50 protein-coding genes (2 of these 50 cut by a window edge) are annotated in these 56,242 nt (G+C 63.0%); 30 read left to right on the forward strand and 20 right to left on the reverse strand.

The window, feature by feature from the left end; genetic code table 11:
- The 3 genes from F0P97_RS03065 to F0P97_RS03075 all read left to right on the forward strand — a co-directional run.
- A protein-coding gene (locus F0P97_RS03065) for a TlyA family RNA methyltransferase (RefSeq protein WP_182285572.1) crosses the window boundary here: on the forward strand, positions 1-603 show its 3' portion. It extends 594 nt beyond the left edge of the window; the window shows 603 of its 1,197 coding nt (coding positions 595-1,197); its start codon lies beyond the left edge, outside the window; it ends in the stop codon at positions 601-603.
- A gap of 117 nt (positions 604-720) precedes the next feature.
- Positions 721-1,548 (forward strand): methylenetetrahydrofolate reductase [NAD(P)H], encoded by an 828-nt coding sequence (gene metF, locus F0P97_RS03070; protein ID WP_003061724.1) that lies wholly within the window; start codon positions 721-723, stop codon positions 1,546-1,548.
- Positions 1,549-1,687: 139 nt separating this feature from the next.
- Positions 1,688-2,365, forward strand: coding sequence for a septal ring lytic transglycosylase RlpA family protein (locus tag F0P97_RS03075; protein ID WP_182287086.1), 678 nt, complete (start codon positions 1,688-1,690; stop codon positions 2,363-2,365).
- Between the two features lie 91 nt (positions 2,366-2,456).
- Here F0P97_RS03075 and F0P97_RS03080 read toward each other — a convergent pair whose 3' ends face one another.
- Positions 2,457-3,323: a 23S rRNA (adenine(2030)-N(6))-methyltransferase RlmJ gene (locus F0P97_RS03080; RefSeq protein WP_182285573.1), complete on the reverse strand. Its 867-nt coding sequence runs from the start codon at positions 3,321-3,323 to the stop codon at positions 2,457-2,459.
- Positions 3,324-3,655: 332 nt separating this feature from the next.
- Here F0P97_RS03080 and rplM point away from each other — a divergent pair, with 332 nt between their 5' ends.
- From rplM to F0P97_RS03120, 8 genes are all read left to right on the forward strand, one after another.
- Entirely contained in the window at positions 3,656-4,084 is a 429-nt protein-coding gene (gene rplM / locus F0P97_RS03085) for a 50S ribosomal protein L13 (RefSeq protein WP_003059004.1), read from the forward strand.
- A 10-nt stretch (positions 4,085-4,094) separates the two neighbouring features.
- Positions 4,095-4,487 (forward strand): 30S ribosomal protein S9, encoded by a 393-nt coding sequence (gene rpsI, locus F0P97_RS03090; protein WP_003059002.1) that lies wholly within the window; start codon positions 4,095-4,097, stop codon positions 4,485-4,487.
- A gap of 210 nt (positions 4,488-4,697) precedes the next feature.
- Complete coding sequence (gene erpA / locus F0P97_RS03095) at positions 4,698-5,063, forward strand: iron-sulfur cluster insertion protein ErpA (protein WP_003059000.1); 366 nt, start codon at positions 4,698-4,700, stop codon at positions 5,061-5,063.
- 112 nt (positions 5,064-5,175) lie between these two features.
- The gene (gene mdtD / locus F0P97_RS03100; protein WP_182285574.1) at positions 5,176-6,600 is read left to right on the forward strand and encodes a multidrug transporter subunit MdtD; all 1,425 of its coding nucleotides are present in this window, start codon (positions 5,176-5,178) and stop codon (positions 6,598-6,600) included.
- Between the two features lie 318 nt (positions 6,601-6,918).
- Positions 6,919-8,529, forward strand: coding sequence for a xanthine dehydrogenase small subunit (gene xdhA / locus F0P97_RS03105; RefSeq protein ID WP_182285575.1), 1,611 nt, complete (start codon positions 6,919-6,921; stop codon positions 8,527-8,529).
- Position 8,530: 1 nt separating this feature from the next.
- On the forward strand, positions 8,531-10,957 hold the full coding sequence (gene xdhB, locus F0P97_RS03110; RefSeq protein ID WP_182285576.1) for a xanthine dehydrogenase molybdopterin binding subunit: 2,427 nt from the start codon (positions 8,531-8,533) through the stop codon (positions 10,955-10,957).
- Positions 10,958-11,119: 162 nt separating this feature from the next.
- Complete coding sequence (locus F0P97_RS03115; RefSeq protein ID WP_182285577.1) at positions 11,120-12,421, forward strand: NCS2 family permease; 1,302 nt, start codon at positions 11,120-11,122, stop codon at positions 12,419-12,421.
- A gap of 62 nt (positions 12,422-12,483) precedes the next feature.
- Positions 12,484-12,693 (forward strand): hypothetical protein, encoded by a 210-nt coding sequence (locus F0P97_RS03120; protein WP_182287335.1) that lies wholly within the window; start codon positions 12,484-12,486, stop codon positions 12,691-12,693.
- 28 nt (positions 12,694-12,721) lie between these two features.
- Here the strand turns inward: F0P97_RS03120 and F0P97_RS03125 are convergent, their stop codons facing one another.
- On the reverse strand, positions 12,722-13,861 hold the full coding sequence (locus tag F0P97_RS03125) for an anhydro-N-acetylmuramic acid kinase (RefSeq protein ID WP_182285578.1): 1,140 nt from the start codon (positions 13,859-13,861) through the stop codon (positions 12,722-12,724).
- 141 nt (positions 13,862-14,002) lie between these two features.
- Entirely contained in the window at positions 14,003-15,361 is a 1,359-nt protein-coding gene (locus F0P97_RS03130) for a M23 family metallopeptidase (RefSeq protein ID WP_182285579.1), read from the reverse strand.
- Positions 15,362-15,552: 191 nt separating this feature from the next.
- On the opposite strand from F0P97_RS03130, the gene tyrS reads away from it, so the two are divergent.
- Entirely contained in the window at positions 15,553-16,785 is a 1,233-nt protein-coding gene (gene tyrS / locus F0P97_RS03135) for a tyrosine--tRNA ligase (protein WP_182285580.1), read from the forward strand.
- A 186-nt stretch (positions 16,786-16,971) separates the two neighbouring features.
- Here tyrS and F0P97_RS03140 read toward each other — a convergent pair whose 3' ends face one another.
- Positions 16,972-17,952, reverse strand: a complete 981-nt coding sequence (locus F0P97_RS03140; RefSeq protein WP_182285581.1) for a LysR substrate-binding domain-containing protein — start codon at positions 17,950-17,952, stop codon at positions 16,972-16,974.
- A gap of 104 nt (positions 17,953-18,056) precedes the next feature.
- Here F0P97_RS03140 and glmU point away from each other — a divergent pair, with 104 nt between their 5' ends.
- A complete protein-coding gene (glmU, locus tag F0P97_RS03145) occupies positions 18,057-19,505 on the forward strand; it encodes a bifunctional UDP-N-acetylglucosamine diphosphorylase/glucosamine-1-phosphate N-acetyltransferase GlmU (protein ID WP_182285582.1) in 1,449 nt (482 codons plus the stop codon).
- On the forward strand, positions 19,505-20,302 hold the full coding sequence (locus F0P97_RS03150; RefSeq protein WP_182285583.1) for a sensor histidine kinase: 798 nt from the start codon (positions 19,505-19,507) through the stop codon (positions 20,300-20,302). Before glmU ends, F0P97_RS03150 begins: the two co-directional genes overlap by 1 nt.
- A 4-nt stretch (positions 20,303-20,306) precedes the next feature.
- Here F0P97_RS03150 and F0P97_RS03155 read toward each other — a convergent pair whose 3' ends face one another.
- Together F0P97_RS03155 and F0P97_RS03160 are read right to left on the reverse strand one after the other, a co-directional pair.
- Positions 20,307-21,440 (reverse strand): diguanylate cyclase AdrA, encoded by a 1,134-nt coding sequence (locus tag F0P97_RS03155; protein ID WP_182285584.1) that lies wholly within the window; start codon positions 21,438-21,440, stop codon positions 20,307-20,309.
- A gap of 127 nt (positions 21,441-21,567) precedes the next feature.
- Positions 21,568-22,068, reverse strand: coding sequence for an Lrp/AsnC family transcriptional regulator (locus F0P97_RS03160; RefSeq protein WP_182285585.1), 501 nt, complete (start codon positions 22,066-22,068; stop codon positions 21,568-21,570).
- A 136-nt stretch (positions 22,069-22,204) separates the two neighbouring features.
- On the opposite strand from F0P97_RS03160, the gene glmS reads away from it, so the two are divergent.
- Positions 22,205-24,121 (forward strand): glutamine--fructose-6-phosphate transaminase (isomerizing), encoded by a 1,917-nt coding sequence (gene glmS / locus F0P97_RS03165; protein WP_057091484.1) that lies wholly within the window; start codon positions 22,205-22,207, stop codon positions 24,119-24,121.
- Between the two features lie 271 nt (positions 24,122-24,392).
- Here the strand turns inward: glmS and F0P97_RS03170 are convergent, their stop codons facing one another.
- Together F0P97_RS03170 and F0P97_RS03175 are read right to left on the reverse strand one after the other, a co-directional pair.
- Entirely contained in the window at positions 24,393-24,947 is a 555-nt protein-coding gene (locus tag F0P97_RS03170; protein WP_182285586.1) for a cupin domain-containing protein, read from the reverse strand.
- Positions 24,948-24,968: 21 nt separating this feature from the next.
- Positions 24,969-25,931, reverse strand: a complete 963-nt coding sequence (locus F0P97_RS03175) for a tripartite tricarboxylate transporter substrate binding protein (protein ID WP_182285587.1) — start codon at positions 25,929-25,931, stop codon at positions 24,969-24,971.
- A 41-nt stretch (positions 25,932-25,972) separates the two neighbouring features.
- Here F0P97_RS03175 and F0P97_RS03180 point away from each other — a divergent pair, with 41 nt between their 5' ends.
- Positions 25,973-26,770 carry a TetR/AcrR family transcriptional regulator gene (locus F0P97_RS03180; RefSeq protein WP_232538111.1) on the forward strand — a complete coding sequence of 266 codons (798 nt, stop codon included), beginning with the start codon at positions 25,973-25,975 and terminating at the stop codon, positions 26,768-26,770.
- Positions 26,771-26,842: 72 nt separating this feature from the next.
- Complete coding sequence (locus tag F0P97_RS03185) at positions 26,843-27,124, forward strand: hypothetical protein (protein ID WP_182285588.1); 282 nt, start codon at positions 26,843-26,845, stop codon at positions 27,122-27,124.
- A gap of 152 nt (positions 27,125-27,276) precedes the next feature.
- Here F0P97_RS03185 and F0P97_RS03190 read toward each other — a convergent pair whose 3' ends face one another.
- From F0P97_RS03190 to F0P97_RS03205, 4 genes are all read right to left on the reverse strand, one after another.
- Positions 27,277-28,572: a TRAP transporter large permease gene (locus tag F0P97_RS03190; protein WP_182285589.1), complete on the reverse strand. Its 1,296-nt coding sequence runs from the start codon at positions 28,570-28,572 to the stop codon at positions 27,277-27,279.
- Positions 28,565-29,071, reverse strand: a complete 507-nt coding sequence (locus tag F0P97_RS03195) for a TRAP transporter small permease (protein WP_034357232.1) — start codon at positions 29,069-29,071, stop codon at positions 28,565-28,567. The genes F0P97_RS03190 and F0P97_RS03195 overlap by 8 nt, the downstream gene beginning before the upstream one ends.
- An 80-nt stretch (positions 29,072-29,151) precedes the next feature.
- A complete protein-coding gene (locus F0P97_RS03200) occupies positions 29,152-30,135 on the reverse strand; it encodes a TRAP transporter substrate-binding protein (protein WP_182285590.1) in 984 nt (327 codons plus the stop codon).
- A 171-nt stretch (positions 30,136-30,306) separates the two neighbouring features.
- Positions 30,307-30,984, reverse strand: a complete 678-nt coding sequence (locus F0P97_RS03205) for a GntR family transcriptional regulator (RefSeq protein ID WP_012836944.1) — start codon at positions 30,982-30,984, stop codon at positions 30,307-30,309.
- Between the two features lie 293 nt (positions 30,985-31,277).
- On the opposite strand from F0P97_RS03205, the gene F0P97_RS03210 reads away from it, so the two are divergent.
- From F0P97_RS03210 to F0P97_RS03235, 6 genes are all read left to right on the forward strand, one after another.
- On the forward strand, positions 31,278-31,997 hold the full coding sequence (locus F0P97_RS03210; protein WP_182285591.1) for a DUF969 domain-containing protein: 720 nt from the start codon (positions 31,278-31,280) through the stop codon (positions 31,995-31,997).
- Positions 31,994-32,947: a DUF979 domain-containing protein gene (locus tag F0P97_RS03215; RefSeq protein ID WP_182285592.1), complete on the forward strand. Its 954-nt coding sequence runs from the start codon at positions 31,994-31,996 to the stop codon at positions 32,945-32,947. Before F0P97_RS03210 ends, F0P97_RS03215 begins: the two co-directional genes overlap by 4 nt.
- 16 nt (positions 32,948-32,963) lie before the next feature.
- The gene (gene pcp, locus F0P97_RS03220; protein WP_182285593.1) at positions 32,964-33,620 is read left to right on the forward strand and encodes a pyroglutamyl-peptidase I; all 657 of its coding nucleotides are present in this window, start codon (positions 32,964-32,966) and stop codon (positions 33,618-33,620) included.
- Positions 33,621-33,640: 20 nt separating this feature from the next.
- Positions 33,641-34,408, forward strand: coding sequence for a LamB/YcsF family protein (locus F0P97_RS03225; protein WP_182285594.1), 768 nt, complete (start codon positions 33,641-33,643; stop codon positions 34,406-34,408).
- Between the two features lie 5 nt (positions 34,409-34,413).
- Positions 34,414-36,039, forward strand: a complete 1,626-nt coding sequence (locus tag F0P97_RS03230; RefSeq protein ID WP_182287088.1) for an urea amidolyase family protein — start codon at positions 34,414-34,416, stop codon at positions 36,037-36,039.
- Positions 36,040-36,310: 271 nt separating this feature from the next.
- Complete coding sequence (locus F0P97_RS03235; RefSeq protein WP_182287089.1) at positions 36,311-38,035, forward strand: acetyl/propionyl/methylcrotonyl-CoA carboxylase subunit alpha; 1,725 nt, start codon at positions 36,311-36,313, stop codon at positions 38,033-38,035.
- Between the two features lie 49 nt (positions 38,036-38,084).
- On the opposite strand, the gene F0P97_RS03240 is transcribed toward F0P97_RS03235, so the two are convergent.
- On the reverse strand, positions 38,085-38,738 hold the full coding sequence (locus F0P97_RS03240) for a TetR/AcrR family transcriptional regulator (RefSeq protein ID WP_182285595.1): 654 nt from the start codon (positions 38,736-38,738) through the stop codon (positions 38,085-38,087).
- Positions 38,739-38,982: 244 nt separating this feature from the next.
- Here F0P97_RS03240 and F0P97_RS03245 point away from each other — a divergent pair, with 244 nt between their 5' ends.
- From F0P97_RS03245 to F0P97_RS03255, 3 genes are all read left to right on the forward strand, one after another.
- Entirely contained in the window at positions 38,983-39,864 is an 882-nt protein-coding gene (locus F0P97_RS03245) for a TauD/TfdA dioxygenase family protein (RefSeq protein WP_182285596.1), read from the forward strand.
- Complete coding sequence (locus F0P97_RS03250) at positions 39,846-40,616, forward strand: class II aldolase/adducin family protein (RefSeq protein WP_182285597.1); 771 nt, start codon at positions 39,846-39,848, stop codon at positions 40,614-40,616. The genes F0P97_RS03245 and F0P97_RS03250 overlap by 19 nt, the downstream gene beginning before the upstream one ends.
- A 417-nt stretch (positions 40,617-41,033) precedes the next feature.
- Complete coding sequence (locus F0P97_RS03255) at positions 41,034-43,517, forward strand: heavy metal translocating P-type ATPase (RefSeq protein ID WP_182285598.1); 2,484 nt, start codon at positions 41,034-41,036, stop codon at positions 43,515-43,517.
- Between the two features lie 57 nt (positions 43,518-43,574).
- Here the strand turns inward: F0P97_RS03255 and F0P97_RS03260 are convergent, their stop codons facing one another.
- The 5 genes from F0P97_RS03260 to F0P97_RS03280 all read right to left on the reverse strand — a co-directional run bounded on the left by F0P97_RS03260 (position 43,575) and on the right by F0P97_RS03280 (position 48,555).
- Entirely contained in the window at positions 43,575-44,282 is a 708-nt protein-coding gene (locus F0P97_RS03260; RefSeq protein WP_182285599.1) for a riboflavin synthase subunit alpha, read from the reverse strand.
- A 234-nt stretch (positions 44,283-44,516) separates the two neighbouring features.
- Positions 44,517-45,392 (reverse strand): hypothetical protein, encoded by an 876-nt coding sequence (locus tag F0P97_RS03265; protein WP_182285600.1) that lies wholly within the window; start codon positions 45,390-45,392, stop codon positions 44,517-44,519.
- 137 nt (positions 45,393-45,529) lie between these two features.
- Positions 45,530-45,709 carry a hypothetical protein gene (locus F0P97_RS03270; protein ID WP_012836954.1) on the reverse strand — a complete coding sequence of 60 codons (180 nt, stop codon included), beginning with the start codon at positions 45,707-45,709 and terminating at the stop codon, positions 45,530-45,532.
- 192 nt (positions 45,710-45,901) lie between these two features.
- Positions 45,902-47,140 carry a PLP-dependent aminotransferase family protein gene (locus F0P97_RS03275; protein WP_182285601.1) on the reverse strand — a complete coding sequence of 413 codons (1,239 nt, stop codon included), beginning with the start codon at positions 47,138-47,140 and terminating at the stop codon, positions 45,902-45,904.
- Positions 47,137-48,555, reverse strand: coding sequence for a VOC family protein (locus F0P97_RS03280; RefSeq protein WP_182285602.1), 1,419 nt, complete (start codon positions 48,553-48,555; stop codon positions 47,137-47,139). Before F0P97_RS03280 ends, F0P97_RS03275 begins: the two co-directional genes overlap by 4 nt.
- Before the next feature lie 171 nt (positions 48,556-48,726).
- On the opposite strand from F0P97_RS03280, the gene F0P97_RS03285 reads away from it, so the two are divergent.
- The gene (locus tag F0P97_RS03285; RefSeq protein ID WP_034381395.1) at positions 48,727-49,644 is read left to right on the forward strand and encodes a LysR family transcriptional regulator; all 918 of its coding nucleotides are present in this window, start codon (positions 48,727-48,729) and stop codon (positions 49,642-49,644) included.
- 127 nt (positions 49,645-49,771) lie between these two features.
- Here the strand turns inward: F0P97_RS03285 and F0P97_RS03290 are convergent, their stop codons facing one another.
- Positions 49,772-50,683: a transporter substrate-binding domain-containing protein gene (locus tag F0P97_RS03290; protein WP_182285603.1), complete on the reverse strand. Its 912-nt coding sequence runs from the start codon at positions 50,681-50,683 to the stop codon at positions 49,772-49,774.
- Between the two features lie 472 nt (positions 50,684-51,155).
- Here F0P97_RS03290 and F0P97_RS03295 point away from each other — a divergent pair, with 472 nt between their 5' ends.
- Positions 51,156-51,833: a DUF2760 domain-containing protein gene (locus F0P97_RS03295; protein WP_182285604.1), complete on the forward strand. Its 678-nt coding sequence runs from the start codon at positions 51,156-51,158 to the stop codon at positions 51,831-51,833.
- A gap of 3 nt (positions 51,834-51,836) precedes the next feature.
- Positions 51,837-53,813: an Hsp70 family protein gene (locus tag F0P97_RS03300; RefSeq protein ID WP_182285605.1), complete on the forward strand. Its 1,977-nt coding sequence runs from the start codon at positions 51,837-51,839 to the stop codon at positions 53,811-53,813.
- A 253-nt stretch (positions 53,814-54,066) separates the two neighbouring features.
- On the opposite strand, the gene F0P97_RS03305 is transcribed toward F0P97_RS03300, so the two are convergent.
- Positions 54,067-55,098, reverse strand: coding sequence for a porin (locus tag F0P97_RS03305; protein ID WP_182285606.1), 1,032 nt, complete (start codon positions 55,096-55,098; stop codon positions 54,067-54,069).
- Between the two features lie 196 nt (positions 55,099-55,294).
- On the opposite strand from F0P97_RS03305, the gene F0P97_RS03310 reads away from it, so the two are divergent.
- Positions 55,295-56,242, forward strand: partial view of an Hsp70 family protein gene (locus F0P97_RS03310; RefSeq protein WP_182285607.1) — the beginning only. 1,926 nt of this gene lie beyond the right edge of the window; 948 of the gene's 2,874 nt are visible here — the first part of the coding sequence; its start codon is at positions 55,295-55,297; the stop codon falls past the right edge of the window.

Genomic DNA, 56,242 nt, shown 5'->3' on the forward strand with positions numbered 1-56,242 from the left:
AAGGCCGAGCGCGCCGCCAAGGCCAAGGCCAGGGCCGAGGGCCTGGCTCCGGTGGAACTGCGCCGCAAGCCCGGCACCGAGAATATCGACATCAGCCCGGCCTTTGATTTCGTGACCGGAGATCTGTCCTTCATCTCGCTGACCCTGGTGCTGCCTGCCGTGGTGCAGCTGCTCAAGCCCCATGGCCAGCTGCTGATGCTGGTCAAGCCCCAGTTCGAGCTCCAGCCCGGCCAGATCGGCAAGGGCGGCATCGTGCGCGACACTGCCTTGTACGCCGAGGTCGAAAAGCGCATTCGCGACTGCCTCGGCGATCTGGGGCTGAGCGTCAAGCAGTGGCTGGACTCGCCCATAGAAGGCGGCGACGGCAATCACGAATTCTTTGTCTGGGCCCAGCAGGGCGCTGAAGTCAGGGCTCCGGCCCCGGCCGTTGCAGACGAAGCGGCTGCGGCCAGGCCTGCCGTCAAGGCGGCCGCCAAGCGCCCTTCGCGTGCCGACATCAAGGCCCAGCGCGCCAAGCAGGAGCTGTATGAAGACCCCGAGGTGGCCAGCTTCGGCCAGCCCGGCCCGGCCCGCAGCAAGCAGAAAAAGCGAAACGAGCGCTGAGCAAAAAGCGAAACGAGCGTTGAGTAGAAAGCGCAAGCAGCGCTGAGCACAAGAGCGTGGCGGGTGCCGAGTCTTCGGAGCCCGCCCATGACCCAGGATTCAGAGACATAGACCGCCATGAGCTTTCCCGTCAGCTTCGAGTTTTTTCCCACCAAGACGCCCGAAGGCGCTGCCAAGCATGTGGGCGTGCGCCAGGCCCTGTATGCGCGCAAGCCCGAGTTCTGCTCCGTGACCTATGGCGCGGGCGGCTCCACCCAGGCCGGCACCTTCACCATGGTGCGCGACATCCAGAACGAGGGTGTGGGCGCGGCCTCGCACTTTTCCTGCATCGGCGCCACGCATGAAAAAGTGCGCGCCGAGCTGAACGAACTCAAGGCCATGGGCGTCAAGCGCATCGTCGCCTTGCGCGGCGACCTGCCCAGCGGCTACGGCCTGGGCGGCGAGTTCCAGTACGCCAGCGATCTGGTGGCATTCGTGCGCCAGGAGTTCGGCGACTGGTTTCACATCGAAGTTGCCGCCTATCCCGAAACTCACCCTCAAGCAAAGTCCCCTCGCAGCGATCTGGACGCATTTGTTGCTAAAGTGCGCGCTGGTGCAGATTCCGCCATCACGCAATACTTCTACAATGCCGACGCATACATGCGCTTTGTCGATGAGGTGAGGGCTCTGGGGCTCGACGTGCCGGTCGTGCCAGGAATCATGCCGATTACCAGCTCTACACAGCTGATGCGCTTCTCGGATGCATGTGGTGCCGAGATTCCGCGCTGGATTCGTCTGCGTCTGCAGGCGTTCGGAGATGACACCGCTTCCATTCGTGCGTTCGGTCTGGATGTCGTGACTCATCTATGCGAGCAGTTGCGCAGCCAGGGTGCTCCCGGGCTGCACTTCTATACGATGAACCAGAGCGTCGCCACTCTGGAGATCTGCGACCGTCTGGGTCTGTAAGCCAAAAGCTTGCCGGCTGCGAGGCGGCCGGTCTTGGGCGGCTCTCACTTGAGCTTTCAAGGAGATTGCGCCCGTGCAACCGAAATTTTGGCGCTTGCGTTGTTGTCAGTGGATAGGTCTTGCCGTCGTTACCGCGACCATGGCCGGCTGTGCTCCACTGCAGGAAAAGCCCGAGGAGCAGCCCCCCGTCGCTCAGAGCCAGTCCCGAAAAAAGGGCGCGCAGCCCACGGTCTCGGCCCCGCTGCTGCCCGACGCCTATGCGCGCAGCAACTATCGCGACAAAGGTCTGGGCGTCAAGGCCAACAAGCCTGCGGATGCCGACAAGGCAGACCTGCCCGAAGACAGCAACAAGTACGAGCTGAGCCCTCCGCGTGAAAGCGATCAGGCGGGTCTGGCCTCCTGGTATGGCGAGCAGTTCCACGGTCGCAAGACGGCCAGCGGCGAGCGCTTCGACAGCATGGACCTGACGGCAGCGCACAAGACCCTGCCTTTCGGGACGCGTGTTTGCGTGCGCAGCTCCGTGACCGGCAAGAGCGTGGTGGTGCGTATCAATGACCGCGGCCCTTTCGCGCCCGGTCGCGTCATCGACCTGAGCAAGGCCGCGGCCCAGGAACTGGGCATGCTGGGACTGGGCATCAAGCCCGTGGAGCTGTGGCAGCTGGACGCCGATGAAGACGAGTGCCCGGCCACGCTCAATGCGTCGAGCCGAAAGCGTCACCCCAGTGTGGCGCAGGGCGCTGCAGCCGCCAAGACGCGTGCGGCATCCGCGAATCAGCCCGCGCGCAAGGTCTCACAGACCGCCAAGCGCAAGCGCTGAACCTTATTTCCGGTTGAAGGCGCACCGCCGGCGGAGCTGGTGCGCCCGGACTGCAGAGGGGGCCGGCAAGGGCCGACCCGCAGCCGCGCAATCAGCCGCCAGACTCCAGCGTGAATCCTGCATTGCTGTCCTGACCCAGCAGCTTGACCAGCTGAGGCATGGCAGGCTTGAGCTGATCCTTGAGATTGAACGGCGGGTTGATCAGAAACATGCCGCTGGCGGGCAGGCCGCCGCGCTCCGAGGTCTTGTTGCTCTTGACCGTGAGCGTTGCATGCAGCCAGCTCTTGTCGGCCTTGGTGGCCATGGTCTTGAGGCGCTTGGGCAGGTCATGGGCTTCGGGGCGCGGGATGATGGGGTACCAGACGGCGTAAGTGCCTGTGGGAAAGCGCTTGAGGCTGTCCGCCACCATATCCAGCACGCGGCCGTAGTCGGTCTTCAGTTCGTAGCTCGGATCGCAGAGCAGCAATGCGCGGCGCGATGGCGGAGGCAGGAATTTCTTCACGCCTTTAAAACCGTCCTCGTGCAGGATGGCGACCTGGCGCCTGACTTCCAGCTGTGCCATGTTGCCGGTCAGCGAGCGCATGTCCGTGGGGTGCAGCTCAAAGGCCTTGAGACGGTCATGACCGCGCAGCAGCGCCTGGGTGATGAAGGGCGAGCCGGGATAGTTGCGGATGGCATTGCCCTGGTTGAAGCGACGCACCATCTGAAGATAGTCCTGCAGCACCGGGGCCAGCTCGGCCTCCTTGGCGGCAGCCAGGCGCAGCACGCCTTCTTCGGCCTCGCCGCTCTTGCTGGCGTAGTCGCCGTCCAGGCGGTACAGGCCGGCTCCGCCGTGGGTGTCGAGCACCGTCAGCGCAGCCTCTTTTTGCGTGAGGTATTGCACGGTGGCAATCAGAACGGTGTGCTTGAGCACATCGGCGTGATTGCCTGCATGGAAGGCGTGGCGGTAACTGAACATAGAAATGGATGGTAACCAGCAGGGCAAGAGGGGAACAGCACTTTTTACCCTGTGGTCTTTAAAGGCTGTCGGCGCCTGGGTGCAGAGGGAGAAACAGGCGCTAGGGGCTGTTTCACAACAGGCTGCTGCACGAAAACACGCAGATTCTGGCGTTTTTGTATAATGGCGGGCTTCGCAGCGATTTTATGGTTCCCGCGGCGAAGGCTTGGGCCAAGTTTAAATGGGTCCGAGTAACCCCGCCTAAGAGGCTTCCTTTAAAAGACCTGTCTTTTTCAAGAAGAAGCACCGACCGCGGAAAAGGGACCGCCAAACCCTCTTGAAAGAGAAAACTCATGTCTACATTCAGCGCAAAGCCCGCTGAGGTGCAACACGAGTGGTTTGTGATTGACGCCACCGATAAGGTGCTCGGACGTGTCGCCAGCGAAGTGGCACTCCGTCTGCGCGGCAAGCACAAGGCCATTTACACACCTCACGTTGACACCGGTGACTACATCGTCATCATCAACGCCTCCAAGCTCAAGGTCACTGGTACCAAGAACCTGGACAAGGTGTACTACCGTCACTCCGGTTTCCCCGGCGGCATCACTGCCACCAACTTCCGCGACCTGCAAGCCAAGTTCCCTGGCCGTGCTCTCGAGAAGGCCGTCAAGGGCATGCTGCCCAAGGGTCCTCTGGGCTACGCCATGATCAAGAAGCTGAAGGTTTACGGCGGTGCTGAGCACCCCCATACCGCACAGCAGCCTAAGGCTCTGGAAATCTAAGGAGACCTAGATGATTGGTGATTGGAACAATGGCACAGGCCGTCGCAAGTCCAGCGTCGCTCGCGTGTTTCTGAAGAAGGGCTCCGGCAAGATTACTGTGAATGGCAAGGACATTCAGCAGTACTTCGGCCGCGAAACCTCCATCATGATCGCAAAGCAACCCCTGGTTCTGACTGAGAACCTGGAGACTTTCGACATTCAAGTGAACGTCCATGGCGGCGGCGAATCCGGTCAAGCCGGTGCAACCCGTCACGGCATCACTCGTGCCCTGATCGACTATGACGCAGCGCTGAAGCCTGCACTGAGCCAAGCCGGCTTCGTGACTCGCGACGCTCGTGAAGTCGAACGTAAGAAGGTCGGTCTGCACTCCGCACGCCGCGCCAAGCAGTTCTCGAAGCGTTAATCCGCGTCCCCTGCAGGAAAGACTCTTCGGAGTCTTTTCAAGAAAAGCCGCCTCGAATGCAAGTTCCAGGCGGTTTTTTCATGGGCGGTGCAGCCTTGTCCAGCGCTTGCGCAAAGCCCCCACTTGCTCTGGCGACAAACAGATGCGGCCGGTATTCCCGAGCCCCTTGCTGTACCATTTCAAGCAATCAAGAAACTACGGAGTAATGCCATGAGCGCCGTTGCTGAAACCACGACCACCGAAATGCCTTCCCCCATCGTCTTCACCGACAGCGCTGCTGCCAAGGTGGCCGACCTGATTGCCGAAGAAGGCAATCCCGATCTGAAGCTGCGCGTTTTTGTGCAAGGTGGTGGCTGCTCCGGTTTCCAGTACGGTTTCACCTTCGACGAGATCACCAACGACGACGACACCACCATGACCAAGAACGGTGTCTCGCTGCTGATCGACTCGATGAGCTATCAGTATCTGGTGGGTGCCGAGATCGACTACAAGGAAGACCTGCAAGGCGCTCAGTTCGTGATCAAGAACCCCAATGCCTCGACTACCTGCGGCTGCGGCTCCAGCTTCTCGGTCTGAGTGAAATGATTGTTCGCGCGCCGGCCGCTCTGGTCTGGCGCCTGCATATTGCTTAAGCCGCTGCTTGTCAGCGGCTTTTTTGTTGCCTTGACGCCTCGTTCCGGAGCTGCCCATGGGTGAGATGCCCACCGCACACCATAGTGCCCCCCATAAAGAAAGACTGCTGTGGCTGGTGGCCATAGGCTTTTTCATGCAGTCGCTGGACGCGACCATACTCAACACGGCGTTGCCGGCCATGGCGACCGAGCTGGGCGAGAGCCCGATGAAGATGCAGTCCGTCATCGTGGCCTATGCGTTGACCACGGCCATGCTGATTCCGGCCACGGGCTGGGTGGCCGACCGCTTTGGCACGCGGCGCGTCTACGGCTGGGCGATAGGCCTGTTTGTGCTGGGCTCGGTGCTGTGCGCGCTCTCGCCCAGCCTGCCGTTTCTGATCGCGGCACGCGTGGTGCAGGGCGTGGGCGGCGCCATGATGCTGCCCGTGGGGCGGCTGGCCGTGCTGCGCACCTATCCGCGTGGCGAGTTCATTCGCGCCATGAGCTTTATCGCCATTCCCGGCCAGGTCGGGCCGCTGCTGGGGCCTACCCTGGGCGGCTGGATGGTGGAGTACGCCAGCTGGCACTGGATCTTCTGGATCAATGTGCCCGTGGGACTGATCGGGCTGTGGGCCACCTGGCGCTGGTTCCCGCGCAGCGCGCCCGTGCCCGTGCACCGCTTTGACGGCACGGGCTACGCCATGCTGGCCTTCGGCATGGTGGCCATTTCCATCGCGCTGGACGGCCTGTCCGGCATGGGGCTGGGCATGGCGCTGGTGGTGGTGCTCATGGTGTTCGGTCTGGCCAGTCTGGCCAGTTACTGGATGCATGCGCTGCGTGTGGATGAGCCGTTGTTTCCGCCGGGCCTGTTCAAGGTGCGCTCGCTGCGCGTGGGCCTGCTGGGCAATCTGTTCACCCGTTTCGGCAGCGGTGCCGCTCCGTTTCTGATTCCGTTGATGCTGCAGGTCGGTCTCAAGATGTCGCCCATGAACGCGGGTCTGATGATGCTGGCTACCGTCACCGGCAGCATGCTGGTCAAGCGCATTGCCGTGCGCACGGTGCAGCGCTTTGGCTACAAGCGCGTGCTGCAGGCCAATTCGGTGATGCTGGCGGTGATGCTGGCCTCCTTCGGGCTGGTGGTGCCGGGCACGCCGGTCTGGCTGCTGCTGGTGCAGCTGTTCATCTTCGGCGGCTTCAACTCCATGCAGTTCTCGGCCATGAATTCGGTCACGCTCAAGGACATGGAGGGCGAGTCTGCGAGCAGCGGCAACAGCCTGCTGTCCATGGTGCAGATGCTGGCCATGAGCATGGGCGTGGCCCTGGCCGGAGCCTTGCTGACGGGCTTCAGCGATATGTGGCCGGCGCACAGCGACGAGCGCATGCAGGCCATTCGCGCCACCTTTGTGACGGTGGCCTTGATGACGCTGGCGGCAACGCTGGTGTTCAGCCAGCTCGATGCCGACGAGCCTGTACGTCCGGCTCCGGATGGTGGCGATGCCTGAAAATTTGATAGCTTGCAGCGATTGTCAATAAACGATTTCAGATGGTTTTATCTATGAAATTGTTTATTGGAAGGCGCTAATAGCTATTGATAAGAGAGTGTGACTCGGTTTCCATTTCCTGGGATTTACCCGTAGGGAGCCGGGTTTTATACGGGTTCTCCCTTGATTTTGGTCACGGATATATGACGCGCTACATAGCCCCTATGAGCGCGTCTGTATGAGAAGCTGCCCATGCAGGCGTAGCCTTCGATCTTGACGAATGCTGCGTTTGGAATGCATCTTGCATGCAGGCATTCAATCTCACCCTGTCCCACGATCATGAGCACCAGTCAGAACTCTCAACCGATACGCTTCTTCCACCGCGGCGAGGTGGTGGAAGTGCAAGGCCCGCACCCCACACGCTCCGTGCTCCAATGGCTGCGCGAGGATGCCCATTGCACCGGCACCAAGGAAGGCTGCAACGAAGGCGACTGCGGTGCCTGCACGGTAGTCATCGGCGAGCTGGCCGAAGCCGGCGATACCGAGGCCATCAACGGCCTGCGCCTGCAGACCGTCAATGCCTGCATTCAGTTTCTGCCAAGCCTGCATGGCAAGGCCTTGTTCACGGTGGAAGACCTCAAGAGCCAGTGCGCGGGCAAGTCTGCCTGCGCCGGCAAGCCGGCAGGCCCGCAAAGCCTGCATCCGGTACAGCAGGCCATGGTGGAGTGCCATGGTTCGCAATGCGGCTTCTGCACGCCCGGCATCGTGATGACGCTGTGGTCGGCCTATGAGCATCACCAGCAGCAGGGCAGCGAGCCCACGCGCCAGCAACTGGCCGACGAACTCTCGGGCAATCTGTGCCGCTGCACGGGCTACCGCCCGATTCTCGATGCCGGTCAGCGCATGTTCGACCTGCCTGCGGTGCGACTGGATACGGCGCCCGTGGTGGCTGCGCTGCAAGGCCTGCAGGCCGAGGCCGGCGACGCGGGTCTGAACTATGCGGCCCCCCAGGGCCTGCGCACCGACTTCTTCCACGCTCCGCGCACGCTGGCGGAGCTGGCCGGTCTGTGCGAGGCCAAGCCCAAGGCCCGCATCGTGGCCGGCTCCACCGATGTGGGGCTCTGGGTCAACAAGCAGTTTCGCGACCTGGGCGACATGATTTATGTCGGCGACGTGGCCGAGATGAAGCGCATCGAAGTGCGGCCCGACGCCGAGGGCGGCGAGTTGTACATCGGCGCCGGTGCCTCGCTGGAATCGGCCTGGAGTGCGCTGGTGCAACGCTGGCCCAGTCTGACCGATGTCTGGCTGCGCTTTGCCTCCACGCCCATCCGCCACGCGGGGACCATGGGCGGCAATGTGGCCAATGGTTCGCCTATCGGCGATTCGCCGCCGGTGCTGATGGCGCTGGATGCCCAGATCGAGCTGCGCAAGGGCGAGCGCGTGCGCCGCATGCCGCTGACGGATTTCTATCTGGACTATATGAAGAACCAGCTGGAGGCCGGAGAGTTCGTGCAGGCCCTGGCTGTGCCGCTGGCGGCCATGCAGCGCCAGGTGCGCGGCTACAAGATCAGCAAGCGCTTCGACTGCGATATCTCGGCACTGTGCGCCGGCTTTGCCGTCGAGCTCGATGGCGATATCGTGCAATCCATCCGACTGGCTTTTGGCGGCATGGCCGCCACGGTCAGAAGAGCTGCCAACGCGGAAGCGGCCCTGCTCGGCAAGCCCTGGAGCCCGGAGAACGTGAAGGCTGCTCAGGCCGCACTGGCCCAGGATTTCAAGCCCATGAGCGATATGCGTGCCAGCGCCGATTACCGTCTCAAGGTGGCGCAGAACCTGATCCAGCGTCTGTGGCTGGAAACGCGCGCCGATCAGCCGCAGGGCACTGATGCGACCAGTGTCTGGAGCGTGATGCCCCATGTCGTTCCCGCCGCCGTGGAGCAAGGAGTCTGAAATGAACCACCCCCTTGAATTGTCGAATGAATTGGTGGCGGAAGCCTTTGCCGATTACCGCAAGAACCAGGCCTATCGCATCGACGAAGTGACCGAGGCCAAGGCCCATGATCAGGGCGCGCGCGTGGGCGTCAGCCGCAAGCATGAGTCCGCACATCTGCATGTGGCCGGCGAGGCCGCCTATATCGACGATCTGCCAGAGCTGGAGGGAACGCTGCATTGCGCCCTGGGCCTCTCCCCCGTCGCCCACGGCCGCTTGACGGCGCTGGCGCTGGAGGCGGTGCGGGCCATGCCCGAAGTGGTGGACGTGATCACGGCAGCCGACATCCCCGGCGTCAACGATTGCGGCTCCATCATTCATGACGACCCGATTCTGTGTGATGGCGAAATCCGCTACGTAGGCCAGCCCCTGTTCGCCGTGATTGCCCGCTCGCGCGATGCGGCAAGGCGTGCGGCCGCCCTGGCCAAGGCTGCGGCCACCATCAGCGAGCTGCCGCCCGTGCTGACACCGCGCAAGGCCCATGAGCTGGGCCAGTACGTGATGCCGCCCATGCACCTGGAGCGCAGCACCCGGGAAGGCGGCGCGCGCGCCGCCATGGATGCCGCGCCGCATCGCCTCAAGGGTTCCTTCGATGTGGGCGGGCAGGAGCAGTTCTATCTGGAAGGGCAGATCAGCTACGCCACGCCCAAGGAAGACGGAGCCGTGCATATTCATTGCTCCACCCAGCATCCCAGCGAGATGCAGCATCTGGTGGCTCATGCTCTGGGTGTGGCTTCGCACAGCGTGCATGTGGAATGCCGGCGCATGGGCGGCGGCTTCGGCGGCAAGGAATCGCAGTCGGCGCTGTTCGCGTGTGTGGCGGCCGTGGCGGCCACCCGGCTGCAAAAGCCGGTCAAGCTGCGTCTGGACCGCGACGACGACTTCATGATCACCGGTCGCCGTCACTGCTTCTGGTATGAGTACGAGGTGGGCTATGACGATGAAGGCCGCGTGCTGGGAGCCGAGATCTCCATGGTCTCGCGCGCCGGTCACTCTGCCGATCTGTCGGCACCGGTGATGACGCGTGCGCTCTGCCATTTCGACAATACCTACTGGCTGCCCGATGTGCTCATGCATGGCTATATGGGCAAGACCAACACCCAGAGCAATACGGCTTTCCGTGGCTTTGGCGGACCTCAGGGCGCGATTGCCATCGAGAACATCCTGGATACGGTGGCGCGCAGCCTGGGGCGCGATCCGCTCGATGTGCGGCGCGTCAACTTCTACGGCAAGGGCGAGCGCAACATCACGCCTTACGAGCAGGTCGTGACCGATAACGTGATTCACGAGCTGGTGGCCGAGCTTGAGGAGTCCAGCGACTACCGTGCGCGTCGTGCAGCCGTGAATGCCTTCAACGCCGGCAGTGCCGTGCTCAAGCGCGGCCTGGCGCTGACGCCGCTGAAGTTCGGCATCTCCTTCAATGTGGCCCACTTCAACCAGGCCGGCGCACTGGTCCATATCTATACCGATGGCTCCATTCTCGTCAACCATGGCGGTACCGAAATGGGCCAGGGCCTGAACACCAAGGTGGCGCAGGTCGTGGCGCATGAGCTGGGCGTGGCATTCGAGAATGTGCGCGTGACGGCGACGGATACCAGCAAGGTGGCCAACACCTCGGCCACGGCGGCATCGACGGGAGCCGACCTCAACGGCAAGGCCGCACAGGATGCCGCACGCCAGCTGCGCGAGCGTCTGGCTGAATGCGCCGCACGCCTGCATGGCGGCGATGCCCATGACGTGCGCTTTGCCAACAATGCGGTGCAGGTCAATGGCCAGAATGTGCCGTTTGCCGAGCTCGTGCGCGCCGCCTATCTGCAGCGTGTGCAGCTGTGGTCGGATGGCTTTTATGCCACGCCCGGCCTGCACTGGGATGGCAAGCGCATGAAGGGCCACCCCTTCTTCTACTTTGCCTATGGTGCAGCCGTCAGCGAAGTGGTCATCGACACGCTGACGGGCGAATGGAAGCTGCTGCGTGCCGATGTGCTGCATGACGTGGGCCGTTCGCTGAACCCGGCTGTCGATGTGGGCCAGGTGGAGGGTGCCTTCATTCAGGGCATGGGCTGGCTGACCACCGAAGAGCTGGTCTGGCATCCGCAAACCGGAAAGCTCACGACCCATGCGCCCAGTACCTACAAGATTCCCACGGCCAATGACTGCCCGCCGGTCTTCAATGTGCGCCTGTTCGAGGGCGACAACTATGAAGACTCCATCCACCGCAGCAAGGCCGTGGGCGAGCCCCCGCTGCTGCTGCCGTTCTCGGTGTTCTTCGCGATTCGCGATGCGGTGTCGGCCGCCGGCGAGCACCGCATGAACCCTCCACTGCAGGCGCCTGCCACGTCAGAAGCCATCCTGCGCGCAGTGGAAGCCGTTCAAGGGCACACTGGCTAGTTTTTCCTCACAGGTGTTGTCGCCTTGCGGGGCGGCAGCCATTTGAGTCATGGCTGTTTGCCGCGGGGCAAGGCCATGTGCTGCGCCGTCCATTTGGCGGCGCAGGACCGGGCGCGTTCCTCGCGTTGCGCCTCGCATGCAAAACAACACGGAGACTATGCAATGAACTGGACAGAGCGGATATTCAAACTCAGTGAGCACAAAACCGATGTGCGCACCGAACTGGTCGCAGGACTGACGACCTTTCTTTCAATGGCCTACATCATGTTCGTCAACCCCTCCATTCTGGGGGATGCGGGCATGCCAAAAGGCTCGGTCTTTGTCGCCACCTGCCTGATCGCAGCGCTGGGCTCGACCATCATGGCGCTGTATGCCAACTACCCGATTGCGCTGGCGCCGGGCATGGGGCTGAACGCCTATTTCGCCTATGTGGTGGTGCTCAAGATGGGCTATACATGGGAGGCTGCACTGGGTGCGGTGTTCGTCTCGGGATGTCTGTTCCTGATCTGCACCATGCTGGGCCTGCGTGAGCTCATCATCAAGGGCATACCGCAGTCCATACGCGTTTCCATCACCGTGGGTCTGGGTCTTTTCCTGGCGCTGATCGCGCTCAAGACCGCCGGTGTGGTTGCTGCCGACCAAAATACCTATGTGACGCTGGGCGATCTGCACAAGCCCGAGGTCATCATGGCGCTGCTGGGCTTTTTGCTGATCGTGGTGCTGGACCGCCTCAAGGTGCCGGGCGCCTTGCTGATCGGCATCCTGGCCGTGACCGTGGCCTCGTTCTTCTTCGGTGGCAATACCTTTCACGGCATCTTCTCGGCGCCTCCCTCCATCGAGCCCACCTTCATGAAGCTCGACATCAAGACGGCGCTGACCACGGGCTTCCTCAATGTGGTGCTGGTGTTCTTCCTGGTGGAGCTGTTTGATGCCACCGGCACGCTGATGGGCGTGGCGCGTCGCGCCGGCCTGCTGGTGCCCGAGCGCATGGGGCGTTTCAATCGTTCGCTGCTGGCCGATTCGGGCGCGATCTTTGTGGGCTCCATCCTGGGTACCTCCAGCACTACTGCCTATGTGGAGAGCGCTGCCGGTGTGCAGGCCGGCGGTCGTACGGGCCTGACGGCTCTCACGGTTGCCATGCTCTTCCTGGCCTGTCTGTTCATCGCGCCGCTGGCCGGTGTGGTGCCCGGCTATGCCACAGCGCCTGCGCTGCTGTTCGTGGCCTGCCTGATGCTGCGTGACCTGACGGAAGTGCAGTGGGATGAAACCACCGAAGCCATACCGGCGGTCGTCACTGCACTGATGATGCCTTTCACCTACTCCATCGCCAACGGTCTGGCCTTCGGCTTCATCACCTATGCCGTACTCAAGCTGTGCACGGGCAAGGTCAAGGAGGTGCACTGGATCATGTGGGTGATTGCTGCCCTGTTCCTGTTCAAGTTCATCTACGTCGGCGGTCACTGAGTCTTCAGGCGCTGATCGAACCCGGCATGGCTCGATGGAGCCAGCCGGGCAGGATATCCAAGATGCGAAAAGCAGTCCGGCTACTGGTGGGTCGGGCTGCTTTTTGCATTGCGTGCGGCAGGCTACCGGCAGGCCTGCCGACGGCCTGTGTTTTGCGCAAGCGTGGACTGTTCCGCAGCGGCTACCAGAGCAGCACGCTGCGCGGTCATTTCGGCTTGCCCGATCTGCCTGTGGTGCAGCACAAGGCGCAGGCGGTCGAAGTCGTGGCCTGAGCCAGCAGGCTGGCTGGCGTCTGCGCTGTCAAGCGGGGTGGATGGCGCCCAGAATGCGCGGGCCGCTGGCGCCCGTCACGCTGGCCAGATTGCCAGGCAGGCCCAACAGGCACTGGCGTGCCAGCCAGGCAAAGGCGGCGGCTTCCACTTCCAGCGGGGGCAGGCCGCGCTCTGCCGTGGAACTCACCCTCACGCCCGGTAGCAGGGCGGCCAGGCGTTGCATCAGATGGGTGTTCAGTGCACCGCCGCCGCAGACCAGCAGTTCGCGGCCGTTGCTGCCGAAGCGCTGCACGGCATGGGCGCAGCTGGCGGCCGTGAATTCGGCAAGGCTTGCCTGCACATCGACCGCGGCGGCCTGCGCCGCATGTTGCTGCAGATGCCGCTCCAGCCAGCCGGCGTGAAACAGATCGCGTCCCGTGCTCTTGGGTGGCTGCTGGGCCAGATAGGGATCGCCCAGCATGGCGGCCAGCAGCTCGGGCAGGACCTTGCCGCTGGCGGCCCACCGGCCGCTCTCGTCATAGCTCTTGCCGGTATGGCGCAGGCACCAGCCATCCATCAGTGCATTGCCGGTGCCGGTATCGAAGCCCAGCACCGAGCCGTCGGCCCCCAGCACGCTGAGATTGGCAATGCCGCCGATATTGAGCACCAGGGCTGTTTCCCCGGGCTTGCCAAACACGCTTTGATGAAATGCCGGCACCAGCGGCGCACCCTGGCCACCCGCCGCCACATCGCGGCTGCGCAGGTCCGCGACGACGGTGATGCGGGTCAGCTCGGCCAGCAGGGCGGGACTGTTGAGCTGCAGCGTATAGCCCGTGCCATCGAACATCTGCGGACGGTGGCGCACGGTCTGGCCATGGGCGCCTATGGCGGCGATCTGCCTGGCCTGGACGCCGGCTGCAGTCAGCAGTTGCTGCACCACCTGTGCATAGTGGCGCACCAGTGCATTGGCGGCCAGGGCGGCGCGATGGAGCTCGTCCTGGCCGCCAGCGGTGTTGAGGGCCAGCAACTCGGCGCGCAATGCCGCGTCGAAGCCGCAGCTGGCATGTTGCAGCACCTGGGTGCCACGGCTGAAGTCCACGAGAACCCCGTCGACGCCGTCCAGCGATGTACCGGACATCAGGCCGATATAGAGGGCGCTTTGAGCGGCTTGTTCAATGGCATTGGGCATGGCAGATCAGAGGGTTGGCGTGCGGTTTACTATCTTAGCTGTAGCGTTTGCGGCTTTCCTGGCGGTCGCTGCAAACGATCCTGATGCGCAAATGAAAAAGGGCTGCAATTTGCAGCCCTCAGGTCGTTTCGCGGCGCTGGATCAGCGCGCGCTGGCCAAGGCGAACGACTGCGTGCCGGCGTTGAGTTCGATGCGCATCTGCGCTGCCTGCTGCTCGAAGGCCGGGCGGGCGGCCTTGGAGATGGGCTGGGCCGCATCGGTGATCTGGGCAATGGTCAGCGGGTCGCGCTGCTCGCCCTTGTCGCGGAACTCGAAGTGCAGATGAGGGCCGGTGGCCCAGCCCGTGGAGCCCACGGCGCCGATGATGTCGCCCTGGTCGACGCGCTGGCCGCGCTTGACGTCGATGCGGCTCAGGTGGGCATACACAGTGGTGTGCTGGTTGGCGTGGTCGACAAAGATCACATTGCCGTAACCGTTTTGTACGCCGGCAAAGGACACGACGCCGTCGCCCACGGTGCGCACCTTGGTGCCCGTGGGTGCCGCGAAGTCGGTGCCCAGATGAGCGCGCCAGGTTTTCTGGATGGGGTGGACGCGCATGGAGAAGCCGCTGCTGATGCGCGAAAACTCCACGGGGTAGTTCAGATAGGCCTGGCGCAGGCTCTTGCCGTCCAGCGTGTAGTAGGCGCCCTTCTTGCCGGCTTCCTGGAACCACATGGCCTGGTGCGACTTGCCGTTGTTGTAGAACTCGGTGCTCAGCACGCGGCCGGCACGCAGAGGCTCGCCATCGGCTTCCAGCGATTCATAGACCACGGCAAAGCGGTCGCCCTTGCGCAGGCCGCGGCGGAAGTCCAGCTCGCCCTGGAAAATGTCTGCCATCTGCATGGAGACACTGTCGGGAATGTCGGAGGCATCCGTGGCGGCAAAGAAGGAGGAGCGAATCACGCCACCCGCGAGACGGGGGCTGGCTGTGAGCTTGCCGGTCTCGATCTTGGACTGCAGCTTGCCGTCCACGCGTTCCACGGTCAGGCGCTGAAAGCTGCCGTCTTCGCTGGGGGCCCAGCGCACGGTCAGCTGGCTCAGCTGCTGGTCGGGCGTGGTCTCTGCGGACACCAGTCGGCCGGCGCGGCCCAGCACGTTCTGGCGCACGGCTTCGTTGCTGCGCATGAAGGCGGCGGCCTGCGGGTCGGCAATGCCAAGGCGCTGCAGCAGCGACTCGGTGGTGTCGTTGCTGCGGGTGTATTCGGAACGGTAGAGGGAGAAGGACTGCAGATCCGTCAGATCGGCCAGGTCCTGGCCGGCGGCCAGGGAGGTGACGGGTTCGGTCAGTGTACGCACGGGGAGGTCGGCGGGGTCGGGGCCCAGGCTGGCCACTGCGAAGGCGCCGCTGCCACCGGTCAGCAAAACAGTCGCCAGCGCCGCCGTGGCGCGCTTGGGGTGTTTCTGCAGAGCCGATGTCAGCCGCGCAAGCAGGGCACCGCCGGCATTTTTCAAGCCAGTCATCAAAACATCAAATCCTTGGGAAAGCGTGTCGGTGGAGTTGGTATTTGTTACGACTGACACGTCTCCAGCAGCTCTACCGTGCCATAAGTCCATCCAAAGAGGTCTTTATGAGGGAGCAGTCTAGAATTGACCGTAACACCAAACCTCCAAGTATATCGGCCGCGTCCTACCTCGCCTGCCGAAAAACCCTTATGAATCAATCTGCTGTTACAAGTTTTCCCGTGACCGACAGAGTGAACCAGGCGCTGGAAGTCACTCTGCGTGGAGTCGATGAGCTGCTGCCCAAGGACGAGTGGGTCCAGAAGCTGGCCAGGTCGGAAGCCACCGGCGTGCCCCTGCGCATCAAGCTGGGTCTGGATCCGACAGCTCCCGACATTCACCTGGGCCATACCGTGGTGCTCAACAAGATGCGCCAGCTGCAGGATCTGGGCCATCAGGTGATCTTCCTGATCGGCGACTTCACCACGCTGATCGGTGACCCTTCGGGCCGCAACTCCACACGCCCGCCGCTGACGGCCGAGCAGATCAAGGTCAATGCCGAGACTTATTACACCCAGGCCGCCAAGGTGCTGGACCCGGCCAGGACCGAGGTGCGCTACAACAGCGAGTGGTGCGACCAGCTGGGCGCGCGCGGCATGATCCAGCTGTCGGCCAAGTACACGGTGGCGCGCATGATGGAGCGCAACGACTTCCATACGCGCTTCACCGACGGCAGCTCCATCAGCCTGCACGAGTTTCTCTACCCGCTGCTGCAGGGCTATGACTCGGTGGCGCTCAAGTCCGATCTGGAGCTGGGCGGCACCGATCAGAAGTTCAATCTGATGATGGGCAGGCATCTTCAGGCTGAATATGCTCAGGAGCAGCAGTGTGTGCTCACAATGCCATTGCTGGTGGGCCTGGACGGCGTGCACAAGATGTCCAAGTCCAAGAACAACTACATCGGCATCACCGAAGACGCCAACACCATGTTCGCCAAGGTGCTGTCGATCTCGGACGATCTGATGTGGGACTGGTACACCCTGCTGTCCTTCAAGAGCCTGGCCGAGATCGCCGCGCTCAAGGCCGAGATCGAGGCCGGCGGCAATCCCAAGCATGCCAAGGTGGCTCTGGCCAAGGAGATCACCGCGCGCTTCCACAGCGCCGAAGCCGCCGATGCGGCCGAGCAGGATTTCATCAACCGTTCCAAGGGCGGCATTCCCGATGACATCCCTGAAATCAGCCTGTCCGGCGCTCCGCTGGGCATTGGTGCGCTGGTCAAGCAGGCCAATCTGGCTGCATCGACCGGCGAAGCCAACCGCCTGATCGATGGCGGCGGTGTGCGCGTTGACGGCAACGTCATCAGCGACCGCGCATTGAAGCTGGATGCCGGCACCTTTGTGCTGCAGGTGGGCAAGCGCAAGTTTGCGCGTGTCACGCTGAGCTGAGCGCCCTGGGGCGCTTCGCCCCATTCGCCTCTTTGCGCTTGGCGCCACAGGGCAAGGCCTTTGCCGCTGTGGCGCTGCCTAAAGAGGTGACAGTAAAAATGAGAGCTTTTTACGCTTGATACATCTGCGTTTCAAATCACTTTGTATTTGAAACCGATGCAGGTCATGCGTGAGTAGCTCTCTTTTTTATTGGGTTGGCTCGCTCGCGCCTTGCATGGCGTCGCGCGTCTGGCGGGCTTGTTCCATCAGCCACTGACAGAAGGCCTGCACTTCGGGCCGCTCGCTGCTGCGTGGGCCTTGCAGCAGCCAGTACGACAGAGGCGACGCCAGGCGATGCTCGGGCAATACCTCGATCAGGGTGCCGGCCGCCAGCGCATCGGCCACCAGCGGCAGGCGCGCGATGGCCAGACCCTGGCCCGCCAGCGCGGCCTGCACGATCTGGTGGGCGTAGTTGAAGTACAGCCAGCGCGGCGGCTGCAGCTGGTCGCAGCCGTTGGCGGCAAACCAGCGCTGCCAGCTCAGCCACTCCAGCTGGGGCATGCGGTGCACGTCGCCGGTTTCAATCAGCGTGTAGCGGGCCGCATCGGCGGGGCTGTGCACGGCAGGGCCGCTCTTCAGCAGGGCTGGGCTTGCGACCAGCACCAGTTCTTCGCCGAACAAGGCCTTTGCGGCGGCATCGGAGACGCCGGCGCTGTAGCGTATGGCCAGGTCCACATCGGTGGTTTCCAGATCCACCACGGCGTCGCCCGTGTCTATGCGAATGTCGATATCGGGATGGTCGCGCTGGAAAGCCTCCAGGCGCGGAATCAGCCACATGGCGGCAAAGCTGGCCCAGGTGGTGATGGCCACGCTCTTGCGGCCCACGGTCTGGCGGATCTGGCGCACGGTGGCGTCGATCGATTCCAATGCAGGCTGCACGGCATGCAGCAGCTGGGCGCCGGCACCCGTCAGTTCCACGGCGCGCGAATGGCGCAGGAACAGAGGGATGCCCACCTCGTCTTCCAGCGACTGGATCTGGCGGCTGACGGCAGATTGGGTCAGTGCCAGCTCGTCCGCCGCAGCACGAAAGTTCAGGTGTCGGGCTACGGCCAGAAAGGCGCGCAGATGGCCGGCGCCGATGGCGCGGGTGCGAAGCAGCGGAGTGGGGCTGGTGGTGGCATGAGGCATGGCAGGGCAAGCATAAGGTGTTTGCGGCGACTGTTGCCTGCGCTTGCAGTTGCCGACCACGACTATGGGTCGATAATCAGGCAGTTTTCATCCCACAAATCAATATGACTGCACCTCTGGACATCGTCGTCATGGCTGCCGGCAAAGGCACCCGCATGAAAAGCCGCCATCCCAAGGTGCTGCAAAAGCTGGCCGGTCGTGCCCTGTTGCAGCATGTGCTGGATACTGCTGCGCAGCTCAAGGCGCGCTCGGCTGTCGTGGTGACTGGCCATGGTGCTGCGGAAGTGGAGGCGGCCATCGCCGCTGCCAATGGCGCGGGGGGCGGGGATGGCACCCATGTTGCAATGGACCTGAAGTTTGTGCGCCAGGAGCCCCAGCTGGGAACCGGCCATGCCGTGCAGCAGGCCGTGCCTGTGCTCAAGGACGATGGCCTGGTCGTGGTGCTGTCGGGTGATGTGCCGCTGACCCAGGCCGACACGCTGCAAGGTCTGCTCGATGCCGCAGGCAGCGACAAGATGGCGCTGCTCACCGTGACCATGGCCGATCCAACGGGTTACGGCCGCATCGTGCGCAACGATGCCGGCACGGTGCAGCGCATCGTCGAGCAAAAGGACGCCAGCGAAGCCGAACGTGCCATCACCGAGGTCTACAGCGGCATCATGGCCGTGCCAGCCAGGCATCTGACGGCCTGGCTTGCAAAGCTCGACAACAACAATGCCCAGGGCGAGTACTACCTGACCGATATCGTCGCCATGGCAGTGGCCGACGGCGTGCCCGTGGTGGGCCACCGCATTGCCGATGCGCTGCAGGTGGCGGGCGTCAACAGCCCGCTGCAACTGGCAGAGCTGGAGCGGGCTCACCAGCTGCGCCAGGCGCGTCAGTTGATGGAGCAGGGCGTGCGCATGGCTGATCCTGCGCGCTTCGATCTGCGTGACGATGCTCGCGGCACCAAGGCCAGCCTGAGCTGCGGCCAGGATGTGGAAATCGACGTGAACTGCATCTTTGCCGGCAAGGTGACGATTGGCGCTGGTGCCCGGATCGGGGCCAACTGCCATCTCAGCAATGTGAGCATTGCCGACGATGCCGTGATCCACCCCTTCACGCACATCGATGGCGAGAAGGCCGGTGTGGAGGTTGGCCAGGGCGCGCTGATCGGCCCGTTTGCCCGCCTGCGCCCCGGAGCCAGGCTGGGTCGCGAAGTGCATATCGGCAACTTCGTGGAAGTGAAGAACTCCAGCCTGGCCGACGGCGCCAAGGCCAATCACCTGGCCTATCTGGGCGATGCCACGGTGGGCGAGCGCGTGAACTATGGTGCAGGCAGCATCACTGCCAACTATGACGGCGTGAACAAGCACCGTACCGTGATCGAGGCCGATGTGCATATTGGCAGCAACTGCGTGCTGGTGGCTCCCGTGACGATTGCCGCTGGCGGCACGGTGGGCGGTGGCTCCACCGTGACCAAGAATACGGAGGCTGGTGCCTTGACGGTAGGACGTGGCAGGCAGGTCAGCATCCGCAACTGGAAGCGTCCTGAAAAGCTGCCCAAAGCCTGATGGAACAAGCGCAGCAAGCTTTGGATAGCATGGTGCCCCAGTCCCTGGACGAAGCGCTGGCGCTGCTGGCCAGGCGCGAGGCCGAACTGGCCGCCTTGCGCACGGCCCAGCAGGAATGGATGCATGCCGTCTCGCATGATTTGCGGGCGCCGCTGCGCCATCTGCTGGCGTTCAATCCCCTGGTTGCCGAGCTGCTGCAGTCCGCCAGTCCCGGTGCCGAAGACTTGGAGGAGGCGCGCAGCTTCCTCCAGACCATGGAGCAGTCCGCCCAGCGCATGGCGGCCATGTTCGACGGCTTGCTGAAGCTGAATCGCGCTCAGAGCCATGTGCTGCAGCCGCAGCCAGTGGACTTGCTGGCCTTGCTGGGCAGTCTGCGCCAGCGCCTGCAGGCAGGCGCGCAAGGCCGACACATAGAGTGGTGTCTGCCCGCTGCCGCCCCCATGTTGCAGGCAGATCCGCATCTGCTGGAACAGGCTTTGGACGCAGCTCTCGCCAATGCCGTCAAGTTCACGCGGGCCGTACCGCAGGCGCGCATCCAGGTCGATGTGCAGCGCGACGGGCAGGGCGGCTGCTTCATCACCGTGGCCGACAACGGAGCCGGCTTCGAGCAGGCGCGCGCGGGCAAGCTGTTTGGCGTCTTTCAGCGTATGCATCGCGAGGCCGAGTTCGAGGGCCTCGGTATTGGCCTGGCGCTGGTGCGCGATATCTGCCGCCGCCATGGCGGCGAGGCGGAAATTCAAGCCCGGCCCAATGTGGGATGCCAGTTGCAGATGCATTGGCCCACCTGCCTGCCCTGAGTGGTCAGACCACGTCGCGGTCCAGGCTTTTCTGCTCGGCACTCGCCGGGCTGATTCGCGTGGATCCCGGTCGCATGGGCATGGTCGAGGGGCTGTGCTGGCGCTCGGGTTGCTGCGTGGCATCCATCACCTGGTCGCGCCCGCCGCTCTTGGCGCTGTAAAGCGCACTGTCGGCCGCTTTTATCCACTCGGTCACCGAGCCAAAACCTTCATCGGCTGCCGCAACGCCGATACTCGCACTGATGTGCAACTGTGGATATTCGCGAACGCGTATCTGAGCAATTTTTTCGCAAATACGCATGGCGACCGAATATGCCTCCTTGGCCGTGGTGTGCTTGCAAAGCACGGTGAATTCATCGCCGCCGTAGCGCCCTGCAATATCGTTGCTGCGCAGGCTGTTTCTAATCGCCAGCCCGATCATTTTCAAAACATCGTCGCCCACAATATGGCCGTACAGATCATTCACGCTTTTGAAACGGTCAATGTCAATCACCAGCAGGCAGGTCTGCTCCTTTGCGGTGCGGTGCTGATGCAGCGCGGCACGGGCTTTTTTCCACCAGTAGTCGCGGCTGTATACCGTGGTCAGAGGATCGATGCGTCCCAATAGCTTGAGCTGCAGGTTCTGCCTGGCCAGGGTCTTGAGCATTCGGCTGTTGGACCAGCTGGCATAGGCGCTGTGCAGAATGATCAGTGGCAGCAGGCTGAGCTGCACCGCCAGTGGTGCGTCCCACTGCGGGGTGGGCGTTATGGCGATGCTCGTGAACAGCATGCCGCACAGCAGCGCGATCAAGGAAGGCAGCCAGCGGCGCTTCAAGCCGGTATAGAAGCGGTCGGCCACGCCGATGGCCAGAATGCAGATGCTGGGCAGCAGGCTCCAGTGCATCAGAGAAATCCAGCAGCCGACGATCAGCGCATCTATCAGAGAATTGCAATACTCCGCATGGAACTGATCCTGTTGCCGGCTCGAATGCAAAAAAGCAATATGCGGCCATAGCAGCGCACTGACCGTCGTGAATGCCCACCAGGCGAGATTGGTCGGGAGATATGACAGGCTCGCAGCCACCACCGCTCCGCCCAGTGCCATATAAGAGGCGCGCAGAGGGTAGGTCCGGCGGTGAATATCTCGATGCAAGGGCATCTGGTGGAATTGGCTTAAGTCAAGGTTGCGAGAATAATCTAATTAATACAATTTGTATCAATCATTGAGGAGCTCACGCGGCATCCGCACCACACATGGCGGTTCAAAAATCAAGGCGTGCAAGTCCCTAATGATTGGGGACGGGCAAGGGCAGTTCGGTGCTGAATTTGGCTCGCTTGATGCTGAAGAAGGCTTTGACATTGCGCACATTGGCATCCTGCGTGAACAGCTTCTGGCTCAATGCCAGATAGGCAGGCATATCGATGGTGGCAATAACGAGGATGAAGTCGGGTCCGGGAGAGACGCGCCAGCATTGCTGCACGCCGGATTCGGCCACGGCTTTGTGCTCGAATTGCAGCAGTGAGCTGCTGTCCTGCCGGTCCAGCGAGACCTCCACAATGGCCTGCAGGCCATGACCGGTGAGGCGGGCGATGTGTTCGCTGCTCAGGATGGCGACTTGTTTCTCGATCAGACCCAGCTCCTGCAGGCGCTTGACACGACGCAGGCAGGTAGGGGCAGACAGCTTGAGATGCCGGGCCAGGGCCTGGTTGCTCAGGCTGGCATCCAGCTGCAATTGCTGTAGCAGTTGCAAGTCGGTGTCGTCCAGATTGATGGAATTTTCATTCATTTATTTGAATTTTATTGAATAAATAATCAATATTCCGGTTTGATGAAATTTTCAATCATTTCGTTGTTTTTATTGATTGAAAATTTTTTATTGCAACCGTTAGCATGCTCGCTCAAACAACCTAAGGTGTACCTCTATGTGTGGCATTGTTGCTGCGGTGTCTCATCGCAATATTGTTCCGGTTCTGGTCCAGGGTCTGCAGCGGCTGGAGTATCGTGGTTATGACTCCTGTGGTGTGGCTGTACAGGCAGCGGATGCCAGCGGCTTGAGCCTGGGTTTGCAGCGTGCGCGCTCTACAGCCCGCGTGGCCGAGTTGATGGAGCAGGTCAAGACCGAGCATGTGGAAGGTTTCACCGGCATTGCCCATACCCGCTGGGCCACTCACGGCGAGCCTGCCGTGCGCAATGCCCATCCCCACTTCAGCCATGGTCCCGGCATCTCGCCCGTGGCCGATGCCGATGCGCCGGCACGCGTGGCCCTGGTGCACAACGGCATCATCGAGAACTACGAAGCCCTGCGTGCCGAGCTGCAGGCCAAGGGCTATGTATTTGCCAGCCAGACCGACACCGAGGTCATTGCTCACCTGGTGGACAGCCTCTACAACGGCGATCTTTTCGAGGCCGTGCAAGCCGCGACGGCTCGCCTGCATGGCGCCTACGCGATTGGCGTGATGCACCGGGATGAGCCCAGCCGTGTGGTGGGCGCTCGTGCCGGCTCGCCGCTGATTCTGGGTGTGGGCAAGGACGGTGCTGAACATTTCCTGGCCAGCGATGCGATGGCGCTGGCGGGTGTAACCGACCAGATCGTCTACTTGGAAGAGGGCGATCTGATCGACCTGCAGCCGGGACGCTACTGGGTCATCAGCAAGAGCGGCGAGCGTTTGACAGAGCAGCAGCGCCCGGTCAGAACCGTGATGGCGCATAGCGGCGCAGCCGAATTGGGCCCTTATCGCCACTACATGCAGAAGGAAATCTTCGAGCAGCCGCGCGCTTTGGGCGATACGCTGGAAGGCCTGAAGAACATCGCCCCCGAGCTGTTTGACGGAGTCACTTCGGAAGGCAAGACCGGCGCGGCGGCCTGGCGAGTATTCAAGGAGATCGACCGGGTCCTGATTCTGGCCTGCGGCACCAGCTATTACAGCGGCTGCACGGCCAAGTACTGGATCGAGGCGATTGCCGGCATTCCCTGCAATGTGGAAGTGGCCAGCGAGTACCGCTATCGCACCAGCGTGCCCGATCCCAAGACGCTGATCGTGACCATCAGCCAGTCGGGCGAGACGGCCGATACATTGGCGGCCCTGCGCCATGCCCAGAGCCTGGGCATGAAGCACAGCCTGACCATCTGCAATGTGGCCACCAGCGCCATGGTGCGCGAATGCGAGCTGGCCTATATCACGCGCGCCGGCGTGGAAATCGGCGTGGCATCGACCAAGGCCTTCACGACACAGCTTGCAGGCCTGTTCCTGCTGACGCTGGCGCTGGCACAGTCCAAGGGGCGTCTCACGGAAGAGAAGGAACAGCAATATCTGACGGCCATGCGTCACCTTCCCGTTGCCCTGCAATCCGTGCTGGCGCTGGAGCCGCAAATCATCAGCTGGGCTGAAGACTTTGCGAAGAAGGAAAACGCACTGTTCCTGGGTCGTGGCATTCACTACCCCATCGCTCTGGAAGGAGCGCTCAAGCTCAAGGAAATCAGCTACATCCACGCCGAGGCCTATCCCGCCGGCGAGCTCAAGCATGGCCCGCTGGCACTGGTGGACAGCCAGATGCCTGTGGTCACCGTGGCGCCCAACGACGAACTGCTGGAAAAGCTCAAGAGCAATATGCAGGAAGTGCGTGCGCGCGGCGGTGTTCTCTATGTGCTGGCCGATGCCAAGACCAATATCGAAAGCAGCGAAGGCATGCATGTGATTCGCATGCCCGAGAACTATGGTGCGCTGAGCCCCATACTGCACGTGGTGCCGCTGCAGTTGCTGGCCTATCACACGGCGGTGGCACGCGGCACCGATGTGGACAAGCCGCGCAACCTGGCCAAGTCGGTCACGGTGGAATAAGCAGACGGTCTTTGCCACGGAAAAGCTTTCCTGGCTGAAGTCGCAGTCTCAGGCGACCCGGGAAAGTTTTTTTCGATGAAATCCAGGTGGAGCTGATGTCGGCAGCATCCTCAATGCGATAAAAAGCGCTCGTTGGAGCGCTTTTTCTATGGGGCGTCGGATGCGCTCGGCAGATGATGCTTCGGCCATCGGGCCGATTCAGGAATGCATGGTGTTCTTCAATAAGTCTTAGGCATCGGCATCCGCATGTTCGTGTGCTACCGACCGGCTCTCAATCTGCGTCGATGCCTGCAACCAGCACAAAGGCAATACGAGCAGGTTTACCGGAGCGGTTGGCCCAGGCATGGTTGGTTCCACGCTGAATCAGAACATCGCCCGCTCGCAGCACGGTCTCTTCCTTATCCATGATGGCAATCAGCTCTCCTTCCAGCATGAGCGCGTAGTCCACGGAGTCCGTGCGATGCATGCCAGGATGCTCGCCGGGCTGAACATTCCGATGGGCATCGCCATACATGCGTGAAAACGTCGCATTCAAAGCAGTCTGAAGTTCCTGAGGGTCGGCGGGGTCGGCAGGAATATCCAGAATGCGCAGCACGGTACCAAGCGGCGGGGGCGCAACGCCCTGGTGCAGATGAATGGTGTCGGGTGAGCCAATGTGTGCAGGAGCCGCATCAGTTCGCCATAGATTGGTGATGCGATATCCGGGACGTTCCGGCACAAAGCGGATTGCGGGCGATGGGCCATCTTCGGCCAGATAGGAACGTCCTTGCTCATCGTTGGCAGTGACGACGCGGCGAATGGGCGCTAGGGTTGTGGAGTTGCTCATGAGCTGACGGTGATGGATGGTTTAGTTGGTACTGGCATTGCGCTTGGCTGTCTCGCCCTGCTTGCGAAACTCGGTGGTAATGCGCTTTTCCCATTGCTGACGGCTTTGGTAGTGCACGACCTGATCACCGCTTTGGGCAATGCGTTTGACCGATTCAGACTTGGTGGCTTTGGCACAGGCATCGTCAAGCTTTGCCAGTGCGACCTCAGGAACCCCACGGGGAACAAAGAGGCCTGCAAAAGAGTCTTCCTGCACATTCATGCCGAGTTCCTTGAAGGTGGGAATGTCGGGAAACGCGGGATGACGATGTTCCGAAGTAACGGCCAACAGCCGCAACTTGCCGGCACGAACCTGAGGTGCAGCAGAGGCTGCAATGCTGCTGACAAAGTCCAGGCGCCCTGCCAGCAATTCCTGGATCGAACCCGCATCACCCTTGTATGGGATGTGATTGAGTTGTAGCTTCTGGTCTCGCTCGAGCTGATCTATGGCTAGAAAGGGGGCCGAGTTGGGGCCGGGAGAGCCGTAGTTCAGTGATTTCTGTTTGGCGGCGGCAATCAACTCCGCGATCGTTTTGTAGGGGCTGTCGGCACGCACGCTCACTCCCAGAATGTTCTCGGTCACCCCGCACAGCGGTTGCACGACATCAGGACTTAGCTTGAGTCCCTTGACGTAATGCGGTTGGATGGTGATGGGCGTCATGGGGGTAAAAGCCATGGTCAAGCCGTCGGCGGGAGATTGGGCCAGCACATTCATTCCAATGACGCCGGAGCCTCCCTCACGCGAAATCACGACGATGCTTTGACCCAGCTGCTTGTGCATTTCCTCCGCCAGAGTCCTGGCCATCACATCGGTCGAGCTTCCTGCGGCCCAGGGATTGATGATGGTCAGTGGCCTATGGGGAAAATTCTCCTGAGCCTGGAGCGAGCCGACTCCCAGGCAAGTGAGCCCCATAACGAGGGAGGGTATGTGGCGCCAGATGTTCATCGTTTGTCTCCTTGTATTTTTAAATTCAGTCAGTCGACTGAATGAATATTGATGCAAAAATGAAACCTACGCAAGAGGACGATCACGTGACCCCACTATCATTCGAAGTCATGAGAAAAACTGCCTCCGATGTTCCAGTCGTATTGGGGAGAAGGGCTGCCCTGCGCCAAGCCGAACAGGCGGAAGTCACTTCTTCGGGAGTTGACGTGCCACGTGCCCAAGCAAGGCAGCGCATGCTGTGCGCGGCTGAAAAATTGTTTGCGCAGCATGGTTACGCGGGGACATCGTTAAGAGCGGTGATGGCTGAAGCAGACGTGGATACCGGGGCGATTCACTATCATTTCAAGAACAAGCTGGGCTTGCTCAAGGCTCTTTTCGAAGAGCGCGTGCAACTGGTCAATGCGCAGAGAGAAGCCTTGCTGGCGCAACTTGAACAGCGTCATGCGAACGAGCCTCCGAGCATTGAAGAGGTGCTTCGGGCGTTTATTGCTCCAGCATTGCGCACTGCATACGGCTCGGAAGAGTCCTCGTTCAACCGGGTGGCTGCCCTGTGTTCCGTGGATCCTCTGAAGGAAGTCCGAGAGATCGTATTCAAGGCGTATGACAAAACCGCTCTGAGGTTTGCTTTGCTGCTGCGTAGCGTGACACCTCATTTGAGTGAGACGGAGTTTCAGTGGCGCTTGGAGTGCATGTATGGTGCGATGATGTATATCCGCTCAGACAATGGGCGTGTCAGCCATATGCTCAACGACAAGCATCGGAGTGACCCGGTGGAAAAAGTAATTGAGCAGTTGATTGCTTTCACAGCGGCAGGGTTCGCGGGATCGCAGATGGCGTGAGATGGCGCATCGACAAGGTTGAGCGAGAGCTCAAAGCTTTGACGGCATGCGATGGAATGGATGGGAAAAGGAATGGACGTCGCATGGATCCTGGGTCTGTGCTTGCGGCACCCATTCGCCGAAATAAAAAAAGCGCTCCATGGGAGCGCTTTTTTTGTTTTGGCATGGCAGGTGGATGGCTGGCTTCAGCGCTGGCTAGACTCCTGCCGCTTTGAAGACCCGGCGCAGTACCTGCATGGGCAGAAACTTCACGCGGCGGCGTTTGAGTTCATGTCGGTAGAGGCGCTCCCTCTCAATGAAGTTGATTTTTTCTTTCATTGCGATGTGTCTGGATGGCTAACCCGACTAATCTAACAGCGTAGTGCGCATTTTTCGTAACACCCTGTCAGAGGGATTCGGCATCCACATCCCGGCGCTGAAACCTACATGTTCTGGCCTGCATGCAGCCATTCTGGTTCGCCCATGAAAAACGCCCCTTTCGGGGCGTTTGTGCAGAGCGAATTTGCTTACATATTATTGGGCAGCACGGTCACGATCTGCGGGAAGAACCACAGTATCACGAGTGCCAGCACCATCAGCAGGAAGTACGGTGCGCAGACGCGGGCCAGATAGGTGATCTGCTTGCCTGTCATGCCCTGGAGCACGAACAGGTTGAAGCCCACCGGTGGCGTGATCTGGGCGGTCTCCACCGTGATCACCAGGAAGATGCCGAACCATAGTGGGTCGATGCCTGCGGCCTGGATGATGGGCAGAACCACGCTGGAGGTCAGCACGATGGTGGAGATGCCGTCCAGAAAGCAGCCTATGAGAATGTAGAACAGGCCCAGCACTGCAATCAGCATGGCGGGCGAGAGGTTCAGGCTGCCCACGTATTCGGCCAACTGGCGCGGCAGGCCGATATAGCCCATGGACAAGGTCATGAAGGCTGCTCCGGCGAGGATCAGCGCAATCATGCAGTACAGGCGGGTGGCTCCGAACAGCGATTCCTTGAAGTTCTTCCAGGTCAGAGCTCCTTGCAGGGCCGACAGGATCAGCGCTCCCGTCACGCCTATGCCGGCCGCTTCGGTTGCGGTGGCAATGCCGCTGTAAATGCTGGCAATCACACCCGAGATCAGCAGCACGACTGGGATCAGGTGCCGCGACTCGTAGACTTTTTGCTTGAAGCTCATGGAGCTGTCGGCCTTGGGCACCTTGTCCGGGTGCATCAAGGCCCAGACCATGATCCAGCCGCTGAACATCAGTGCCAGCATGATGCCTGGCAGCACGCCTGCCATGAAGAGCTTGGAGATCGACAGCTCGGCCGACACGCCATAGACGATCAAGATGATGGAGGGCGGGATCAGCAGACCCAGTGTGGCGGGGCCGCCCAGTGAGCCGATCACCATGTTTTCGGGATAGCCGCGCTTTCGCAGCTCGGGCACATTCATCTTGCCCACGGTGGCGCAGGTGGCGGCCGAGGAGCCGGACACCGCCGCAAAAATCGTGCAGCCGATGACATTGGTGTGCAGCAGACGGCCCGGCAGCGCGTTGACCCAGGGGGCCAGACCGCGAAACATGCTCTCGGACAGATTGGTGCGGTAGAGAATCTCGCCCATCCAGACAAACAGCGGCAAAGCCGTCAAGGTCCAGCTGCTGGCAGAGCTCCAGATGGTCATGGCCATGGCATCGCCCGCAGCGCGCGCGGTGAAGAACTCCATGCCGAACCAGGCAACGCCCGCCAGCGTCAGTCCGACCCAGACGCCGCCGCCAAGCAGGACCAGCAGCACCACGATCAGTGCAATGCTTGCGGTGATTTCATTCATGAGGGGTTCCCTCCTTCTCTACCGCCTTGCGTTTGCCCAGCAGCTCCAGCACCAGTTCGTCGCAGAACGCGATGAAGAAAACAATCGTGCCCAGAGCCATGAAAATCTGCGGAATCCACAGCGGTGTGGCGTCGATGCCCACGGAGATGTCTTCGATCTCCCAGGACTGCCATACCAGGCGCGTGGAATAGAAAGCCAGAAAGGCCGAAAGAATGGTGGCGATGCCCAGGGCGGTCAGTTCCAGCGCCTTGTAGGCCTTGCCCTTGAGCGCGCCCAGCAACAGGGTGACGCGGATATGTTCACCTTTCTTCAAGGTGCTGGCCAGGGCCATGAAGCCGGCTCCGGCCATGGCGTAGCCTGCGTAGGCATCGGTGCCCGGGGCACTGAAACCGAAGAGTCGGCTGGTGATGGTCAGCAGCACCATCGCCAGCACGCCGATCATGGCGATGCCGGCAAGCCAGGCACTGCCGTCATAGAGGCCGTTGAGTAACTTGCGCATACTTGTCTTCCTGAGCGGCTGTGGTCATCGGCCGCCCGGCACCAAATGCCAGGACCGGGCGGCCAGATGCAATCTGCGCCTTACTTGCCAGCCTTGTAGCCGTCGAGAATGGCCTGGCCGTCAGCACCGGCCTTGTCCGTCCATTCCTTGATCACGGTCGCCCCGATCTTGCCCAGGTCGGCCTTGAGCTGGGCGGACGGCTGCTCGACCTGCATGCCGCCTTGCTTGAGGGCTGCAATCGAGCGCGCATCCACTTCCCTGGACTCTTTCCAGCCGCGCTGCTCGGCGGCGGCAGCGGCCTTGAGCACGGCCTCCTGCGTGCTCTTGTCCAGTGCGCCAAAGGCCTTCTTGCTCACGGTCACGGCATTCTTGGGAATCCAGGCCTGTACGTTGTAGTAGTACTTCAGGCTTTCAAACAGCTTGTTGTCGGCACCGGTTGCGCTGGAGGTGATCAGGCCATCCACCACGCCCGTAGCCAGCGCCTGGGACAGCTCGGCCTCCTGCACGGTCACGGGCTGGGCGCCGATCAGCTCGCCAATGCGGGCTGTGGTCGGGGAGTAGACGCGCCACTTCATGCCCTTGAGATCGGCCGCGGAGTTGACGGGCTTTTTGGTGTAGATCCCCTGGGGAGGCCATGCCACTGAATACAGCAGCACCTGTCCCTGCTTGTCCAGCAGCTTTTGCAGCGCGGGTTTCTGAGCCTGATAGAGCTTGTAGGCATCGTCATAGTTGCTCACCAGGAACGGGAGTCCGTCGACACCGAAGATCTGCGACTCATTCTGAAAGCTCACCAGAAAGAATTCACCCATCTGTGCATTGCCGGTCTGCACGGCACGCTTGATTTCGGGCATCTTGAACAGCGATGCACCAAAGTGCGGCGTGATCTTGAGCTTGCCGCCCGTGGCAGCATCCACATCCTTCACAAACAGTTCGTTGTTCTTGGAGTGAAAGTTTCCAGGCCCGTATGCGGTGGCGAAATCCCACTTGGTTTGTGCCATTGCATGACCGGCAATGCCGATGCCGGCGAGCAAGGTTGCGGTGGCGCAGAAAATGCGACGCTTCATGAGAACTCCTCGGATAAGAGATGCGGACGAATGAACTCAGGCAAGAGTTGTGCCAAAAGTAGCATTTGTCTCAACAAACATCCATGAGGGATTTCAACGAGTTTCAAGGAAACGTAGGGTGTTTCATTGCTTTTTTTCTATTGAAAATGGCATTTTGTTGAACAAGATCCCTCAAGGGGCTTTGATTCCCGCCTCTGCCAGACGCCGCGCATAGGCGGCCAGAATGATGCGCTCCGAATGCACCAGGTAGGCGCTGAGTTCCTGCGCCGCCTCTGCTGGCCTGCCGGCTTCGAAGATCTGCAGAATCTTCAGATTCATGCTCACATAGGGTGCATGCAGAAAATGCGGGTCGCGCAGCAGGCCGAAGGCCAGGCGCAGCTCTGCCAGCAGATGCGAGAACATCTCATTGAGGCGTTCGCTGTCGGCCAGGGCCACGATGGCTTTGTGAAACGCCATATTGGCGGTGCCCACTTCGGACCAGTCCTCGGCCTCGCTGTGCCGCTGGCCGCTTTCCACGGCCTCGCGCATCCGCGTCAGCGCCGGGTGCATGGGATAGGCCTGTGCCAGTGCCTGGCACTCGATCATGCGCCGCACGCGATAGATGTCGATGATGGACGCCATGCTGGGCACGGCCACCGATACGCCCTTGTTGGGCTCGTGTACCAGCAGACCTTCCTTGGTCAGCATGCGGAACACCTCGCGCAAGGTGTTGCGCGAAATATCCAGCGCTTCGCTGAGTGCTGCTTCGGACAGTCGCTGGCCCGGGCTCAGCACGCCCTTGACCAGCTGGCTGCGTATTTCTTCGGCGATGCGTTCGGTCAGGTTCTGGACCTCTGCTGCGACTTTCATGGCATTCCCTTTTGGCTGTCGCCAGAGTGTAGCCATCGTTCTGTTGACTCAGAGAAGTTCAAAAGAATGGTGAGACCTAGGGTTTGCTCTATTACAAAGTCTATTTGTTCTGCAAACAATTTCATTTGTGGAATCAATCTGAATTGATTGTTCAACAATTTGAGGAATCAGGCAGCTCTGAAGCAGAGCTGCCCAGCCTTCTTCAAAAGAGCTGGGCGGGGTTGCCGATAGCGTTCCCGTCTTTGGTAGAGCCCGCCGCGCAGCGGATCAGGGCGTGATTTCCGGAGGCTTCCATGCCTGTAGACGTAAACCTGTGGCCGCTGATCGGCGTGCTCATCATCATTGCCGGCTTCGCGCTGCGCTTTAACCCCATGCTGGTGGTCATCGTGACCGCCATCGGCACAGCTTTTGCGGCGGGCTTTCCGCTGGACAAGGTTCTGGCCGCCATCGGGACCGGCTTTATCAAGACCCGCAATCTGCCGCTCATCATCTTGCTGCCCCTGGCCGTGATCGGCTTGCTGGAGCGCCATGGCCTGCGTCAGCATGCGCAGAACTGGATCAGCTCCATCAAGTCGGCCACCGCGGGCCGCCTGCTGATCGTCTACCTGGCAGCACGTCAGCTGACGGCAGCCATCGGTCTGACCAGCCTCGGCGGGCATCCCCAGATGGTGCGTCCGCTGCTGGCCCCCATGGCCGAAGGCGCGACGGAAAACCGCTACGGCAAGCTGTCGGGCAAGGTGCGCGAGAAGCTGCGTGCCATGTCGGCTGCCACGGACAACGTGGGTCTGTTCTTTGGTGAGGACATCTTCGTGGCCTTCGGTGCGATCGTGCTGATGACCACTTTCCTGAAGGAGGCGGGCATCGAGGTCGAGCCGATCCATGTCGCGCTGTGGGGCATTCCCACGGCCGTCTCGGCCTTTGCCATCCATGCCTTCCGCCTGCATCGCCTGGACAAGCAGCTGGCGCGTGAAATTGCTGCGGAAAAGAAAGTTGCCCAGGGAGAACAGGCATGACCATCACCATTCAATACCTGTACTACCTCGTCGGCCTGGTGCTGGCGGTGACGGCCTTGATGACGCTGCGCGATGGCAGCAACCCGCGCCGTTTCTCGGCGGGCCTGTTCTGGGCACTGTATGCGCTGGTGTTCCTCGTCGGTGATCTGCTGCCGCCCGTATGGGTGGGGGCGGTCGCGGTCGTCATGGCCCTGATTGCCGGCTTCGGCGGCGTGATGGGCGGCAAGCACCAGCCGCGCACCGATGCGCAGTACCTGGAAAGCGCCAGGCGCCTGGGCAACAAGCTGTTCGTGCCGGCGTTGGCCATCCCGCTGATCACCATGGTGGGCACGCTGTCGGCCAAGCATCTGGTCTTTGGCGGCACTCCGCTGATAGACCCCAAGAACAGCACGCTGGTCAGTCTGGGCATCGGCTGCGTGATTGCGCTGGTGCTGGCCTGCAAGATGACGCGCGAGACGCCGGTGCAGGGCCTGCGCGAGTCGCACCGCCTGATCGATGCACTGGGCTGGGCCCTGGTGCTGCCGCAGATGCTGGGCATGCTGGGTCTGGTGTTCTCGGATGCCGGCGTGGGCAAGGCCGTGGCCTATGTGACCACCACCTACATCAACATGGATGTGCGCTTTGTGGCCGTGGCCGTGTATGTAATCGGCATGGCGCTGTTCACCGTCATCATGGGCAATGGTTTTGCAGCCTTTCCGGTGATGACGGGCGGTGTGGGCGTGCCTGTGCTGGTTGGCGTCTACCATGGTGATCCAGCCGTGATGGCGGCGGTCGGCATGCTGTCGGGCTACTGCGGCACCTTGCTGACGCCCATGGCGGCCAACTTCAACCTGGTGCCCGCGGCACTGCTGGAAATTGACAAAAATGCCGTCATCCGTGCGCAGGTTCCCACTGCCATCACGCTGCTGATCGTCAATGTGTTCCTGCTCAATTTCCTGATGTTCCGCTGATTGTTAGAGTTTTGCCATGACTGCGCCCACCGTTTCCCGCATTCTGCTCACCGGCTTCGAGCCGTTCGATCAGGACCCGATCAACCCCTCCTGGGAAGTGGCGCGAGCGCTGAATGGCGAAGTGATTGCCGGTGGCCTGGTGCACTCCGTCGAGCTGCCCTGTGTGTTTGGCGATGCCATCCTGGCGCTGGATGAAGCCCTGGCCGAATTGCAGCCGACTCTGGTGATCTGCCTGGGTTTTGCCGGGGGGCGTTCGGAGATCACGCCTGAACGCGTGGCCATCAACATTGATGACGCGCGCATTCCCGACAACGCGGGCAAACAGCCCGTGGACGAGGCCGTGGTGGCCCATGCGCCCGCGGCCTACTTTTCCACATTGCCCATCAAGGCCATGGTGCGCAACATGCGCGACCTGGGTGTCCCGGCCTTGGTTTCCAATACCGCGGGCACTTTTGTCTGCAACCATATCTTTTACGCGCTCATGCATCGCCTGCACCGCCGTGGCGCACCAGGCGTGCGTGGCGGTTTTATCCACACGCCTGTCATGCCAGGGCAAGTGGCATCGCAGCCAGGCATGGCCCTGGACCTGCAGATCAAAGGCATACGTGAAGCGATTCGCACGGCCATGACCGTGCACCAGGACCTGCGTGAAACTGCAGGCCAGCTGCATTGATGCCGACCGGGAGACGAATGATGAAAATGGATTTGAACAGCGATCTGGGAGAGAGCTTCGGCGCCTGGCGCATGGGCGACGATGCGGCCATGCTGGACATCGTCAGCAGCGCCAATGTGGCTTGCGGCTTTCATGCTGGCGACCCGGCCGGGATGCTGACCACGCTCAGGGCTGCCAAGGCGCGCGGCGTGGTCGTCGGCGCACATGTGGCCTACCGCGACCTGTCGGGTTTCGGGCGTCGCAACATGGATGTGGCCAGCGGCGATCTGGTGGCCGACGTGATCTACCAGATCGGCGCTCTGCAGGGCCTTGCGCAGGCGGCCGGCACCAGTGTCCAGTACGTCAAGCCGCACGGCGCGCTCTACAACACCATTGCCCAGGACAGGCGTCAGGCCATGGATGTGATCAATGCCATCAAGGCCATCAATCCCAAGCTGGTGCTGATGGCGCTGGCAGGTGCGCCCCTGATAGCCTGGGCCCGCGATGCGGGCCTCTGCGTAGTGGCCGAGGCCTTTGCCGATCGGGGCTATACGCCCGACGGCGCCCTGGTCTCGCGCCGCGAACCCGGCGCCGTGCTGCACGACGAAAACCTGATTGCCCAGCGCATGCTGACGCTGGTGCGTGATGGAGTGATCGAGGCCGTGGACGGCAGCCTGGTGCGTGTGCAGGCCGATTCCATCTGCGTGCACGGCGACAGTCCCGGTGCCGTGGCCATTGCGCGCAACATCCGCCAGCGTTTCGAGCAGGAGGGCGTGCAGATCACCTCCTTCGTGGAAACAGCGTCATGAGCACCATGCGCTTTTTGCCCGTCAACCGCCAGGCCATCCTGGTGGAGTTGGCCGATCTGCAGCAGACGCTGGTGCTGCTGGGTGCCTTGCAGGCCCAGCCCATAGAAGGCGTGCAGGAGCTCGTGCCTGCCGCGCGCACCATTCTTGTGCAGTTCGCGCCTCATATCATCGGCGCGGCGCAACTGGTGCGGCGCATTGCCGCCTGCGACCTGAGCGGCAGCGTGCAGCGCTCGGATGTGCTGGTGCAGATTCCCGTGCGCTATGAGGGCGAGGATCTGGCCGAAGTCGCGCAGATCCTGGGCCTCACGGCCGAGGAAGTGGTGCGCCGCCACACCGGCAGCGAATGGTCGGTGGCCTTTACCGGCTTCGCGCCGGGCTTTGCCTATCTGAGCGGTGGCGACCCCGTCTTCAACGTGCCGCGCCGTGCCACGCCGCGCACCAAGGTTCCGGCCGGTGCGGTGGCGCTGGCCGGCAGCTTCAGCGCGGTCTATCCACAGGCCAGCCCCGGCGGCTGGCAGATCATCGGCGTGACCGATGCCGCCATGTGGGATCTGGCGCGCGATCTGCCTGCCTTGCTGCAGCCCGGCTACCGCGTGCAGTTTGTCGATGCAGCTACTCAAAAAGTAGCTGCTAGCGATTTCTCTGATTCGATTTCAGATGAAAAAGTATCTGAGATCAAGAATGATCAGGCGCAAGCAGCTACGAATTTCAATGGCTGCGCCTTGCATGTGCGCGCCACGGGCCTGCTCACGCTGTTCCAGGACATGGGGCGCCACGGCCAGGCCGGGCAGGGCGTTTCGGCCTCCGGAGCCATGGATCAGGCTGCATTCAAGACGGCCAACCGGCTGGTTGGCAATGCCAGCCAACTGCCGGTGCTGGAGACGGTAGGCGGCGGCTTGTCGCTGCAAAGCGTGGGCGAGAACGTCGTTGCAGTGACGGGCGCAGATGCGCCCATCAGCATCTCCACAGCCGACGGGCGCCGCTGGTCTGCGCCGCGCCATGCCGCGATTGCGCTGGCCGATGGCGACACGCTGAGCCTGGCCCAACCCGTTGCCGGTGCCCGCTGCTATGTGGCGGTGCGTGGCGGCTATGAGGTGGCTCCCGTGCTGGGCAGTGCTTCGACGGACACCCTGGCCCATGTCGGCCCTCCCGCCCTGCACAGCGGCCAGTTGCTGACAGTGCTGCCGGCCCGCCATGCCGTGGTGGGCGAGCTGGCCCTGCCGGTGCAGGAGCTGCCGGCCCCAGACGGCGAGGTGGTGCTGGATGTGGAGCTGGGCCCGCGCACCGACTGGTTCACGCCCGAGGCCGTGGCCTTGCTGGCCGGCCAGCGCTGGCAGGTCACGCCCCAGTCCAATCGGGTGGGCTTGCGCCTTGCCGGCGAGCAGGCGCTGACGCGCGCCGTGAGCAGCGAGCTGCCCAGCGAAGGCACGCCGCTGGGGGCCATCCAGGTTCCTGCCAGCGGCCAGCCCGTGCTGTTTCTGGCCGACCACCCCTTGACCGGTGGCTATCCCGTCATCGGCTGCGTGGCACCCCATCATCTGGATCTTGCGGGGCAGATTCCCGTAGGAGCCTGGATTCGTTTTAACCCCATACGCGCCTTTGCAGAGCTGATGCCAGCAGCCGCGGAGTGAGGAGTGAGTTGATGAAAAAAGTTCTGATTGCCAACCGTGGCGAAAACTGCTGCGCAGCAGCGGTTTCACCAGATTGCCGGGCCCGCGCAGCAGGCGGCGGTCTCGCAACCCTGTCTTACGCTTCCTGAGGTGGCAACCATGATTACCAAAGTTCTGATTGCCAACCGTGGCGAAAACAGCTGCGCAGCAGTTGTTTCACCAGATTGCCGTGCCTGCGCAGCAGGCGGCGGTCTCGCATCCCTGTCTTGCGCTTCCTGAGGTGGCAACCATGATTACCAAAGTTCTGATTGCCAACCGTGGCGAGATCGCCGTACGCATCGCGCGAGCCTGCGCGGATTACGGAGTGAAGTCCGTCGCCGTCTATGCCGATGCCGATATCGATGCCCTGCACGTGCGCCGCGCCGATGAAGCCTACGGCCTCGATGGCGACAAGCCTGCCGACACCTATCTGAACATCGCCAAGCTGATTGAGATCGCCAGGCGTTCGGGCGCCGATGCCGTCCATCCCGGCTATGGCTTTCTGTCCGAGAGCGAAGCCTTTGCGCAGGCCGTGCTGGATGCGGGGCTGATCTGGATCGGTCCGCGTCCCGACACCATTGCCAAGCTGGGCGACAAGGTCGAGGCGCGCAAGATTGCACTGCAGGTCGGTGCGCCGCTGGTGGCCGGCACGCCCGATCCCGTCAAGGATGCCGACGAAGTGCTGGCCTTTGCCCAGCAGCATGGTCTGCCCATCATCATCAAGGCCGCTTTTGGCGGCGGTGGCCGTGGCATGAAGATCGCCTGGCGCATGGACGAAGTGGCCGAGCTGTATGCATCCGCCGTGCGCGAGGCCGTGACGGCTTTCGGCCGTGGCGAATGCTTTGTCGAGCAGTTCCTCGACAAGCCGCGCCATATCGAGGCGCAGGTGATTGCCGACACGCACGGCAATGTGGTGGTGCTGGGCACGCGCGACTGTTCGCTGCAGCGCCGCAACCAGAAGCTGGTGGAAGAAGCGCCGGCACCCTTCATCACCGAGGCGCAGCGTGAACGCATTCACAGTGCGGCGAAGGCTATCTGTGCGCAGGCAGGCTATATCAGCGCCGGAACCGTGGAATTTCTGCTCAGCGGCAATGGCGCCATCTCCTTCCTCGAGGTCAATACCCGCTTGCAGGTCGAGCACACCGTGACGGAGGAAACCACGGGCATCGATCTGGTGCAGGAACAGCTGCGCGTGGCCGACGGTCTGCCTCTGTCCTTCACGCAGACTCCGACGCCGCGGGCCCATTCCATCGAGTTCCGCATCAATGCCGAAGATGTGGGGCGCGGCTTTCTGCCCACACCGGGTCTGATCACGCGCTTTGCCCCGCCTTCTGGGCCGGGCGTGCGACTCGATTCCGGTGTCGAAACCGGCTCGGTGATCCCCGGCACGTTTGACTCCATGATGGCCAAGCTCATCGTCACCGGGGCCACGCGTGAGCAGGCCCTGGCCCGTGCGCGTCGCGCGCTGGCAGAGTTCCGCATCGAGGGCGTGGCTTCGGTGCTGCCCTTTCACAAGGCTGTGCTGAATCAGGCCGACTTTGTGGGGGCTAATGGCTTCAATGTCCACACCCGCTGGATCGAGACCGAGTTTGCCGAGCCGCTGGCAGCGGCTGCCCGCGCCGAACCTGTGGCCGATACCAGCCTGCTGCGCACGGCCATCGAGATCGACGGCCGCCGCGTGCAACTGGGCCTGCCCGCCATGCTGCTGCAAGGTCTGTCTGCACCGACGACTGGCGTGGCTCAGGCCGCCGCGCAGCAAAGCGTGGACCCTGACGCGGTCATCTCGCCGATTGCCGGCAATCTGCATGCCTGGAAGGTCGCCGATGGCGACGAGGTCAAGGAAGGCGATGTGATCGCCGTGATGGAAGCCATGAAAATGGAAATGCAGGTCTCGGCCCACAAGAGCGGCCGTGTCACCTTGGCCGCGCAGGCAGGCACTGCGCAGGCCTTGAGCGCCGTGATCGCTCATATCCGGTAAGCTCGGCCAGCCCCGCTCGAAGCGCGACCTCTGTGTCGCGCTTTGTTTTTTAGCTTCGCTTCACGCAGCTCATGGCCATGGCCACCAGTGCGTCGAGAAAATCGGGCGAGCGGGCCTGCTCGGGCACATCGTGGACGGCGCTGTGGATGATCTCGCGCAGGCCCTGGCCCAGCAGATAGGCCGCCAGCGGCATGTTGTTGGTTCCCACCTCCGCGACATGCATCTGCAGCAGCGGCAGCCAGGTGGTGTTGATGAATTCCTCCCGGCTGGCCTGCGGTGCATGCCACAGGCCCAGATGCAAGGCCGAGCCGTAGCGCGCATGAAAGGCGCTGCTAAGGCCATGCAGCCGCTGCTCCACGCGGATCATGTTGGCAAACACCTGCCGTAGCAATGCCTCCAGCGACAGGCCTTGCAATTGCTCGCGCATAGCAAAAAGCTGCTCGGATTCCTGGTCGAGCAGGCGTTCATACACCGCCGCAATCATGGACTCCTTGCTGGGAAAGTACTGGTAGATGGAGCCCACGGCAGCACCCGATACCTCTGCAATGCGATTGACCGTGAGAGCGTCCTCGCCTTCCTTTTCGAGAAGGCGCAAACAGGCTTCGGCAATGGCATCGACCAGCGCTCTGGAGCGTGCCTGCGTGGGTTGTTTGCGTGGCTGAGGCAGAAGGTCCTTGGGGCGTGGGGTGGTGGGCGCTTCCATGAAATGCAAGTCCTGACTCTGTCTGATCTGTTGGTGCTGATTTTCTCTTTTTCCATCAATGACTTGCGACGTCTTTGAGGGCGCTGGAATGCGAGTGGAAAAACGCACTCCCTGTGCCTAGACTTTGGATCAGGCTGCTCGCCATCCTAGCGCGAAGGAGCGGCCCGACAAAGCCTGAGGCAGACGCTGTGGAGGAGACGGAAGCGCTGCCCTCGGGCAAGACATTGCATAGAGGAGAAAGTCCATGTCATCCCCCATCTCGGTTCAGATTCTCGGCCCGCGCATCGGTGCCGAAGTGCTGAAGCTGGACCTGGCAGACCCGCTGTCTGCGCAAACCTTGCAGGAGCTGGAAGCCGCCCTGCTCAGGCACGAAGCACTGGTGCTGCATGTGCCCGATATGACGCCCGACCAGCATCTGGCGATCGCCGGGCATTTCGGCGAGGCCGAAGTCCATACTTTCTATCCCAATCTGGGGCAGGGCTATGAGCAGATCACGGTCATCGACTCCAAGCTCGGTGACCGCGCCGATATGTGGCACCACGACGAGAGCTTTCTGCCCAGTCCGCCCATAGTCACCATGACCCATGCGCGCATCCTGCCGCCCACGGGGGGCGATACCTGCTGGATCAGCATGACCAGTGCCTACGATGCGCTTTCGCCGAAGATGAAGCAGTACCTCGATGGCCTGAGTGCCTGGCATGACATGAACAGGCCCATGACGGCGGCGCTGCAGCATGGCATCTGCACGCACGAGCGCTATGTGGAGGTGGTCGCGCAGAACCGTCGCCAGTTGCACCCCATGGTGCGCGTGCATCCGCTCACGGGGCGCAAGGCGCTCTACGTCAGCCCCACCTATGTCACGCATATAGATGGCCTGCCGCAGGCCGAAAGCCATGCCATCCTGGCCTATCTGCACGCGCACTGCATGCAGGTGGAGTTTCTGTTCAAGCACCGCTGGGTACTGGGCGATATGGTGATCTGGGACAACCGCAGCGTGGTGCACAACGCCATCATGGACTACGCCCCGCACCAGCGCCGCATGCACCGTGCCTCGGTGTTTGCGCGCCAGACCGCGGCTGCCGATCCACACAACAATCAGGGGGTTGCATGCGCTACGACGGCTTGAATCAGGAGCTGCTCTCCAAATACGCACCCCGTCCCGGTCGCAAGCCTTTGCTGCCGCAACTGACCGAGCGCCAGCAGGTCGCGCTGCTGTGCCGCGTGCTCTCGCGCGAAGGCTATAACGACCATATCGCGGGCCACGTCACGCTGCGCCTGGATGACGGCAGCTATCTTGCCAACCCCTGGGAGCTGACCTGGAGCGAGCTGACGGCCTCGGACATCCTGCGGCTGGATGCACAAGGCCAGGTGATCGAGGGCGAGTGGAATATCACTCCGGCCATTCGATTGCACATGGACGTGCATGAAAAGCGCCACGATGTGCGCGTGGTCATCCACAACCATCCCGAATGGAGCTCGGTCTGGTCGGCCACGGGCAGGGTGCCGCCCGTGTATGACCAGACCTCGGCCCTGGTCGATACCGACCCCGTGGTCTATGACGAATACCGGGGTACGGTGGAGCAGCGCGAGCTGGGCAATGCTGTGGCCAGCGCATTGGGCCAGAGCAAATGGGCGCTGCTGGCCAATCATGGTGCGCTGGTGGTGGGCGAGAGCATTCGACAGGCGCATCTGCGTGCCATCACGCTGGAGTGGCGCTGCCGCCTGGCCTGGCGGGTGCAGGCGCTCGGTGGCGGCACCCCCTTGAGCGATGCCGTGAGCCAGGCCACCGGAGCGCGCACCGACCTCAACGGCTTTCCCTTTCTCTGGGAGGCCATGTGCCGTGAGGAAATCCGCCGCGATCCCTGCGTGCTGGAGTAGGTCCGGGCTCTCTTCGCGCTCGCACCGTTGGCTGCTGGCGCGAAGCGAAGACTGCATCGATCTGTCGAAAGCGCTTTCCGTCCGTCCATGATTTGCCGATACCGCTGCGTCCGCTGCTCAATACTTCAGCAGGCGCTGCGACATTGGATGTGTTCGCACATGAGCCGCAATTGTCCGAGGCTTTGGTCGACCTGCCCAATACGGCGCTGATGCCGTACATGGCAAGCTCCACCCGCAAAGGCTTGCGGGCACATGCTCGCGTAGGCCCAGGCGCATCTGGTGGAGTATTTCGGAATGCCGCAGCACACAGGCTGAAGCATTGCATGTTTGCACCATGCGGCAGAGGTTTTTGCCGAGGGCTTGACCTTTACATGATGTCAATCTCTACAGTAGCCTTCAACGTGAATGGAGAACGCGATGAATGCACTGACCAAAAGCGGAGCCTTTGAGTTGTCTGTGGAAGGAATGACCTGCGCATCCTGCGTGGGCCGGGTGGAGCGGGCGCTCAAGAAAGTGCCTGGTGTGCAGGAGGCCGTGGTCAATCTGGCCACGGAAAAAGCCAGCCTCACCGTGGCCGATCCGGCGCAGGCTGCGGCCATCCTGCCGCAGGCCGTGGCGGCGATCGAAAAGGCGGGCTACGCGGTGCCCGCGCAAAGCGTGGACCTGCAGGTGGGCGGCATGACCTGTGCGTCCTGCGTGGGCCGTGTGGAGCGTGCGCTCAAGAAAGTGCCCGGTGTCCAGAACGCCGTGGTGAATCTCGCGACCGAGCGTGCCAGCGTGCAGCTGCAGGGCGGCGTGACGGTGGGCGCTCTGATCGCGGCGATTGAAAAGGCCGGCTATGAAGCGCAGCCCGTTGCGCACAGCGCCGACGCGACTGGCGAGGACGCCACAGCCCAGCGCCAGGCGCAGGAGCGCGAGTCGCTCAAGCGTTCGCTGATCTTTGCGACCCTGTTCGCACTGCCCGTGTTTCTGCTGGAAATGGGCGGTCACATGGTGCCGGCCTTCCATCACTGGATTGCGGGCAGCATCGGCACGCAGAACAGCTGGTACATCCAGTTCGCGCTGACGGCCGTGGTGCTGTTCGGGCCGGGCCGGCGCTTCTTCGAGAAAGGCGTGCCCGCCTTGCTGCGCGCTGCGCCCGACATGAATTCTCTGGTCGCCGTGGGCACTTCGGCGGCATTCGCCTATTCGGTGGTCGCGACCTTTGTGCCGCAATGGCTGCCTGCAGGTACGGTGAATGTGTACTTTGAAGCCGCGGCCGTCATCGTCGCGCTGATCCTGCTGGGCCGCTTTCTGGAGGCGCGTGCCAAGGGCAATACCTCGGAGGCCATTCGCCGCCTGGTGCAGCTGCAGGCCAAGACTGCGCGCGTGCGCAAGGGCGGCATGGTGCAGGAAATCGACATTGCCCAGGTGCGCGCCGGCGACGTGATCGAAGTGCGCCCCGGCGAGCGCATTCCCGTCGATGGCCTGGTCATCGAAGGCCGCAGCTTTGTCGACGAATCCATGATCAGCGGCGAGCCCGTGCCGGTCGAGAAGGCTGCAGGTGCCGAAGTGGTGGGAGGCACGGTCAATCAGAATGGCGCGCTGGCTTTCAACGCTACAAAGGTGGGGGCAGACACGCTGCTGGCGCAGATCATCCGCATGGTGGAGCAGGCCCAGAGCAGCAAGCTGCCGATTCAGGCCCTGGTGGACAAGATCACCATGTGGTTTGTGCCGGCCGTCATGGCAGCGGCCCTGCTGACCTTTGTGGTCTGGCTGGTCTGGGGTCCCGATCCCGCGCTGAGCTTTGCCCTGGTCAATGCGGTGGCCGTGCTCATCATTGCCTGCCCCTGCGCCATGGGGCTGGCCACGCCGACTTCCATCATGGTGGGAACCGGCCGTGCCGCGCAAATGGGAGTGTTGCTGCGCAAGGGCGAGGCACTGCAGCAGCTCAAGGATGCCAGGGTGGTGGCGGTGGACAAGACCGGCACGCTGACCCGTGGCCGTCCCGAGCTCACCGATCTGGTGCTGGCCGATGGGTTTGAACGTGCCGTCGTTCTGGCGCAGGTAGCTGCCGTGGAAGACCGCAGCGAGCACCCGATTGCGCGCGCCATTGTCGATGCTGCCAAGTCAGAGGGACTGGAGATTCCATCCATCAGCGACTTCGCATCGGTGACCGGCTTCGGCGTGCGTGCCGTGGTGCTGGGCGATCAGGTGGAGATTGGTGCCGACCGCTTCATGCGCGAAATCGGCCTGAGTGTTGACGGCTTTGCGGCTGAGGCCGAGCGCCTGGGCAGCGAAGGCAAGACGCCTCTGTATGCCGCCATCGGCGGCAAGGTGGCGGCCATGATTGCCGTGGCCGATCCGATCAAGCCCACCACCAAGCCGGCGATCGATGCCTTGCATGCGCTGGGCCTGAAAGTGGCCATGATTACCGGCGACAACCGCCACACGGCCGAGGCGATCGCCAGGCAGCTGGGCATTGACGAGGTGGTGGCCGAGGTCCTGCCAGGCGGCAAGGTCGAAACCGTAAAGCGTCTCAAGGCCGAACATGGCACGCTGGCCTATGTGGGCGACGGCATCAACGACGCACCGGCCCTGGCCGAGGCCGATGTGGGCATCGCCATAGGCACGGGTACCGATATCGCGATCGAGGCTGCCGATGTGGTGCTGATGTCGGGCGACCTCTCGGGCGTGCCGAATGCGATCGCGCTGTCCAAGGCCACGATGAAGAACATTGGAGAGAACCTGTTCTGGGCCTTTGCCTACAACGTGGCGCTGATACCGGTGGCGGCGGGTCTGCTCTACCCATTCAACGGCATGCTGCTGTCGCCGGTGTTTGCGGCCGGAGCCATGGCACTTTCCAGCGTATTTGTGCTCTCCAACGCGCTGCGGCTCAAGCGCTTCAAAGCCGTCCTCTGAAAGCAGGGCATGGGGTGGGCGCCGGAAGATGTTCTGACGCTTGCCCCGCATCCGGGACTATGGCTTGGGCAGCTGCGGCACATCCACAAAATCGTCGAGGCTCAGGCCTTTTTCCTGCAGCAGGGCTTCGAGCACGGGCTTGAGCCGGCCCAGGCTGGCCTCCACGGTTTCGCGCACGGTATCGACCACCACCTGGGTGCTGCGTTCGATCTCGATATTGACCAGATCGCCGACCTTCTTGCCGCCGAACACCGTCATGCGCAGGGTTTCGGGAATCAGCCAGACCTCGAACCAGCCCTCCTTGCGGTTCACTTCGGCCACCGTCAGGCTGGCGCCGTTGACGGCGATATAGCCCTTGGCAAACACATAGGGGCGGAAGGCCTCGGGAATGCCGAAACGGATCTTGTGATTGGTCTCGGTCTGCATCACCTCCAGCAGCGGCGCCATGAAGTCCACATGGCCCGACAGCGGGTGGCCGCCAATCTCGGCACCGTCCCTGGCGGCGCGCTCCACATTGAGCGTGTCGCCGGCCTTGCAGCTGCCCAGCGTGGTGATGTTCAGGCTTTGCAGCATCACATCAAAGCTGGCGCTGGTGGGTGAGAGGTTTTCGGTCACCGTCAGGCAGACGCCGTCGTGCGAGACGCTGGCGCCAATGGCCAGATCCTGGCAGAAGCCTTCGGGGAACTCCATGATGAAGGTGCGCAGGCCGTCCTGGTCGCGCAGCGCGGCAATTGTTGCCACGGCCTGAATGATGCCGGTAAACACGGGGCAGACTCTCTTATCAACAGGCGGGCGCCAGGCGCTGGCCTTGGGTCAAAAAAGCTATTTTGCCTGTGTTCTGCGTAGCGGGCAGAACGTCTGCTGCACTGTGAGAAGGGCCGCTTGCTCAGGGACGCCGAGGAAGGGCCTGGCCGGCCGCGCCGCCCCGCACCGAGGGTGTCGTCCCCCTTCGGCGTAGCCAGAGAGGGGGAGGGCGGGGCCGCCCAGGCGCGCAGCGCCTCAGGGGGTGAGCGCCGCATTTTCCCAGAAGCCGCTGATCAGCGCCTCGGGCTTTTTCAGTGCACGCACCCAGGCGCAGTCGGGCCAGGCCTGCATCTGCACATTCATGCCGGCAAAAACGCCGTAGCCCGGGCCGGCCGCGATCTCGCCATCGGCCTGCAGGGTCTCGCCGCTGCGGATGCTGCAGGCCGCGCGGATATCGCCCTGGGCCTTGATGCCCCAGCCGGCCTGAATATGGTTGCCGCACAGGATGTCGTCGTTGCCGGCAATGCCATGACCTACATCGAGCAGGCCCTGCACCTCGATGGCGCCACCCGCTTTCAGGCCCTTGCCGCAGTGCATATCGCCTTGCACCTGCACTTGCTGGCCGATATGGGCATTGCCTTTGAGCTTCACGTGGCTGCCGACGCTCAGCTCCCAGCCGCAGCGCAAGTCTTCGGCGCGCAGCTCGCCTTCGACTTCCACGCTCCAGGCCGCCTTGATGCTGCCGCCGGCCTGCAGCAGTTCAGCCGCGAAGATGGCGCCGCCGCATTGAATGTCCTCGCCCGCTTCCAGCTTGCCCGCCCGTATGCCGCCGCCCGCCTGCAGGCTGCGGCCCACCAGCAACTGGCCGGGCACGCGCACATCGCCATGCACTATCAGCGTGCCGGCATAGACGAAGTTGTCGGCCTCCAGGTGCTCGAGCTCCAGCACGCTGTTGGTGGAGCCGAAGTTCTCCAGCAGCCAGCGTGCATCTTCCACGCGGCCTGCGGCCACCTGGGTGTCCATGGCTGCCTGGTAGTCGCCGCCGGCCAGGTTGTTGCGTACAAACCAGCGATAACCCATGGCACAGGGATTTTTGCCGCGCAAGAAATTTTGAGTGAGTTCCATGTCCATGGCTGACCTCCGGATCGTCCTTTGAGCAAGATGCGGTGCGCGTGACAGTACGGACGCCGAAGATGTGGACGTACCTCTCCCATGCACCAGGGAAATGCTGTTTGGGAAGGCCGTGCGGAGGATGTGAGCTGTGTGCTTCAAGCCATCCGCACGGCGGCGGAAAGCATGGCCGTGACACCGCTCAGGCTCACGAATGCAGTGGGAATGCCATGGCGGCGTGTGTGCAGCGCACGCAGCACGCAGGCACGCGCGGGCAGCTCTGCGGCGAGGGCAGAGCGGCGCAGGCGGGCGGCGGTGGACAGGTGCAGGCAGGCCATGGCAGAGAAGATGTCTGAGCCCCGATTATGCCGCGCAGCCCGGGCCGGTGCAGCCGGGCTCCTGTATCTCCGTGCTTTCATGGCGCTGTGCATGGTTTGGCGCCGCGCAAGGGCCGCACCGCAGCGTCTTTGCCGTCCCCTCCGGCGAAGCCAGAGAGGGGGAAGACGCGAAGCGGCACAGGGTGCCTTATCTCAGCGGCTTTGCGCTGCGGCCCGGCACAGGCGTTCCACGGCCTGCGCGATCTGCGGCACCTCGGGCGCGGCAAACGACATGCGCAGCGTGTGCAGGTCGGGGTCGGCCGGATAGAAGGCCTTGCCTGGCACATAGACCACGCCCTGGGCCACGGCGGCGTCGAAGAGCTTCTGCGGGTCGATGCGGTGGTCCAGCTCGGCCCAGACGAACATGCCGCCCGTGGGGCGCGAGCAGCGTATGCCGCTGTCCGGCGCCGCGTCCAGGCCCTGGACCAGTGCCAGCATGCGGCGCTGGTATTCCTGGCGCGCGCGCTGCACGGTGGCCGGGTAGCGGCCGCTGGCCAGATAGCAGGCGGCCACCGACTGCGTCAGCGGCGAGGTGCACAGGTCGGCTGTCTGCTTGGCCACCGTGCAGCGGCGCAGCAGCGGCGCGTCGGCCAGCATCCAGCCCACGCGCAGCGCGGGGGCCACGGTCTTGGACAGGCTGGACAGATAGATGACGGGGTTGGTGCCGGGCCCGGCCAGGCGCTCGCCCGCGGCGCGCACAGTGCCTGGCATGGCCTGGGGGACGTCGCCGGGCTCGTCGAAGCGCAGCTCGCCATAGGGATCGTCCTCGACTACCCAGAAGCCGTGCTGCCTGGCCAGTTGCACCAGGGTTTCGCGGCGCTCCTGCGCCAGCAGCGTGCCACGCGGGTTGGAGAAGTTCGGCACGGTGTAGAGCAGCTTGGGGCGCTGGTCGGCGGGCAGCGCGGCCAGCACATCGGCCAGGGCTTCGGTCTGCAGGCCTTGTTCGTCCATGGGGATGGGCAGGATGCGTGCCTGCGCCAGGCGCAGGGCCTGCAGCGTGGCGGGATAGGCCGGCACCTCGACCAGCACCGTGTCGCCGGGCTCCACGAGCACGCGCACCAGCAGGTCAAAGGCCTGCTGCGATCCGGTGGTCACGAGGATGTCGGCGGCCGTCGCCTGCATGCCGCGCTCGTGCGCCTGCTGCGCCAGGGCCTCGCGCAGCTCGCCCATGCCTTCGGTGGCGCCATATTGCAGCGCGCCCGGGCCCTGGGCCATGGCCTGCGCAGCGGCCAGGGCCAGGCCCTCGGCATCGAAGAGGCTGGGCGATGGATAGCCGCCGGCCAGCGAGATCATGCAGGGACGCGAGAGATAGGGAAACAGCTCGCGTATCGGAGATCCCGCAGGCTCGGCAAACACGGCGGCAAAGGGAGCCAGTGCGCTGTCCTGACTCATGCCGCAGCTCCCGCCAGCATCCCGAGAACCTGGGCCCTGGATTGCTGCTCGGAGGCCTCGTACAAGGCGATTTCGTCATGCACGCTTGCGCCCAGCGCGTTCTCGAAGACCTGCTGCGCGGCATGGGCCTGGTATTGCTTTTGCTCCTCGCCGCCGAGGTTGGACTGGAAGATGCCGGCCGCGCTCACGGGCAGAAAATCCTCATAGGTAATCGGCTCGGCCTGCACCAGTCCCTTGCCGATCAGCGCTTCCAGGTCTGCCTCGGCAGCGTCCTGGGGCAACTGGGCCTGAGCCTGTTCGGTCAGGCGGTAGCGGTAGAAAGCCAGGCCCTGGCGGCGCAATTGCTCGTGCGTGTCTGGAAACTGCGTGAAGACCTGTTGCAGGCGGTGTGCATAGTCGGGCGCGGCGCTGCCCGCGCTGTCTATGCCGCGCACCAGGCCCAGGAGCTCGTCGTACAGGGCGCGGCCCTTGCGTGTCAGCGCTACGCCGCGCTGCTCGATCTCGCCAAAGCGGGCGGTATGGGCGCCGGCACTGTCCGCGTTGGCGTCGGCATCGGTAAAGCGCACGGCCTCCTTGAGCGCCTTGAAGCTGGTCTGGCGCAGCAAGATAGGGCAGGCGCGCTGTGGCGGGCCTTCGACCACGTCCTTGGCATCCATGCCGCGCGTGGGCATATCGGCCTGGGCCATGTCTATGTCCAGCGTGCGTGGCGTCAGATGGTTGATGTGCGGGCCCTTGAAGCACACCACATCGGCGACCAGGCGGTGGGCTTTTTGCAGGGCGTTGTAGGTGGCGGCGTCCACGGTGGCATCGCTGTGCCAGCGGAAGGTCTCCAGGGTCTGCTGCACAAAGGCGTCTGCGTCGCTGCTGTCCAGGCCTCCGTCACGCTCGGCCTGGGCAATGAGCTCCAGCGCGCGCGGCGTGAAGATGCGACGGCGCTGGAGGATTTCGGCAGCCTGCGCGCGCAGTGCCTCATCGGCAATCAGCTCCAGGCGCAGCAGCGAGGTGAAGACGCGAAACGGGTTGGCCAGCAGCGCCTCGTCGTGTACGGGGCGAAAGGCCGTGGAGTGCACGGGAACGCCGGCCACCGAGAGGTCGTAATAGCCCACGGGCTCCATGCCCATCACGGCGAACAGGCGGCGCAGCGTGGCCAGTTCCTCGGCCGTGCCCACGCGGATGGCGCCATGGCGCTCCACATCCAGGCGCTCGAGCTCGCCGCTTTTGCTCATGCGCTGGCGCAACTCGGGGTCGGCCTGCAGGGCCAGGGCGTTGATATCGGCCACCAGGTCGATCAGGGTCCCGTACTGGGGCACTTCCTTGCGATACATCTCGGACATGGCCCGCGAGAAGCGCGTGCGGATCTCGTTGGAGGAGACAAAACGGGCAGCGGTGGAGGAGGCGTGGGGCGTGGCGCTCATGACGAAACAGAAGGGTCTTGGGTTCGTGGGATGGCTACGCCGCTGGCGTGGCCGCAGGAATATCCAGGATGTTGTGCGCCGTCATGACTTTGGTCAAACGATAATCCTGCCTTCAGGTCATACCTAAATGGAATGAACCTGCTGGCAGTCCCACACTTACCGGTTCCTTCCATGCAGCTATCCCGTCGCTTTCTGCCCCCCATGTCCCTGCTCTGCGCCTTCGAGGCCTCGGCGCGGCATCAGAGCTTTACTGCGGCCGCCGCCGAGCTGCATCTCACGCAAAGCGCCGTCAGCCGCCAGATCCGCGCGCTGGAGGAGCGGCTGGGCACGGAGCTGTTCGTGCGCGAGCGCCAGACCGTGCGCCTGAGCGCTGCGGGCCAGGCCTATGCGCAGGAGATCCGCGCCGCCCTTGCGCGCATCTCCAATGCCACGCTGGGCTTTCGCACCAATCCGCAGGGCGGGAGCCTGAACCTGGCGATCCTGCCGACCTTCGGCACGCGCTGGCTGGCGCCGCGGCTGCCGCAGTTCTTCAGCGCCCATCCTGGCATCACCATCAATCTGACGACGCGGCTTTCGCAGTTCGATTTCCAGCTCGAAGCCGTGGATGCAGCCATTCATTTCGGTCTGCCGAACTGGCCGGGCGCGGAGCTGGAGTTTCTGATGAGCGAGACCGTGGTGCCGGCCTGCAGTCCCGATGTGGCGGCCCGCCATGGTTTTGCCCGGCCACAGGATCTGCTGCGCGCGCCACTGCTGCATCTGGCGTCGCGTCCCGACGCATGGCAGCGCTGGTTCGGCAGCCAGGGTTGCCAGGGCGGCGATATGCAGGGCATGCTGTTCGATCAGTTCGCCACGGCGGCGCAGGCGGCGATTGCCGGCGTGGGCGTGGCGCTGCTGCCCAAGTTTCTGATCCTGCGCGAGCTGCAGGCCGGCGATCTGGTCCAGGCCCTGCCGCAGCTGCCCGAGGTGCAAAGCGCCGAGCGCTACTACCTGGCCTGGCCGACCAGCCGCTCGGCCTATCCGCCGCTGCAGGCCTTCCAGGGCTGGCTCAAGCAGGTTGCGCAGGAGTTCGCTTCCTCTGCACCGCTGTAATGGAAAAAAGGAGCTGCCAGCGCAGCTCCTTCAAGGGATTCAGCCATGAATATGCCTGAAGTGATTTATCAACAGGCGCAACCAGCTATCAATAAAGCATGGCTTCAAGCACAGGCCAGTGGTTGCTTCAGCTGTTGTAGGCTTCCAGTGGCTTGTCATTGGGCGCTTGCAGCAGCTGCTTGAGCGTCTCGCTCATGGGCAGGTTCAGCGGCATTTCCTTGGGCGGAATGGGCTGCATAAACCATTTGTCGTAGATCTTCGCCACCTCGCCGGACTTCATCATGCGCACCAGGGCATCGTCCACGGCCTTCTTGAAGCCGGGATCGTCCTTGCGCATCAGCAGCGCGATGGGCTCCGATCCCAGCGCCTCGCCCACGATCTTGTAGCCTCTGGGGTCCTTGGAGTTGGCGATCACGCCGGCCAGCAGATTGTCGTCAAGCACGAAAGCGTCAGCGCGGCCGGACTCCAGCATCAGAAAGCTCTCGAAATGGTCCTTGCCCAGCTGGGTCGGCAGCTTCACATTGTTGTCATGACTGTATTTGCGCAGCAGCTGCACGGCGGTGGTACCTGCCGAAGCTGCCACGGTCTTGCCGTCCAGCTGCTTGAACGAGGTCACGGGCGAGTCCGCACGCACGGCCATGCGCACCTGGCTGACATAGGTAGTGACGGCAAACGAGACCTGCTTCTGGCGGCTGAGGTTGTTGGTCGTGGGGCCGCAGCCCAGATCCACCGTGCCGTTCTGCACCAGCGGCATGGTGTTCTGCGCGGTGATGGCCATGTATTCGATCTTGGCACTGGGCGCGATCTGGGCCAGAACCTTCTCGCACAGCTCCACGTGGTAGCCGGTGAAGCGGTGGTTGGCGCCTATGGCATAGGCCATGGGGGCCGAGCTTTCGCGCACGCCGATGACCACCTTGCCGGTCTTCTGCAGTTTTTCCAGCGTGCTGCCGGAAGTGGTCTGGGCCTGGACGCCAGCGGCGGCCATGGCGGCTACAAGGGCGGTACATGCCAGCGTTATGTTCGCGGTCATCAGGCGCATGGGGGAGGTCTCCTCGGAAAGTGGGCGTATGGAAAACGCAATGCAGTTGTTGTTCGGTCGTTCCTGGTGCCGCGCATTGCTGCAGCCCTTGAACCGGCAGGACCTGTGGCCGCAACGGCCTGTGTGTCAATGTCCTGCAGCAACTATCCGGCAAATGGCGGCGGCTTCATAACGATGAAACGGAAGAAGGTCATGCTTGCGGCGTATGACCCGGCAGCGCGCGTTCCGGCGCGGCAGCCGGAGCGGCAAAGCCATAGCGGGAGGGCAGATCGGGCTTTTTGGGTAATATCTGCGCCTGTTGCACAGGCCCGCGCGCATTCTGCATTCGTTTGCGACGCGTCCAGCCTTGTATCGCCAGGGCCGGCCGTGCTGCTGCCGCCTTGTCAGGCTCCGTTTTCGGTTCGCGCAGCCCAGCCCGCAAGGGCGCCACAGAATGGTTGTGCGTGCGTGAACCCGTTTTGAGACAGACTCCATGACTGCCAATACCCCCCCCTCATTCCTGAGCCGCATCGCCATCGCGATCGGCAGTTTCTTTGCCATCCTCGGTAACGGCCGTCTGGCCGCCGACGTGAACCGTGTGCGCGCCGGTGAGGCCTTTGCCGCCGACGTTGCGCCCAAGGAAGTGCGCGTGGAAGTGCCGGTCGAGAAGATCGTCGAGGTCCGTGTCGAAGTGCCGGTCGAGAAAATCGTGGAAAAGACCGTCGAGAAGTGCGTCGAGGTTCCGGTCGAGAAGCTGATCGAAAAAACCGTCGAGGTGGAAAAACTCGTCGCCACCGACAGCGCCGCCCTGCAACTGCTGGGACTGATGCAGCGCGAGGCCCGCTTTGTGGACTTCATCCAGGAAGACGTCGCCCCCTATACCGATGCCGAAATCGGTGCCGCCGCGCGCGTGGTGCATGAAGGCTGCCGCAAGGTGCTGCGCGAGCATTTCACGCTCTCCCCTGTGTGCAGCGAAGCCGAAGGCTCGCGCATCACATTGCCGGCCGGCTTTGACGCCGCTGCCGTGCGCCTGACGGGCAATGTGCTCGGCCAGCCACCGTTCACCGGCACGCTGTCCCACCGCGGCTGGCTGGTGACGGAGGTCAGGCTGCCCCAGCTCATCGACATTCAGGCCGCCAAGGTCATCGCCCAGGCCGAAGTGGAGCTGTGAGCCATGAACATGTTTGCCTCCATCGCCGCATCGGGTGCGGCCAGTCAAGCTGCGAGCACTCCTGATTCCGTGGCTGCTGCCGCTCAGCTGCAAGGCCCAGCAGGCCAGGCCCAAGCCCAGTCTGCCGGCGCCAGCTACAGCATCGGCATCGATCTGGGCACCACCCACTGCGCGCTGTCCTATGTGAACAAGACCGCCAGCGATGGCGAGAAGGTGGTGCAGGGCGTGCTGGACATTCCCCAGCTCACGGCTCCCGGCAGTGTCGAGGCCAGGCCCCTGCTGCCGTCCTTTCTCTATCTGCCGCACGAGAGCGAGCTGACCGAGGCCGAGCGCAGCCTGCCCGGCGCGCCCGGCGACTTCATCACTGGTGAATTCGCTCGCAGCCGTGGCGCGGCCACGCCCATCCGCCTGGTGAGCAGCGCCAAGAGCTGGCTCTGCCACCCCGGCGTCGATCGCCGTGCCGGCATTCTGCCCGCCGATGCTCCCGAGGAAGTCAGCCGCATTTCGCCGCTGACCGCTTCCACCCGCTATCTCGAGCATCTGCGTCGCGCCTGGGAGCAGGCCCACCCCGAGGCCCCGTTTGCCCAGCAGGACATCACCGTCACCATCCCGGCATCGTTCGACCCCGCCGCGCGCGAGTTGACGGCCGAGGCCTGCAAGGCCGCGGGCTTTGCCAGGCTGACGCTGCTCGAAGAACCCCAGGCCGCGCTGTACAGCTGGATCCAGGCCAGCGGCGGTCAGTGGCGCAAGCAGGTCAAGCATGGCGACATCATCCTCGTCGTGGACGTGGGTGGCGGCACCACCGACCTGTCGCTGATCGCCGTGCTGGAGCGCGAAGGCAATCTGGAGCTGCAGCGCATTGCCGTGGGCGAACACATTCTGCTGGGCGGCGACAACATGGACCTGGCCCTGGCCTATGGCGTGGCACGCAAGCTTGCGGCCGAGGGCAAGCAGCTCGATGCCTGGCAAACCCGCGCGCTGGCCCATGGCTGCCGCGCCGCCAAGGAGCAGTTGCTGGCAGATAGCAGCCTGCAGGCCGTGCCTGTGGTCGTCCCCAGCCGGGGCAGCAAGCTCATCGGCGGCAGCATCCGTACCGAGGTGACACGCGACGAAGTGCTGGCCATGCTGGTCGAAGGCTTTTTCCCCAAGGTGGCCGTCAGCGACAAGCCCAAGACCCGTGCGCGCGGCGCGCTCACGCAGCTGGGCCTGCCCTATGCGCAGGATGCCGCCGTCACGCGCCATCTGGCGGCCTTCCTGAGCCGCCAGGTCAATGCGCTGGCCGAGATTGACGGTCTGAACGGTGAGCAGATCGACGGCTCCACCTTTCTGCACCCCACGGCCATTCTGTTCAATGGCGGCGTGCTCAAGGCGCCCCAGATCGAGCAGCGCATCCTGGAAGTCATCAACGGCTGGCTGGACGACGAGGCCTGCGAGCCCGCGCGTCTGCTGGACGGTGCCAACCTCGATCTGGCCGTGGCGCGCGGAGCGGCCTATTACGGCCATATCGCCACCAGCGGTCGCGGCGTGCGCATTCGCGGCGGCACCGCCCAGTCCTATTACGTGGGCGTGGAGAGCAATATGCCCGCCATCCCCGGCATGGAGCCGCCCTTGTCCGCCCTGTGCCTGGCACCGTTCGGCATGGAAGAGGGCACCGAAGTCGCTCTGCCTGACGAAGAGTTCGGCCTGGTCGTGGGCGAGCCCGTGCGTCTGCGCTTCTTCGGCTCGTCCGTGCGCCGCAGCGATCAGGTCGGCACCATGCTGGACTTCTGGTCGCCTGAAGAACTGGTGGAGCTGCAGGAGATCGAGCTGAATCTGCCCGCCGCCGGCCGCGCGGCCGGTGAGGTGGTGCCCGTGACCCTGGCGGCGCGCGTGACCGATATCGGCACCCTGGAGCTCAATGCCGTGCCTGTGGGCGGAAGCGAGCGCTGGAAGGTGGAATTCGATGTGCGCGCAGAAACCTCTGCGGAGGCCGCCGAGTAAGGCCGCTGAGTTGCTGGACTGCGACAGCCCGCTGGCCGATTGGTTGGCGGGCTTTTTTGTTCTCTCTTTTGTTCTCTCTTTTGCGGCTGCACGTCCGGCCGAGACCCGCCCGCTGTCCGTGGCAAAGGCATGTCACAAAAAGGTTCAGGCCCAATCACGCCAGGAGCAAGATCATCAAGCTCTTCTTTTGAGCAGCATGGCGCGCGCCACGCCCACCAGCAACATGGAGCGCGCCCGCCAATCAAGCAGAGGTCTAGAACGCGTGGCGCAGACCGACGCTCAGGCTGCTGGCATCCTGCCCATAGCCCACGCCGCCCTTGAAGTTATAGCCATAGGCCACGCCGGACCCGTTGTCGATGCGCGTGTAGGCAGCATAGAGCTTGGTGCGTTTGCTCAGGTGGTGGTTGTAGCCGAGAATCCACTGGCGCGCGCTGCTGCCGGGCACATGGCTCCATCGGCTCGCCCAGCCGTAGCCCAGGGCAAGCTCCGAAGCGCCGACCCGGTAGACCGCAGTCACGCGCGCAGCGTCACGCGTGCCGCAACCGGCACCGCCATTGCTGCACAGCGAGCCCGAGCCGTTGTCCGAGCGCTGGTAGTAGGCACCGACCTGCAGCGCATTCCAGAGGTAGTGGCCGCGCAGGGCAAACTGCTTGTCGTCACCCAGCTGGGTAAAGCCCGCGCCCAGGGCCAATGGGCCGCGTTCCCAATTGGCATAGAGGTCGTAGCCGTTCTTTTGCACGGCGCCTGTTGTCTTCTCGTGTAGCGATGCCTGAGCTTCCAATGTCAGACCAGCCATCACAGGGCTGCGATAGGCGATCTTGTTGGTGTTGCGCATCACGTAGTCATAGAGCGCATCGGCGATGGAGCCGGTGTCGTGGTTGGGCTCATCCAGTGCACCATAGTCTGCAATGCCGAAATAGGTGGCAGCACCAAAACGGCCCAGACGCAGCTTGCCAAGACTGCCCGAGAGGTTGACTTCGCTTTGACGCTGAAAGGCCAGGGCGCCGTTGCTGCCGGTACCGGCGCCGGTATCGGATTCGAAGCCGGATTCGAGCTGGAAGCCGGCCTTGAGGCCACCGCCCAGGTCTTCGCTGCCCACAAAGCCAAAGCGCGAGTTGTTGTTGAAGAGCCCGGTCAGGCTGCTGCTTCCAACCTTCTGATGTTCGACCGAGGTATTGAGGCGGCCGTAGATCTGAACGCTGCTTTGTGCCAAAGCGGCGGAAGCTCCGGCGGTGGCCAGAGCAGCGAGGAGGACACGAGACACAGTTGTTGTTTTGACTGGCATGTAGCGACTAGCCTTCGATCTTTGCTATGAAACTGGCGCGAACCTGCGCGCTTGTTACAAGGCAAATCCCGTGCCAGCCAACGTGCACTGCTTTGGACAGTTGTCGTTGCGGCTGCAGCTCATCCCGGCAGGCGGTTCGGGCATCCGGCTCTTGTTACGATCGGCGACAGAGTTTTACGCGTCTTCGTCTCAGCCCATGCATCCATCTCGCCCCACCCACGCCGTCGGCATAGACCTGGGCACCAGCCACACAGTCGTGGCAAGCGTTGCGCTGGACGGTGCGACGGGTGATATCGCGCTGCTCGATATTCCGCAGCGCAGCACGGCAGGCGAGGTCGTGGCCCAGCCTCTGCTGCCTTCGGTACGTTACCAGGCAGCAAAGGGCGAGCTGGGCGAGGCCTGGCAGCAGCCCTGGCCACCGCAGGGCGCGGATGAAGCTGCGCCTGCCGTCATAGGCCGCTGGGCGCGAGATCTGGGGGCTGCCGTGCCGGGGCGGCTGGTGGCCAGTGCCAAAAGCTGGCTCTCGCACACCGGCGTGGATCGCACGGCTGCCATCCTGCCCTGGGGGGCAGGCGAGGACGTGACCAAGGTATCGCCGCTGGCGGCATCCAGCTCCTATCTGGCCCATGTGAAAGCAGCATGGGACAAAGCCCATCCCGAAGCGCCACTGCACCAGCAAAGCGTGGTGCTGACGGTGCCCGCTTCATTTGACGAGGGTGCACGTGCGTTGACGCTGGAGGCCGCGCAGATGGCAGGTCTGCCGCGCGTGCAACTGCTGGAGGAGCCCAAGGCCGCGTTTCACGACTGGCTGGTGCTGCAGGGTGATGAGCTGGCCGCGCAACTGGCGGACAGCCGGCTGGTGCTGGTGGTGGATGTGGGCGGGGGAACTACCGATCTGACGCTGATCCGCGTGGATGCATCGGCCGACGGCGGCCTGCCCACGCTGACGCGCACGGCTGTCGGCGAACACCTGATGCTGGGCGGCGACAACATGGATCTGGCGCTGGCCCATCAGCTTGAGACTGCGTTTGCGGGCAAAGCGGGAGACCAGGGCCAGAGGCTGTCCGTCCAGCGCTTTGCCCAACTGGTGCAGCGCTGCCGCATGGCCAAGGAGCAGTTGCTGGCGCAGAACGCGCCAGAGCAG

This window comes from Comamonas testosteroni (genome assembly GCF_014076415.1).
Lineage (GTDB): Bacteria > Pseudomonadota > Gammaproteobacteria > Burkholderiales > Burkholderiaceae_C > Comamonas > Comamonas testosteroni_F.

Excerpts from the sequence above, each read along its gene's own strand:
- metF (WP_003061724.1), top strand. The coding sequence starts at position 721 with ATGAGCTTTCCCGTCAGCTTCGAGTTTTTTCCCACCAAGACGCCCGAA.
- F0P97_RS03075 (WP_182287086.1), top strand. The coding sequence starts at position 1,688 with ATGGCCGGCTGTGCTCCACTGCAGGAAAAGCCCGAGGAGCAGCCCCCC.
- F0P97_RS03080 (WP_182285573.1), bottom strand. The coding sequence starts at position 3,323 with ATGTTCAGTTACCGCCACGCCTTCCATGCAGGCAATCACGCCGATGTG.
- rplM (WP_003059004.1), top strand. The coding sequence starts at position 3,656 with ATGTCTACATTCAGCGCAAAGCCCGCTGAGGTGCAACACGAGTGGTTT.
- rpsI (WP_003059002.1), top strand. The coding sequence starts at position 4,095 with ATGATTGGTGATTGGAACAATGGCACAGGCCGTCGCAAGTCCAGCGTC.
- erpA (WP_003059000.1), top strand. The coding sequence starts at position 4,698 with ATGAGCGCCGTTGCTGAAACCACGACCACCGAAATGCCTTCCCCCATC.
- mdtD (WP_182285574.1), top strand. The coding sequence starts at position 5,176 with ATGGGTGAGATGCCCACCGCACACCATAGTGCCCCCCATAAAGAAAGA.
- xdhA (WP_182285575.1), top strand. The coding sequence starts at position 6,919 with ATGAGCACCAGTCAGAACTCTCAACCGATACGCTTCTTCCACCGCGGC.
- xdhB (WP_182285576.1), top strand. The coding sequence starts at position 8,531 with ATGAACCACCCCCTTGAATTGTCGAATGAATTGGTGGCGGAAGCCTTT.
- F0P97_RS03115 (WP_182285577.1), top strand. The coding sequence starts at position 11,120 with ATGAACTGGACAGAGCGGATATTCAAACTCAGTGAGCACAAAACCGAT.
- F0P97_RS03120 (WP_182287335.1), top strand. The coding sequence starts at position 12,484 with ATGCGAAAAGCAGTCCGGCTACTGGTGGGTCGGGCTGCTTTTTGCATT.
- F0P97_RS03125 (WP_182285578.1), bottom strand. The coding sequence starts at position 13,861 with ATGCCCAATGCCATTGAACAAGCCGCTCAAAGCGCCCTCTATATCGGC.
- F0P97_RS03130 (WP_182285579.1), bottom strand. The coding sequence starts at position 15,361 with ATGACTGGCTTGAAAAATGCCGGCGGTGCCCTGCTTGCGCGGCTGACA.
- tyrS (WP_182285580.1), top strand. The coding sequence starts at position 15,553 with ATGAATCAATCTGCTGTTACAAGTTTTCCCGTGACCGACAGAGTGAAC.
- F0P97_RS03140 (WP_182285581.1), bottom strand. The coding sequence starts at position 17,952 with ATGCCTCATGCCACCACCAGCCCCACTCCGCTGCTTCGCACCCGCGCC.
- glmU (WP_182285582.1), top strand. The coding sequence starts at position 18,057 with ATGACTGCACCTCTGGACATCGTCGTCATGGCTGCCGGCAAAGGCACC.
- F0P97_RS03150 (WP_182285583.1), top strand. The coding sequence starts at position 19,505 with ATGGAACAAGCGCAGCAAGCTTTGGATAGCATGGTGCCCCAGTCCCTG.
- F0P97_RS03155 (WP_182285584.1), bottom strand. The coding sequence starts at position 21,440 with ATGCCCTTGCATCGAGATATTCACCGCCGGACCTACCCTCTGCGCGCC.
- F0P97_RS03160 (WP_182285585.1), bottom strand. The coding sequence starts at position 22,068 with ATGAATGAAAATTCCATCAATCTGGACGACACCGACTTGCAACTGCTA.
- glmS (WP_057091484.1), top strand. The coding sequence starts at position 22,205 with ATGTGTGGCATTGTTGCTGCGGTGTCTCATCGCAATATTGTTCCGGTT.
- F0P97_RS03170 (WP_182285586.1), bottom strand. The coding sequence starts at position 24,947 with ATGAGCAACTCCACAACCCTAGCGCCCATTCGCCGCGTCGTCACTGCC.
- F0P97_RS03175 (WP_182285587.1), bottom strand. The coding sequence starts at position 25,931 with ATGAACATCTGGCGCCACATACCCTCCCTCGTTATGGGGCTCACTTGC.
- F0P97_RS03180 (WP_232538111.1), top strand. The coding sequence starts at position 25,973 with ATGAATATTGATGCAAAAATGAAACCTACGCAAGAGGACGATCACGTG.
- F0P97_RS03185 (WP_182285588.1), top strand. The coding sequence starts at position 26,843 with ATGGACGTCGCATGGATCCTGGGTCTGTGCTTGCGGCACCCATTCGCC.
- F0P97_RS03190 (WP_182285589.1), bottom strand. The coding sequence starts at position 28,572 with ATGAATGAAATCACCGCAAGCATTGCACTGATCGTGGTGCTGCTGGTC.
- F0P97_RS03195 (WP_034357232.1), bottom strand. The coding sequence starts at position 29,071 with ATGCGCAAGTTACTCAACGGCCTCTATGACGGCAGTGCCTGGCTTGCC.
- F0P97_RS03200 (WP_182285590.1), bottom strand. The coding sequence starts at position 30,135 with ATGAAGCGTCGCATTTTCTGCGCCACCGCAACCTTGCTCGCCGGCATC.
- F0P97_RS03205 (WP_012836944.1), bottom strand. The coding sequence starts at position 30,984 with ATGAAAGTCGCAGCAGAGGTCCAGAACCTGACCGAACGCATCGCCGAA.
- F0P97_RS03210 (WP_182285591.1), top strand. The coding sequence starts at position 31,278 with ATGCCTGTAGACGTAAACCTGTGGCCGCTGATCGGCGTGCTCATCATC.
- F0P97_RS03215 (WP_182285592.1), top strand. The coding sequence starts at position 31,994 with ATGACCATCACCATTCAATACCTGTACTACCTCGTCGGCCTGGTGCTG.
- pcp (WP_182285593.1), top strand. The coding sequence starts at position 32,964 with ATGACTGCGCCCACCGTTTCCCGCATTCTGCTCACCGGCTTCGAGCCG.
- F0P97_RS03225 (WP_182285594.1), top strand. The coding sequence starts at position 33,641 with ATGAAAATGGATTTGAACAGCGATCTGGGAGAGAGCTTCGGCGCCTGG.
- F0P97_RS03230 (WP_182287088.1), top strand. The coding sequence starts at position 34,414 with ATGCGCTTTTTGCCCGTCAACCGCCAGGCCATCCTGGTGGAGTTGGCC.
- F0P97_RS03240 (WP_182285595.1), bottom strand. The coding sequence starts at position 38,738 with ATGGAAGCGCCCACCACCCCACGCCCCAAGGACCTTCTGCCTCAGCCA.
- F0P97_RS03245 (WP_182285596.1), top strand. The coding sequence starts at position 38,983 with ATGTCATCCCCCATCTCGGTTCAGATTCTCGGCCCGCGCATCGGTGCC.
- F0P97_RS03250 (WP_182285597.1), top strand. The coding sequence starts at position 39,846 with ATGCGCTACGACGGCTTGAATCAGGAGCTGCTCTCCAAATACGCACCC.
- F0P97_RS03255 (WP_182285598.1), top strand. The coding sequence starts at position 41,034 with ATGAATGCACTGACCAAAAGCGGAGCCTTTGAGTTGTCTGTGGAAGGA.
- F0P97_RS03265 (WP_182285600.1), bottom strand. The coding sequence starts at position 45,392 with ATGGACATGGAACTCACTCAAAATTTCTTGCGCGGCAAAAATCCCTGT.
- F0P97_RS03270 (WP_012836954.1), bottom strand. The coding sequence starts at position 45,709 with ATGGCCTGCCTGCACCTGTCCACCGCCGCCCGCCTGCGCCGCTCTGCC.
- F0P97_RS03275 (WP_182285601.1), bottom strand. The coding sequence starts at position 47,140 with ATGAGTCAGGACAGCGCACTGGCTCCCTTTGCCGCCGTGTTTGCCGAG.
- F0P97_RS03280 (WP_182285602.1), bottom strand. The coding sequence starts at position 48,555 with ATGAGCGCCACGCCCCACGCCTCCTCCACCGCTGCCCGTTTTGTCTCC.
- F0P97_RS03285 (WP_034381395.1), top strand. The coding sequence starts at position 48,727 with ATGCAGCTATCCCGTCGCTTTCTGCCCCCCATGTCCCTGCTCTGCGCC.
- F0P97_RS03290 (WP_182285603.1), bottom strand. The coding sequence starts at position 50,683 with ATGCGCCTGATGACCGCGAACATAACGCTGGCATGTACCGCCCTTGTA.
- F0P97_RS03295 (WP_182285604.1), top strand. The coding sequence starts at position 51,156 with ATGACTGCCAATACCCCCCCCTCATTCCTGAGCCGCATCGCCATCGCG.
- F0P97_RS03300 (WP_182285605.1), top strand. The coding sequence starts at position 51,837 with ATGAACATGTTTGCCTCCATCGCCGCATCGGGTGCGGCCAGTCAAGCT.
- F0P97_RS03305 (WP_182285606.1), bottom strand. The coding sequence starts at position 55,098 with ATGCCAGTCAAAACAACAACTGTGTCTCGTGTCCTCCTCGCTGCTCTG.